Raw genomic sequence first — 56,903 nt, 5'->3', positions numbered from 1 at the left:
CCGCCGCGCCGGAACTGTTCGCGGGCGCGGCGATGGTCGGCCTGCTCGGCGTACTCGGCGGCTGGCTGGCCACGTTCGACGAACTCGCGGGTTACCGGTCCGCGGCCGTGATCGGCGGCGGCGTCCTCGCGCTGTCGACCACTTTCGCCCCACTGGCGCTGCGGCTCGGACGGGTACCGATGCCGGTGCTGCCGCGCTCGACCGCCGACCTCGTCCGCGACGATCCACAGCCGCCGCTGGAACTCGTGCACGCCGCCGTCGCCAGGGCGGACGCGTTGCTCACCGGCATGCTGGGCGGTGCGGCCGTCGTCGTCATGTACTGCCAGTTCCTGCTGATCCGCAGCGACAGCGAGGCCGCCGTCATCCTCGTCGCCCTGCTCGCGGCCGGATTCCTGGTGCGGGCGCGGTTGTATCCGATCCTGCGGCAGCGGCTGCTGGTACTGGTGACCGGGATCTTCGGCGCCGGATGCATGCTGGCCGGCCCGCTCATGGCGGATCACTCGCTGCTGCTCGTCCTCGCCGGACCGCTGTCACTGGCGGTGGCCGCGGGCGTGGTCGCGTCCGGCGTCGTCCTGAGTACCAAGGCCGCGAACCCCTATCTGGGCCGGATCGCCGAGTATTTCGAGATCCTGGTGATGATCGCGATCGTCCCGGTGGCTTGTTCGGTGCTCGGCCTGTACGGCTACGTTCGCGGACTGGGGGGCTGAAACCATGGCGTCCAAAAGGGATCAGCTGCAGGCGTACCAATTCCTGGTGCAGCGCGCGATCTCCGCGCTCGTCACCCGGGAGACCGATCCGGAGCAGCCGCCGTTCCGCCGTCCGTCCGGCGCCGCTTTCGCCGGTGTCGCGCTGGCGATCGTGGCGCTGGCGTGCGTCGGGGTGTACGGCATGATCGTGCCGGGCGGGAACAACGCCTGGCGCAAGGAAGCCGCGGTCATCGTCGAGAAGGAGACAGGCACCAGGTACGTCTACCTGGACGACCGGCTGCACCCCGTCGCGAACTACGCGTCCGCGCTGCTGTTGCTCGGCGATCACCGCACCACGGAACGGGTTTCGCGCGACTCGCTCGCCGGAGTCCCGCGCGGCCCCCGGATCGGCATCCCCGACGCGCCGGACGCTTTGCCAGGCCCCGAAAAGCTGCTCACCGGTTCGTGGTCGCTGTGCTCCGCGCCCGCGAGTGACATGGCGGGAAGCCGGATCGAGGAATCGGTCCTGCTGGCGGGCGCCTCGCCTTCGGGCGGTGCCGATCTGCAGGATCAGGCGCTCCTCGTCGAATCGACGTCCACCGGTGACCGGTTCCTGGTGTGGCGCGGGCACCGGCACAAGATCAACGACTACGGCGCCGTCGGCACGGGCCTCGCGCTCACCGCCGAACCGTGGGCGAGGGTCGGCCGGGCGTGGCTCGACGTCCTGCCCGAAGGCACACCGATCGGCCCGCTTCCGGTGGCCGCGGCCGGTGAGGTGTCCACCGCCGTACCCGGCCGGACCGACATCCGGAACGGGATGCTGCTGATGGTGCAGACCTCGGGCGGCGGCAGGCAGCACTACCTGGCCGAACGCGACGCCCTGCGGCCGATCACCGAACTGCAGTACGACGTCCAGCGCGCGAGCGCCCAGATGATGGCCGCCTACCCTGGTACAGAGCCGAAAACCGTGCCGCTGCCGCCTTCCCTCGCGACCATGTCGAAGCAACTGGACCCGATCCAGGCCGAAGCGGGCGCCGCTCCGGGAGTCCGGCCTTTCATCGCTCGCCTGCGAGACCAGGACGCCACCGTCTGCGCCACCTTCGGCGACGGCTCCGCGGCACCGTCGTTGACGATCGACCCAGCGCTACCGCCCGCGGATCCGATGTCGACGACCGCCCGCCGGACCGCCACCGGTACCCCGCTCGCGGACCGCGTCCACGTACCGCCCGGCAACGCGATCGTCGTCGAAGCGATGCCTTCGCCCTCTGCGCCCGTCGGGACGCTCACCGTCGTGACCGACATGGGACGCCGCTATCCGCTGGCCTCGCCGGACGTCCTGAAGATGCTCGGCTACCCGTCCGCGCGCCCCGTCCGCCTTCCCGCCGGCCTCGTCGCCCGCCTGCCCGAAGGCCCGAGCCTCGACCCGGCCTCCGCCCGCCGCCAAACCCTGGGCGGCTGACGCCCGGAGGCCCACCCGTCCGCGCCCAACCCGGAACGCCGTGAAGGCCTCCTTCCCTACTCTCAAGGTAGGGAAGGAGGCCTTCACGTACTTCTAGCGGGAAGTCGTCCGCCACAGATCCTCGTCGAGCATCTGCACCGAACCCGACTCCGTTTCCCCGGACCGGCGATCCCGCGGCAGCGTGAACCCGGCGTCCGGATTGCCGTTGGCCGCCCGGCCGCGCAGCTTCGCCGGAACCCCGTCGCTGCCACCGGAAGACGCCCTGCGGGTCGAGCCGTTCCGTCCCGTCGGCTGGTCACTCGACCCGGGCCGCAGCGTGCCCGCCGTGTTCTGGCCACCGGCGTGCGGCGGCGACATCGGGGACATCGGACTCGATGCGGCCTTCGCGCCGGACGACGTCGTGGCCCCCGGCTGGACCTCCGAAGCCAGGCTGGGCGCCCGTTTCGCCCCGACAGGCTTGGCCGCGACCGGAAGCCCGGCCATCCCGCCCGCCGCGCCGAGACCACCGAGCAGACCCGACGGCACCGGTGGCGCGCCGGAACCACCGGGCAGCCCGCCGAGCGACGGAACCGATCCGGCCGCCGTCGGCAGCGGAGCGAGACCGGCGAGCGAGACACCGGAAGACCCCTCATAGCCGGGAATGTCCGGCAACGAGACATCCGGGGCCGTGCCGCCGCTTCCGCCGACGCCGAGCGATTCGCCCAGTCCTTGGAATTCGCTCAGCGTGTCCATTCCCGCCTGGGCGGCCTTGATGAAGTCGGCCGGGGTGTTGCCTTCGGCGGCGGGACCGACCGTCGGCACCATGTGATCGGGGGACTTGATCCCCGATGCTTCGACAACCTGCAGCATCGACACGTCGAACTGCCCGCCCAGCAGGGTCATCCTGCTGCCGGCGGCCTGCTGGATGGCCAGCATTTCGAACGCGCCCAACGGATTGAGGCGCGCCAGGTTGTAGGCCACCTCGAGGCCCTGCATCTCCAGGTAGGCCTCCGTGATACCGGACGCCAGCGTCGTCAGTGTCTCGGCGGGTTTGGCCATGTCGATGCGGTCGCCCCAGAACTTCAGCTCGGCGACCGAACGCTGCATCTTCTCCTGGAGCTGACGGCCGTTGTCGTCCGTCCACTCGGGAGTCAGCTCGCTGACCCGGCTGTTCAGCTTGACCTGTGCGTCTTCGATCCAGCTCCGGGCTTCGGTCCACATCTGCGCCGCCTCGTGGAGGACCGGCACCTTGGCGTGCTCGGCGCGGATCATCCCCATCAGCATTTCCATGGGGAACGGGTTGTAGACGGCTGTCATGGTTTCGCTCCTCAGACGGAGGCCGACGGGGCGTCACCCGCGGCGTCGGTGGACGGCTTTTCCTCACCGGTCTGCGACGTTCCCGTCGCCGCGGAACTCTTCACGAAGTCCACGCCCTGCTTGATGACCTTGGTCGCCTTGTTCGCCAGTTCCAGCGCACTCGCCGCGTCGGCGGCGCTGTAGGTGATCGCCGCCGTCCTGGTCTTCCCCGAGAACGTGAGGATGTCCTCGGTCACCTTCCCCATGAACGCGGCCATACTGGCGGTCGCCGCCTTGTCCAGTACGGACATCGCGACACCTTCGAACAGGCCGGTGAGGCTGGGCATGCCGCCCAACCTCGTCCCGACCGACGAAGGGATGTCCGGTGCGGTGAGTTGCTGAGACACCGCTGTCATCGCGGTGATGTTGCCGTTGATCTCGGTTCCGGGCATGGCCCCCTCCTCAATGACCGGCGCGGTAATTCGCCGTCTTTCCCTGGGAATCCGTCGGTTTCTCGTTCACGTGCCACAGCTCTTCGTCGAGCAGGTGCACGGTGTCGTTCTCGGCGTCCCAACGCCGCTGCGCCGTCGCCGGCCGCGTGCCGCCACCCTTGGATCGCCCGAGGAGGGCGACACCGGGCGTGGCGCCGGACTTCGGACCACGCTGTCTGCCGGAGCCGGCGTGGTCCGCGTCGCCCGGTTTGATTCCGCCGGCCGAGTTCTTTCCGCCGCCGTTGGGCGGCATCATCGGTGGCGGCATCCCCCCGGCGCCGGCGGCCGAGGTCCCCGAACTCGAACCGGCGCTCGTTCCCGCCGCGGCGGCGATCCCCGGTGACGAACCGATGCCGTTCATCGCGCTTCCCGGCAGGCCGTTCGCGGTGGGGCCGGTGGGCAGGCCGCCGGGCCCGCCTACCCCACTGCCCACGTCCGGCAGGCCACCACCCGCCAACGACGGCATGCCCGAGCCGCTCGAAGCGCCCAGTGGTTCGTCGAGGCCGGGATAGGAGGAACTTTCGTAGGGCGGGAGCGCCCAGTCCCCGGGGTCGATGGAGCCGGGGTCGGGCAGGTTCACGTTCGAGCCGGCACCCAGCAACTGCTGCGCCGATTCGGCTGCCTGGCTCAACGCACTCAGCGCGTCTGTGGCCTGCTCCAGCGCACTGGGGGTGCTCACCGGATTCTGCGGGGTGGCGGGTTGCTCCGGATCGCCGGGATTCGGGTCGGGCAGGGTCGGTGACTCGTTCTGGTTCGGCCCGCCGGTGCCGGTGGGCGAAGGCCCCGTGCCGTACGAGGGGAGACCTGAGCCGATCTCACCACTAGGGCCGTCCCAGGCGCGGCCGCGGGCGGCGAGCATGGCCCGCCCCGTCACCTGATACTGCGCCGCGATCTCGTTCAGCTTGTTGCCGAGATTCGCCCGGGCGGCCGGTTCGTTCTTGGCATCACGCTCGACGTTCGAGATCTCCCCCGCGGCGACCCAGGCGCCGAGGACGAGGTGTGCGTCGGCGTTGGCCAGCTGCTCGATCACTCCCGATTCCGTGATGCCCCCTTTCAGGGGCTGATCGAAGGCGATGCGTGCGAACGCGGGAATGCTGCTCCCGCTTCCGGAGAATCCTTCGAGTCCTCCCCACGAGCCCAAGGAGAACGTGCAGTTGTTCCGCAGCCTGTCCACGAACTCGCGGCCGGGGCCGTCGAGCCAGCCCGAAGCCACCTCGTTCGACGCCTCCCGGAGCATGAGGTGGGTCCGGTCGATCCATCTTTCGGCCTCTTCCCACATCTTCTTCGCGGCTTGTAGCCGGGGGCGGGTATGTTCCAACTCGGCACGGAGAATCGCGACTTGGTCCGGAAAAGAGCGAGTGCGGTAATCGGTCATCGAAGGCCTCGGTCAGGGTCGAATTCGCTGGGATCAACGTGGTGTGACGTTCGGCCACAGGCCCGGCCATGGACTGGTGGCCACCGTCGGCGGAGCCAGGGGACTCGGGCCCAGCGCACTCGGCGACATTCCTTCGACGGGGACATACGATTCGCCCTGTCGCGACCTCTTCGTCAGCTCCCAGACAGCGGCTTCGCTCGCGTTCTGGTACGCGTTCAGGCTGCTTCGCGCGATGGAAATGTAGCCCCAGACGCCCTTCTCGGCCGCGGTAAGGAAGTTCTGGAGCGACGTCGTGCTGTCCCGGTCCGCGGTCGCGAGTTGCCGGCATTCGTCCATGCCGCCGCAACCGTCGCTCAGATCTCGCTCGATTTTCTGCGGATGGGACGCCTGGCTCGCGACCGTATCGGCGAAGCGCTGGATGGCGGGCAGGTAGGCGTTGATCCCTTGTCCCATTTCCCCTCCCAATTCATGCGATGAAGACCCATTCGTTCACCGAAAGCCAAACATCACCGCGACCCTCGGTGTGATACCCGGCAGGTTCCGGCCAGATGTCAGGAATGCCGGGGCGGAAGCCAGGCGAGTTGTACGAGGCCCTTGTGCCCGCGACGGTCGACGAGCCAGCCTCGGCCGGGAGGCAGCACCTGGGCGCGCATGCCGCCGAGCAGTGGCCCTTCGTCGCGATCGCCCGACATCATCAGGCCGGGAGTCCCGACCTCGCGCAGGCGGGTGAGGAACTGTTCGAAGAGGCCGCGGCCCGCACCGCCGGATCGCCGGGCCAGCACCACGTGCAGGCCGATGTCCGAACCCTGCGCGACCAGCGGCAGCAGCGGCATCAGGGGATGCCCCTCATGCGTGGCCACCATGTCGTAGTCGTCCACGAGAACGAAGATCTCCGGGCCGTGCCACCAGTTCCGGGCACGCAACTGCTCCGGCGTGACGTCCGGGCCGGGCAGTCGCTTGGCCAGGGAAGCGGCCACCTCGCTCAGCATTCCGCTGCTGTGCGAGTCGTTGGTGCCGTAACCGAGCAGGTACTCCTCACCGACTTCACCGAGCAGTCCGCGCCGGTGGTCGACGAGGATGATCCGCGCTTCAGACGGCGCGTAGGTGTTTTCGATCCGGCGTGCCAGCGCGCGGAGGAACGACGTCTTGCCGGATTCGGTATCGGCCAGCAGGAAGAAGTGCGGATCCGCGGCGAAGTCGAGCCGCATCGGTGAAAGGTCGTGCTCGTGGATGCCGACCGCGAATCCCGCATCGGGACCGGTGGTCGCGTCCTTCACCGGAAGTTCCTCGAAGGGGAACATGCCCGGCAACAGTCGCACGGACGGCGCCGGAGCACCCGGCCACGCCGCCTTGACCGCCTCGACCAGCCCGTTCAGCCCGGTGGACAGGTCGTCGGCCTTCGCGACGCCGTCGATACGGGGCAGGGCCACCAGCATCTGGTGCCCGCTCATCGCGATACCGCGGCCAGGTGCGTCGGCGGGCACGCTCATCGCCGCGCGCCGGTTGATGACGGAGTCGATGGGATCGCCGATCTTCAACTCCAGCCTGCTGGCGAACAGGTCCCGGACGTTCATCCGCAGATCGAACGAGCGCGCGCAGCCCGCCACCACGTGCACGCCGTAGGACAGGCCGCGTGCGGCGATGTCGCCGACCATCTCCTCCAGATCGGGGAAGTCGTTGCGTAGCGTCTGCCAGCCGTCGACCACCAGGAACACGTCGCCGTGCGCCTGGTCCGCGAACCGTCCTTCCGCACGGAGCCTGCGATAGGTCACGATGCCGTCGATCTGCTGCTCGGCGAACATCCGTTCCCGCTGGGCCAGCAGGGTCGCCACCTCGGCGACCGTGCGCCGGACGGCACCGGTGTCCAGCCGTCCGCAGACACCGGCGACGTGGGGTAGCCCGGCGATCGAGGCGAGGGTGCCACCGCCGAAGTCGAGACAGTAGAACTGTGTCTCGCGGGGGGTGTGCGTGAGTGCCAGACTCGTGATCAACGTGCGCAACGTCGTGCTCTTGCCGGTCTGCGGTGCACCGAGGACCAGAACGTGCCCGGCCGCGCCGGAGAGGTCGAGTACCAGCGGGTCACGGCGTTGCTCGAAAGGCCTGTCCACGGTGCCGATCACCGGCCGCAGCGACCCGGCCAGGGAAGCCGAGTCCGCGGTGAGCCCTCGTTGCGGGTGATCGACGAGGCCGGGCAGCAGTCCGTCCAAGGTAGGTGATTCGTCCAACGGCGGCAGCCATACCTGGTGAGCCGGAACGCCCTGTCCTTCCAGCCTGTCGACCAAGATGTCCAGCAGCGTCTCGCCGACGGTGTCGTCGTCGGGATCCTGCTCGTCGGACACTTCTTCGCCCGTATCGACTTCGGCGGTGAGATAGGACGTCGTGTACTCCTGCAGCACCAGTTGTTCGCCGGGAGTCGCCATCGCACCGCCACCGGTGGCGCGCTGGTACACGCCGGAGACGTAGGCGGACCGGAACCGGTCCATCTGGTCGGTGCCGACCTTGAGGAACCCGTGTCCTGGCGCCCTCGGCAGCCGGAACGCGTCCGCGACGCCCAGTACGGCCCGGCTCTCCATCTCGGAGAACGTTCGAAGGCCGATCCGGTACGACAGATGGGTTTCGAGCCCCCGCAACCGTCCTTCTTCGAGTCGCTGCGAGGCCAGCAGCAGGTGTACGCCGAGCGAACGGCCGACTCGTCCGATCTGGACGAACATGTCGATGAAGTCGGGCTTGGCGGACAGCAGTTCGGAGAATTCGTCGCAGATCACCAGCAGGGTCGGCACCTCGGGTAGCGGGGCACCCGCCGCGCGTGCCTTCTCGTAGTCACGCAAGGAGGAGAAGTTCCCCGCCGCACGTAACAACTCCTGGCGGCGGATCAGCTCGCCGTTGATGGCATCGGTCATCCGGTCGACCAGGTGGAGTTCGTCGGCGAGGTTGGTGATCACCGCGCTGGTGTGGGGCAACGCGTCGAGCCGGGTGAACGTCGCGCCGCCTTTGAAGTCGACCAGCGCGAAGTTCAGCGAGTTCGGCGGATGCGTCACGGCGAGCGCGAGAACGAGGGTTCGCAGCAGTTCGGATTTGCCGGAGCCGGTGGCGCCGATCAACAGACCGTGCGGGCCCATCCCGTCCTGGGCCGATTCCTTCAGATCGATCTCGATGGGGACGCCGTCGGACTGGATGCCCAGCTTCACCCGCAACCGGTCCCGGTTCGGCCTGGGTTCCCAGGTGTCGGCCGGATCGAACTCGTAGGGATCGCCCAGATCCAGCAACTCGGCCAGGCCGAGTTCGGCGCTCATCGGGGCGTCGCCCCGGAGCCCCGCGGTCAGTCGCAGCGGTGCCAGTTGCCGGGCCAGGCCCTCCGCCGCGACGACGCCGAGCGAGTCGGCACGGCCGAGCGGTGTGTCACCGTCGGTGGTCTCGCTGACCAGGTCGCCGGCGGCGTCGACGTCCAGCACCACGGTCGTCCGGTCCAAGGCCCTCGGTGGCATGGTCGTCAGGTCCACAATGGTCACTCCCTCGACACCGCCACCGGTCATCAGGTGATCGGAACCGGCGATCGAGCCACCGTCGAGTACGACCACGAGATGTGGACCGGGAACGCGGACGTCGGCCTCGGGGTCGAACCTCGGCCGCTTCGAGAGTTCCTCTTCCAGCATCGATTCCAGTGCTTGGACGGTCGAGGCCACCAGCCGCAGCGGGCCGAGGGCGTCGGTGCGGTCCGGATGCAGGGCGTGCGGCAGCCATTTGACCCATTCCCAGTCCGGACGCCGCACTTCGCTCGTGCAGATCGCGATCCGCATGTCGTCCGGTGACTGGAGGGTGACCAGTTGAGCGAGGAAGGCCCGCAGCATCCCGAGGGAGGCGTCGCGATCGCCGCGCAGGTGAATCCGGCTGAAACCGTTGACCGCGATGGCGATCGGCAGCCTGTCGACAGTGGAGTAGGTGGTGATGAACCGGCGTAGTGCGAGCGCCGACAGCGGTTCGAGTTCCTCCAGCGGTTTGGTGTCGGGTGCGACGATGGTCGCGGCCGGGACCTGCGGGCCGGTCCCGATCCGGGCGATGGCGAAGTCCTGGTCGTCCTTGCGCCGTTCCCAGAGCCGGTAGCTGACCGCCAAAGACCACAGCGTGGCGGGATCCGGGTGCAGGTACTCCATCGTGCGGCGTTGCCCGCGCACCGAACGGCGCAGCCTCAACCGGTGCTGGGCGAGATGGCGCAGGTACTTGCGGCGGGCATGACCCATTTCCCGTTTGCTCGGGCCGCCGCCCTGCAGAAAGCCCATGAGGACCATACCGAGCATGCCGACACCCATCATCCCGAAGATGACGAACCGCATGGACCCGGCCATGCTGCCGGAGTACATCATCAACATCGCGGCCATCATGGCCACCATCGGCAGGACCGCGAGCACTTGAGTCCACTGCCGCGCGGGCGGGGGCGGGATCTCCGGCGGCGCCTGCAGGAGTAGTTCGCCCGCGGGCATCTCCGGTGCCGGTTTACGGGCCGGCCTCTTCACCACGACTGTCGCCATACCTGTCGATGGTTCGCGAACGAGGACTTCCGGCGGAGGCGTTGGCAGGAACGTGCCGTAGGGCCGGACCCCGGCCGAATCGAGGGTTAGCTGGATCAGGTCAGGCACGTGACGAGAGAAACGGAGGGGTGAATGAGCGGAATCGTCGATTTCGACTTCGCGATCGTGCAGAACCTGATCGGCAATACCGACAGCAGCCAGCAGGATCAGCTCAGTGCGCACCGGTCCCACCAGGGACGGGACTACGACCACATCAGTGGCGGTCTCGCGGGTGTGGTCCAGAACGCGGCCATGTCGGTGAACCAGGAACGTTCCCAGATCTACGACCAGGTCCATGCCTTCGCGCAGACACTCGTGGAGAAGGGGAATTCGACGGTCAGCGCCACCAACGGGTTCCAGGCCGACGCACAGCAGGCGATGGCCAAACAAAGCTTCTTCGACGGCGGGGCCATCAACAGCGGAATCAATCCGGCCACCCAGGTCTGAAAGGACAGGCGATGACAGGCGGAGACCACTTCAAGATCGTTTACGACGCCCTGACCACGGCGGGCCGGGACATTCAGACCACGGCCGCCGAGATCGGGCAGAGTGCCGACGACCAGCTCAACCGGATGCGCAACGTCATCGGCGCGGGCTGGGGCGGCAACAACGCCGAGGAGATGGGGCAGCAGTTCGCGCTGATGCAGAAGCGGACCGGCTACCACGTCGACGGCATGAACGAGAACGGCCGCGGCTACGAGAACGTCAGGCACATCGGGCAGACCTGCGAAGGCCAGGTCAGCAACATCATCAATTCGTAGCGGTACCCCGTACGAGCGGAAGCCCCGGCGCGATCCTCGCGCCGGGGCTTCGGTGTTCTTGAGGGGTGAGGCAACGGGTCGTGATTGGTAAGTCGCTTGAGAACGGCACTCGCCACTCACGACCACAACCGGCCCGTTCGCCGGGATGACCGTGTGCCCGGAGACGTGACTCGCGTGCTTGGTGACGCCACTCGGGTGTGCGGCGTCCAAGCACACGAGATCCGTCTCCGGGCACACGAGATCCGGGCCCGTGAGTGCGGTGTCGCGTCACGCGGGCCGGCGCCTCGCCCGGGTCACGCCGCGGTTGCCTCACCCCTCAAAGAGAACGACACCTATCACTCACGAGCCTCATTTCCCGGAGATCAAGAAGATCTGTTCGGGCGGTTCGATCACGGCCGGTTCGGCGGCCACCTCGGCTGCTCTGCCGGGACGCCAGCCACGCCGACGTCCCCGAGGGAGGAGTCCTGCCAGCAGCGATGCGAGCACGATGGCGCCGATCAGCGCGACAGTAAGCCATTTCGCCGCCGTCGCCGTGTCCGCGCGAGCCGTGTCCCGCGCGAGCCGTTCCTGATCCGGTGGCGTGGGGACGAACGCGGGCAAGGAGCCCGGCTTCGCGGTGTCCATTCCGTCGGTCACCGCTCGATAGGGGTCGACCACGCCGGCGCCGTACGCGGGGCTTTCCGCGCCACCACGCGCCGGGCTCGCCGTCGCCATCAGTCGGCGCGCCACCTCCGCGGCGGACAAACCCGGCCAAGCCGACCGGACGAGTGCGGCTGTCCCGGAGACGAACGGTGTGGCGTAACTGGTGCCGTCGGAGTACAGGTGCCCACCGGCTCTCGCCGAAGCCAGTACTTTGGCGCCTGGCGCGACGACGTCCACATAGCGTCCTATCTGGGATCCGGACATCCGTGCCCCGTCGATGTCGATGGCGCCGACGCCGAGCACTCCGTCGTAAGCGGCGGGGTAGGACGGAAGTTCCGTGGCCGAATCGCGCTGGGTGTTCCCGGCCGCGGCGATCACCAGGGCGTCCCTGGACACCGCGTAGGCGACCGCGTCCCGGATGACGGCGAAGTCGTCGTGACCGGCAAGGGAAAGATTGATCACCTTCGCCCCTTGGTCTGTCGCATAGCGGATCGCGTTGGCCACCACTTGCGGATCGATGCGCAGCGATTCACCCTGGTTGCCGACGTCGCGGTCGGTGATCCGGACCGGCAGGATCCCCGCGTCCGGGGCCACGCCGTGGAAACCGACGCCAGGGGCCGGATCGGCGGCGATGATGCCCGCGACGCCGGTGCCGTGCGATACGCAGTCGAAGGCTCCCGGAAACGAACCCGCGAGGTAGAAGTCACGACCCGGTCGGACCTTGCCCCGCCCGCCCAGTTGCGGATGGTCGGCGTCGACACCGGAGTCGACCACGGCGACCAGTACGCCGGCGCCCCGGCTGTACGGCCAGACACGCTGTGGTGCGAGGAGTTGCTGGGCCCACGGTTGCGCCCGGACAGGGGGACGCGCGGGTTCGGGATCGTGACAGGCGCCGGGCGGTGGCGCCGCGTGTGCCGCGCCCCCGCCGGCAAGGGCGTTGACGGCCGCCGTGGCCACCACGGCGGCGACGGCGGATACCCGGACTCGTCTCATGCGGCCATCGTCCGGCCGGGCCCGGCCGGAGCCGGGCGCATGGCCGCAACCGGCCACTCCGTCATTTCGGGACCGCACCCACCCGAGACTGGTCGGCACGCGATCGAGGGAGAGACCGTGGAACCATCTTTCGACTCGGACATGTACGCCGATTACGAGCGGCTGGCCGAGGACGTGCGGACGATGCAGGAGCGGTTGGCCGCGATCCGGGCCACCGTCGATTCGGACGACGGCCTGATCAGCGCGACGGTCGGAGGCGCGGGAGAACTGATCGAGCTGTGGCTGGACCCTCGTGTCTACCGCACCCTGGATTCGGCCGCGCTGGCGGAGAGCATCACCGGGACCATCCACCGCGCCGCCGGGGTGTCGCAGAAGGAAGGCCTGACCATCGCCGCCGGCTTCCTGCCACCCGAGTCCACTGTGGAGGCCGCGGACCTGCGGTTCGGGCCGGCCTTGCACCGGCTCGACCGGCCCTCCGGCGGGAGGTGAGCCCGATGGCCACCGATCGCAACGGCGACGGCCGTATCGACATCTTCATCGAGGACACCAGGCGGGAGTTGACGGCACTGCGCTCCGCTGGAACCGCGTTCCAGGAGAAGTGGGGGGCACTTCGCGGTTCGATCGAAACCCTCACCGGGCAACTCGGCGGCGGAAAGATGGGGGAGATGTTCGCGGACTGCAAGGCGAACACGCCCGTCCTCATGAAGAGCGCCGACTCCGTCACGGTCAACTACGGGAACGTGGCGACCAACGGTGAGACCGGGGTAAAGATCTATGAGGGTGGTCAAACCGAGGCGACCCAGCAGTTCGGCAGCTGAGCGGACGGCCTGAGATGTCCTATCCGACCGGCGGCGCTCTCCCGTATTCCGGTGTCGGCGAAGCGATCGCGGGCGCCAGTGGATCTCTGTGGGACTGGACCAAGCGTGCGTGGAGCGCGATGGGCGGGGTGATCGACGACATCTACCCGCCCGATGATCCGGACACGGCGAAGGAACTGGGCGACGCCTGGATCAAGGCGGCGGACGCACTCGACGTCGCGATCAGTGCGTCCTCCGGGGCGGGTGGCCGAATCCGGGACACCTGGCCGGACGCCAACGGCTTCGACTTCTACACGCTCGTCCGTGAGGTCAACAAGGGGCAGTACGGCAGCGGCGGTGAGGGTTACGAAGAACTCGCCGCCAGCATGCGCAGGATAGGCGAGTTCTGCCACAAATACGGCGAACAGGTCGCCCGGGCGCAGAACCAGATCAAGTCGGAACTGATCCACGCCGCGGTGGATTTCGCGCTCATGTTCGCGATCCCCGGGGGCCCGTGGCTCTTCGCGTCGAAGATGGCGCTCAGGCTGGCGAGACTGGTCAAGATCGCGAGTGAGGCGTCCCGGCTCGGGAACTGGACGGCGAAGGCCGGGAAACTCGTCTTGATCCCGATCAAGGAGGGTTTGGACGAGGTCGTCACGAACGGCATCGAGCAGGGGCTCAACATCGCCCAGGGTTACCAGGACGGGTTCAACGTCAAGGAAAGCTTCACCAACGCGGTCGCCGGAGCGGTCGGCGCTCCGGTGAGCGCGGTGGTCGGGGCACCGGGTGCGTTGCTCGGCAAGGGGATCCGCAAGACCGATGTCGGCAAGAACGCGCTGGACAATCCGGTCGGGAAGCACATCACGACGGCCGTGAGCGCCGCCAGTACGAACGCGATCTCCTCGCCGATCTCCAGTTACGCGGCGGAGAACATGGTGAACGGGAACTGGGGCGCGCTGGACGACGTGTCCGGCTATCAGAAGTCCATCAAGGACAATTGGCTCACTTCGGCCGCGATCGGGCCGATGCGCGCGAACGCCCACCTCGCCGGTGCGCAGGCGCACAACGCCGTTTTCGGTGACCATTCGGTCAGTGCGCCGAAGGAAGTGGTGACCACCGACAATCCACCCGGTGGCCCGACTCCGCCGCAGGCGATGGCACCGGAAGCCGCCACCGTCAACGCGGGGCAAGGCTCCGCATCCGCGGGAGACGCGGGGGCCGTCGCGGGCACGAATCAGGTGAACGATTCCGGCCAGGCTGGTGGTTCCCCGCATTCAGGTGCCTCGGGTGCGGGGAGCCACTCCGGTTCTTCCGGGGCGACGACCGGATCCGGGCGGGGCGCCGACGCTTTCGGTGGAAGCGAGGGCCGCGCTTCCACCAACACCTCGGGGCACAGCGGAAACACCGGCACGACGCCGTCCAGCAACTCTCCTTCGGCCACCGCGTCGGATCCGGCGTCGTCCCGGAACGGTGCGAGTTCCCCCGCACACCACACATCGACATCGACCGCCTCGGCCCAGGCAGGTCCGGCCCAATCCGGCGCGGCTCAAACCGGTACGGGGCAGCCGACGTCCCCGCAGGGGACCTCGGCTCACGGCGCTTCCGCGCAGACGCCCGCATCTTCCGGACAGCCGGCGGCCACCGCCGCCACCGGTCAGACCGGTGCCGGGCAAAGCGGTCCCGGTCAGGCCGGTGCGGCGCAGACCAACCCGGCGCAGACCAACCCGGCGCAGCCGGGAGTGCCGGGCTCGCCGTCCCGGACTCCCCAGGCGAAACCCACGGAAGGCGAGCCGAACCGTTCCGATCCGGCGACGAGCCCCGATCAGGACGGCATCACCGAGCCGGTCGAGGCACCGACCGAACCGGTCCCCGACGTCCCGGTGATCCCCGCCGAAGTCCCCGACGATCAAGGTCCGCCGGACGACCCCCGAGGCCCGGCGGAAAGTGAACCCGCGCTCCCCGCCCCGCCCGCGGAAAGCCCTGCGGCACCGGTCGCCGTCCCGGTACCGGCGGCTCCGTCGACACCGCGGGCATCCGATGAAGACAAGGGCACCCCCCGGAACGAGAACGAGGAAACGCCGCCCGAACGACCTGACGATCCGACCGCAGAGGTGGACGCGGCATGGGACGCCTTGCCGTCGGAGGTCCGGGAAGCCATCCTCGACGCCGGTCCCGCGGTGGCGGGCAAGAAGCTGGAAAGCCTGCTCAAGAACGTCCTCGCGCAGCTGCTCCCCCCAGACGTGGCCACGCGCCCGCTCAGTGAGCAGCTCAAGGTCCTGTACGTCGCACAAGTCCGGGCCCTGCTGGCGAACCGGCTGGCCGGAGCGCCGGAGGTGACACCACTAGCCCTGTTCACCTCCCGCGTTGTCGCGGCTGTGAACGCCGTAGCGGCGAAGAAGCCTCGTCCGCGGGGCCGGGCGGTGGCCGAGGCCGAACTCAGGCGACTGGGCAGACTCGGCGCGGAGTTCGCGGAGGCCGCCGAAGCCGAGAACAAGAACGCCCAGTTACCGCTGACGATGGAAACCCACCTCCGCAAGATCCTCGATCATCTGGCCGTCAACGGCGTGCCTGGGCTCGACAAGATCGGCGAAGGCGTCCGCGTCCATATCAAGCGTGCTCTCGGCATGCTGGCCGAAGGGAACCCGGCCACCCGGGAGCAACTGAACGGCGACCAGGGAAATCTCACCGGGATCGAAGGCGAACTCCGGGTCGCGCTCGCGCTTTCCGAGCTCAGCCAGGAGCAACTGGCCGAATTGGGGTTGCCGGGACTGCGGATCACCGGCCTCGGCGTCAAGACGAGTGACACCGATATCGACGTCCACGGTGTACTGGAGGACAGCGGCGTCGAAGTCCGGTTCGAGGTCAAGAACGTCGCGTCCACGAGCAGGACCTCCGTCGTCAAACAGGTCGAGAAGCACCGCCTGGACGCCGGTCCCGGCGCGATGATCATCGCCGTCTTCAGCAACGAGCTGACCAGTGAGGTCGAAGCCGCGATCGCGGCCGGCGCGAATGCCGTCCTCCAGTGGAACGGCTTCCGGTTCACCGTCGTCGCGCGACGGGATCCGGGAGGACCGACGGCACCCGCGTCGCCGAACCCGTCAGGGCCGCGGGGAATCCCGCCCGCCGGTCACGAGAACCCGTTGCCCGACGAAAACCAGGCCACGCAAGAGGATCCCGAGGCCATTCGCCGGGCCATGGAGGCGGAGAACGCCGGTGCGCTCTCGCATCGGCGGCGGCTGCTGATGGGTGTACTCGTCGCAGTCCGGCTGCTGAGCCTGCCGAACACGGTCGACAGCGCGATGGAGGTCAAACCCCCGAAGAGCGGCCCCGTCGAGTTGATCCGCAAGCGCCACGAGGAAGAGGCGGATCCCGAGGCCACCCCGCGTCCGGGCCCGCCGCCACCGGACGACCCGGACAACCCTCCGTGGCAAGGACAGGCGAGGTTCAACGCGGCGACCGGTGAAGTGAGTGTCGACATGTCGGCGCCGCCACCGAGCCTCCCGCCTGGACGGCCCCAAGGTCCGCCGACGCCGCCGTCGTCGCACGCGGAGCGCTTCTACCACCCGGAAAACCTGGCTCGGCACGATCACCCGATGCCGCCGAACACGGTGAGCCGCAAGCAGATGCTTCTGAGCCTGCGAAGCGAGAGCGCCCTCCGTTCGCTGATGGCCGAGGCCGGGCTGGCGTGGAACGATCTCCGCCTGCTGCTGCTCGAACACGGTCTCCTGCCCGCCGACTCACGACCGGCGCGGGTCCGCGACGTCGCACGGATCCTGGAGACCCAGTGGGTCCGCTCGCGGATCAAGCCCGCGTTGCAGGAGGCCGCGGACAACGCGGCCCGTGAGTTCGCGCGGCTGGCGGAGGGAATCGTTCCCGCCGACTCCGAGCGGGCACGGAAGATCGTGGAGCACGTCAGGAACGGCACGATGACCCCCGCGCTGAGGGGGACGTTCATCCAGCAGATCTTCACCTCGGACGTCATCGCCCGGCAGCGGGAGATCCTCGGTGATCACTTCGGGCGGTTCCAGTTCCGTGCTTCGCCCTCGTACTCCCTTGACGGTCAGGGCCGTGTGGCGAGTGGGTCGTCGCACTACTCAGGGTGGGTCGTCCCGAACCTCACGCTCGACCTCGTCGTGGACGGCCGGCCGGCGATCGCGCACGAGTACGACCTCAACACCGGGACCCGTACACCCGGAAGTGACCGGGTCCATCGCGGCAACACCTTCACCCGTGGTCTCTTCGAGACGGAAACGCTTCGTCCCGCGGATCCCGCCGCGCCACCGGCACCCCGGCCGAATCCGGTGCCGGGGCCATCTCGGGAGATTCCCGCGAGCCCTAACGAACCGGACGCGATCGAAAGGGCGATGGAGGCGTCCAACACACCAGTGCTCTCCTCCGGTCGGCGCGTCCTCATGGGGATTCTGCTCGCCGTCCGGCTCCTCGGCGTTCCGAACACAGTGGACAGTCTGCTCGAGCTCAAACCGCCCAAGAGCACCCCTTCCGACGTCATCCGGCCGCGCAACACCGACGAGCAGGGGACCAAACGGCGTCGGCCGAGAGGACTGCCACCCCGCGATCCCCACGGCCGGTTCACCACGGCCCGGATCGATCCCGACACGGGCGAGATCACTTTCGGCGATGCGCCCGGCCCCGCCTCGATGGGCGCGTCGCGGCATGACGAAGTCGGTGGTTCACGGTGGATCGACGCCCGGCGGAAGGTGGCGCCCGGGCCCTGGGACGGTGCCGTGGTCACCGGTGAAGGCGTTCTGTACGCGCCCGCGGGGATGTCGATCGGGGACGACATGACCACCCGCAACGCGCATCTGCGGGTGATGATCGCGACCCGCCCGGACGGGACCAAGGCATACGTGGTCACTTTGCACGGAAGCGGGAACGGCCATCCGATCCCCGGCCTCAGCCTGATGGTCGACACCCGCCTGACCCAGGAGCAGATGCGGGCCATCGAAGAGATCTTCATGCTCAGCCCGGAACAGGTGGCCGAGGCGACGCTGGCGAGCCCGTTCTACACCCCGGGGCGGCCGGTCCAGCTGAACTCGTGTCATTCCGGATCTTCCGGCTGGGCGCAGCGGTACGCCGACGCGCTGGGCGCCGAAGTGATCGCGCCGCTGGCGAGGCTGGACGTGATGCCGGACGGTTCGCTGCGGGTGCACGGATTCCCGAGCGGCAAGGGCTGGGCGCTGTTCACCCCGGGCGGGACGGCGCCCGTCGAGGTCCCGGCGCCGGGGAATCTGCCTTCGCCGTCCGGCCCCGAGAGTGCGGGCACACCCAGCTCCCTGGACGCGGTGATCAACCCCGGCCGGGACGAGATGGCGGAGTTCCTCGGCCGCGAGGACGTCCAGGACGCGGTGCGCCGGGGGAACGAGATCAGCGGGCGGGATCCGGACTCGCGGATCAAGATCGACGGCGTCCCGACGCAGATCGGCGACGCGATCACCAAGCTGTTGCCGCGGCACCCGGAGTTCGTCAAGAAGCTCCTGGCGACGCCGTTCCTGCTGAATTCCCTGCTGGCCAGGCCGCAGACGCTGGGGAACGTGCTCCAGTATCCGGAAGCGATCGAGATCGTCTTGGAGTCGTTGGCGGAGCTGGATGCCAGGGGAGCGGAAGCGATCCTCGAGGAGCACGAGGCGGCGGCGCGGCCCGGTCCGATCGAGTTGACGGAGTCGCAGCGTCAGGTCGTCGAGGACGTACAAGCGAGCATTCCCGAGGAAGATCGCGGCGTCCAGCCGGGGCAGTTCGGTTATGCCCCGCCCGTCGGTTCGACCCCTGGCGAACTCCTCGCCTATCAGAACGAGTTCCTGGCCAGCCTGGAGAAGGCCTGGCGCTCGGATCAGAACGAGCTGAACGAACTGGCCGACTGGCTGGCGGCTCGGGCGGGTGGGATCGCCAAGTACCGTGACAAGGTCAAGAGCCGGGTCCGCGCGCTGGACAAGCTGGCCAAGGACGACGGGACGGGCTCCGTGCTGACGGATGTGGTCGGCGCGCTCGTGCGGTTCGACACGGTGGCCGACGTCTACCGGGCACTGGAGACCCTTCGTGAACATCTGGCCTCCAGTGATTCGCCGATCGACATCGTCTATCTGGAAGACCGGTTCGACGGCCCGCAGAAGAGCGGATACCGCGACATCCAGATGTCCGTACGCCTGTCGAGCGGGAACATCGCCGAGTTCCGGCTGCACCTGAAGTCGATCGACGAGGTGGCGCGGTACGAGCACAGCCTCTACGAGGTGCGGCGGGACTTCGCGGCGGTGGGCAAGGAACAGGGGCGCGCCGTCTCCCCGGAGGAAGCGGCGATGATCGCCCTGATACTCAGGCGTGAGCAGGAACTGTTCGGGGAAGCGACGAACCGTGGCATGACCGCGGATGACGAGGACGGCCGCGAAGACGACGAAGGGAAAGACAGTGACTGAAAACCCGCTGGCGGCCGAGCTGCCGATGTTCTTCCGTTACTACGGTTTGACCTACCGGGTCGACGGGACACCTGACGGCGGGCTGACCGGTCACCTGCTGAACCTGAGGACCGGGCGGATCGAAGAGGACGCCTCACACATCCAAGAAGTGTTGTTCGCCATGGGAGAGGACATCACCGTGCTGGACGAGGCCCGCTACGTCGAGCTCACCGAGATCAAGCGTTCACGTGCTCTTCGCGGCGAAGGGCCGATCTTCGCGCTTTACGACGCCGTCCAGGCCGTTTACGACAAGGCGAAGGAGGAGTCGCGGCGTCTCGAACCGGAGGAGCACGCCCTGATCCGGACGATGCGGGCGCGCACCTTCGGCCTTTGGGAGCAGGAGTTCGCGCGGCGGGACGCGGGTGAGGCTCCTACGTTCGAGTTCGATTCGCTCCTGGGAGGCACCGCTGCAGAGCCGTCGTAGCCGTCAGGAAGTGCTGACCGGAAGCCTCAGTTCGAAGATCGCCCCGCCCTCGTCGGCGTTGTACACCGCGAGCGTGCCGCCGTGCGACTGGGCGACCCAGCGCACGATGGACAGACCGAGTCCGGAAGAGCCGCCGGTGCTGGCGAAACGGTCGAAGGCGTCGCCCGCCATGGTGGTGTCGATGCCGGGGCCGTGGTCCGCGACGGTCACGGTGCCGCCGGCGACGGTCAGGTGCACGAACGCCTTCGCGCCCGGTTGGCGGCCGTAGCGCACGGCGTTGTCCAGGAGGTTCCCGATCGCGCGTTGCAGGAGCGCGGGATCGGCGTCGACCTTCGTGGGAGCGGCGGTGACGGTGACTTCCGCGCTGTCGGTCGCGGTGTCCTCGACGACGCCCACCACCAGCTGGTCGAGCCAGATCGGCTGGATGCTGAGCTGTTCCACGCCGGCGGCGAGCCGGGCGCGGACGAGCAGGTCGTCGATGATCCCGCCCATTCTCGCGGCGAGGCGGACGGTGCGAGGCAGGAGTTCCGCCGACTGGGCGGGATTCGTCATCGCGGTTTCGGCGAGCGCGCGCAGGGCGGCGACGGGGGTGCGGAGGTCGTGCGCGGTTTCGGCGAGCAGGACTTCCTGTTGCTGCAAGGCGGCCGCCGCGGGGCGGATCGAGCGGCCGGACAGCAGGTGGCCGGCGAAGCCCAGTACGGCGATCAGCAGCACGGTGCCGCCGATGACCAGCAGGGTGAACTGGGTGTGCTCGTCGTCTTCGGCGGCGGTGGGCTGCACCGCGACGACGGCCGCGAACGGTTTGCCGTCGCTGTCGCGCAACGGTTCGGCGCGGACCATGACCACCGAGCCGTCAGTGCCCTTTTGATAGCCCGAGACCAGTTTGCCGGACTGGACGGCTTCGGTGGCGAGGCCGTTCAGCAGCTGCGCGCTCATCGGGACGCACTCGGCTCGTGAAAGGTGACCCTGGAACGCGGGCGCGCCGCCGGGCAGGATCGCGAACTGCGGGCAGCGGTCGTTCATCACGTCGGTGTTGACGAGGCCGAAGTCGACGGTGCCGTCGAAGGCGACCAGCCTGCTGACCGAGGACGTGACCTCCTTCAGCGCGGCGTCGGTCCGCTGTTCGGCTTGCTCGCCGTCCTCACTGATGAGCAACCACGCGAAGAGCACCAGTCCGAGTGTGTTCATCACGGTGAACAACGCGGTCAGCGTCCAGCGCAGCCTGCGCAGCCGGTCCGCCGAGGAATGCGTGTTCATCGGGTGCCCAGCCGGTATCCGAGACCGCGGACGGCGTGGATCAACTCGGGTTCCTTCAGCTTGCGGCGCAACCGCTTCACCACCACATCGACCACATTGGACATCGGATCGGCCTGGGCGTCCCAGCAGTGCTCGATCAGATCGGCCCGCTGCACCGGCAGCCCCGCCCTGGTGAGCAGGTATTCGAGCACCGCGTACTCCTTGTTGGTCAAGGTGAGCAGTACGCCCGCCCGGCGCACTTCGCGCCGCGCGCAGTCCATCACCAGGTCGTCGTGGTGCAGGACCGAAGGCCGGTCGAACGCGGACCGGCGGCACAGATTGGCCACGCGTTCGGTCAGCTCGGCCATCACGAACGGCTTCACGAGATAGTCGTCGCCGCCGTGCTCGAAGCCGGCCACCCGGTCGGCGAGCGCGTCGCGGGCGGTGAGGAAGAGCACCGGCGCCCGCCAGCCCAGCTGCCGTCTCATGTGGACGTACTCGATGGCGTCGCCGTCCGGCAGCATCCGGTCGAACACCACGCAGTCGTGGTGCGTTCCGCGCAGCAGCCGGTCCGCGGCCGCGATGTCACCCGCGTCGTCGACGGCGAAGCCGGCCGCACGCAGCTGTGTGACCAGCGCGAGCCGCAGATTCTCGTCGTCCTCGACGACCATCACCCGTGTCATCAAAACCTCATGTTCGAACAGCGAAAGTAGGCGCATGCAGTTTCACCTACCCGCCGAGCCGGCCGTGGTGCCCCTGAACGCTAACGCGTCGGGCACCCCGGACCACCCGGCCGGCGGGATCTGGCATGAACAGGACGTGGTCGGCGGTACCGCGCGGGGGAATGGGAGGGACAGCGCCATGAGCGTTCAGACCGGCGGGCTCAGCCTGGTCGTGGGATCGGAACCGGCTCGTGACCGGGCCGGACTGGCCGAGCTCCTCGCGGCCGCGACCAGTGAGGTCCTCGTCATGAGCACGGGGACGGACTCCGCTTTCCGGCGGATCGCGCTCGCGAACGTACGTCCCGGCGTGCGCTACAAGGTGCTCTTCCCCGACTCGGAGCGGATGTCGGGCGCGCTCAACCGGATGTCGCGGGCGGGCGCCGAGGTGCGGACCGACGCCGAGGTCCCGATGGACGCGCTGGTGATCGACCGCACCTCGGTCGTGCTGCCCGCGGACGGGCGCCAGACCGGTTCCGCGGTGTTCCGGCTGCCCGGCGTGGTCACCGCGACGGTCGGCCTGTTCGAACGGATCTGGCAGGCGGCCGCCCCGCTCGTCCCGCTGGATCTCGCGGAACCCGAGGACGCCTCGATGCTGACCTGCCGTGAGCGCGAGTTGCTGACGCTGCTCTTCTCCGGCACGACCGACGAATCCGCCGCGGCCCGGCTGGGCATCTCGGTGCGCACGGTGCGGCGCATGGTCGCCGACATCATGAACCGGCTCGGCGCGCGCAGCCGTTTCCAGGCGGGCGCCAAGGCCGTCGACCGTGGTTGGCTGATGGCGAAGGCGGGCTGATGACGACCTCGACTCCCGGCCGCGTCCTGCTGGTCGCCTCACGGCCCGGCGCGTATCCGACCATCGGCGACGCGCTCACGGACGCGTCCGACGGCGCCGTCATCACCATCGCGGGCGGTGAATACCCGGAAACCGTCGAGCTGAACGGCCTCCGGGTGACCCTGGCCGCGGCCGAAGGCGCCACCGTCGTCGTCGACGGCCGCGGCGCCGACCGGCCGGTCTTCCGCACCACCGGCGGATCGCTTGCCCTGAAAGGGATCGAAATCCTGGCCGACGCCTCGTCCGCGATCCGGGCCGACGACACCGAACTCACCGTGCTCCGGTGCACGATCTCCGGCGGTCGCGGTCCGGCGGTCGCCATCCGCGGCTCGGCGGCCTTCACTGTCACAGGTTGTGCGATTTCGGGCGCGGAGCAGGGGATTCTCGTCGATGGCGCGCCCGGCAGGCTGGAGGACACCACCGTCGAAGACGTGCTCGGCGACGGGATCACGGTCGGGCAGGGCGCCGACCCGGTCGTCCGCGATTGCACGGTTTCGGGCTGTGGACTGCGGGGCTTCTACGTCTATCAGTACGCCCGGCCCGTCATCGACGGCTGCGCGATCTCGCACACCGGCTACGAGGGCATCGCCGTGGCGCACCACGGCGCGCCGTCGCTCATGCGGTGCACGGTCTCCGACACGCGGGGTTCGGGAATCGCGTTCGCTTCCGGATGTGGCGGCGCGATCTCCGGATGCCGGGTCGAGAACACGGCGGAGCCGGGGATTTCGATCGCCGAGGGCGCGACGCCGACTCTCAGCGAGACGGCCGCTCCGTCGGATCGCGGCGCTCCCGTCGACGACGCGCTGGAGGAGATGCTCGGCGAACTCGACGCGATGATCGGCCTTCCCGAGGTGAAGGAAGAGGTCCGCGCGCTGGTCGACGAGTTGCAGGTCAACGAATGGCGGCGCCGCGCCGGGCTGCCGATCGGCGCGGCCGGACACCACCTGATCTTCGCGGGTGCCCCCGGCACCGGGAAGACGACGGTCGCGCGGATCTACGGCAAACTGCTGAAGGCCTTGGGAGTCCTGCCGCAGGGCCAGTTCCGCGAGGTCTCGCGCCGTGATCTCGTCGGGCAGTACATCGGGCACACCGCGGAGAAGACCGCGACCGTGTTCGAGGAGGCCAAGGGCGGCGTCCTGTTCATCGACGAGGCGTACACGCTTTCGCGGCTCGCCGGTTCCGGCGGCGACTTCGGCCAGGAGGCGATCGACACCCTCGTCCCCTTGATGGAGGAACATCGCGACGAGGTGGCGGTGATCGTGGCCGGATACACCGGTGAGATGGTCCATTTCCTCGCCGCGAACCCCGGTCTCGCGTCGCGCTTCGGCAAGACGATCGAGTTCGAGAACTACAGTTCCGCCGAACTCCTCGCCATCTTCGGGCGGATGGCGTCGGCGGGGGACTACGACCTGGACCCCGACGCCGGCCCGATCCTCGAAGACCACTTCCGGCTGATCTCGGCCGACGTCAACTTCGGCAACGCGCGGGACGCGCGCCTGTTGTTCGAGAAGGCGCGCACGGCACAGTCGCAGCGCTTGCGGCTGCTGGGACGGATGCCCACCGTCGAGGAACTACGCGGGTTGCACGTGGCCGACGTGGTGGCGGCCACGGCACGCTAACGTGCCGGTGTGCGGGTGCTGGTGACCGAAGACGACGAGAACTTACGGGTGGCGCTCGAATTCGCCCTCCGCGGCGACGGGTTCGCGGTGGACACCGCCGCCGACCTGCCCGCCGCGGACGAGGCGCTGACGGTGAACGCCTACGACTGCGCGGTGTTCGACCGGATGCTGCCTTCGGGTGACGCGCTCACCTATGTGCGCAACCGGCGTAGCGCGGGCTGGCCGATGCCGGTGCTGTTCCTCACCGCGCGCGACAGCGTCACCGACCGGATCGACGGGTTGCGCGTCGGCGGTGGCGACTACCTCGTGAAACCGTTCGCCATGCCGGAACTGATCGCGCGGGTGCGCAGCCTGTGCCGTCGCGACATGGCCGGGCAGGCGACGGTGCTGCGCTGCGCCGACGTCGAACTCGACACCGGCAGGCACCAGATCTCGCGGGCCGGCGTTCTCCTCACCGTGACGCGCAAGGAGTATCTCGTCATGGAGCGGCTGATGGCCGCGACCGGGCGGCCGGTCTCGCGGCGGGAACTGATCCGGTACGCGTGGGACGAGATGGCGGACCCGGCGTCGAACGTGCTCGACGTCGTGGTCGCGCGGCTGCGGCGGAAGCTCAAGGATCCGCCGCTGATCCAAACGGTGCGGGGCTCTGGGTACCGGATGGCGCCTCTCTGACCTCCGTGCCGCGCACCTCCGGCGTGCTATGAACGGCTCGTTACTTGCAAAATTTGCAAGTAACGAGCCGTTCATAGCATTCGGCGGGGTCGCGGCCGCACCACAAGAGCCTCTCGCGCCACAGGAGTCACAGCGGCCACGGCGGTCACGTCGTGAGTGACACCCGGGCCTCGACGCGCAGGCGCTGAAGCCCGCCGAACCGGTCGCTCACCCTGGGAACACGGTCCACGCTCGATCCCACGGGCTGAACCCGCCCCGGATGTGCCATGCTCGACAGCGCACGAAGCGGCGAAACCGAGAGGTGACGAGGGTGTCCATCTGGGCAGGCGTGATCAATTTCGTCCGGGCGCGGTACGAGGTGCTCGAAGAGCGGGACGGCTGGCTCCGGTTCCGGGTCGACACCGAGGACGGCCGCGGCCAGCAGGTGTCCTTGCACCACTTGCCCGACCACGACGGCGCGGAGTGGGTGGAGATCTCGTCCCCGGTCGGCTGGGCGGACAAGATCGATCTGCGGCGCCTCCTCGAACTCGCGGGTGGCGGCTCGGTCGGCGGCGCGGCCGTGGTGGACGGCGTCGCCCTGCTCAAGCACACGGTCCCGCTGGTCGACCTCAACCTGCAGAACGAGTTCGGACATCCGCTGAAGGCGCTCGTCGCCCGCGCGGACAGCCTCGAACACGAACTGACCCAAGCCGACGAGTTCTGATCCTCATCGGACGGTCGTAACCATGTGAAGGCCCCCTGCACCCGGTGCAGGGGGCCTTCACATGGTTCGAGAGAGATCAGAGGCGTTCCTGCAGCGCGTCCGCGGCGGCGAGCAGATCCGCGGCCCAGCGGGCCCCCGGCTTACGCCCTATCCGTTCGATGGGCCCGGAAACCGAGACCGCCGCGACGACGGTGCCCGTCGAATCCCGGACCGGCGCCGAGACACTCGCCACACCCGGCTCCCGTTCCGCCACGCTCTGGGCCCAGCCACGACGGCGGACTTCGAGCAGCGTGCGCTCTCCGTACACCGCTTCGGAAAGGATCGTCCGCTGCGTATGCGGATCCGACCACGCGGCGAGGACCTTCGCACCGGAGCCCGCCGTCATCGGCAACCGTGAACCGATCGGCACGGTGTCACGCAGGCCGCTGGGCGGCTCCGCGGTCGAAACGCAGACGCGCTGGACGCCGTCCCGGCGGTAGAGCTGCACGCTTTCCCCGGTGATGTCGCGCAATTTCGGCAGCACCGAACTCGCCGCGTCGAGCAGCGGATCGGTCGAGCCGCCCGCCAGCTCGGCGAGCGCGGTACCCGGCCGCCACCGCCCGTCGGGGCCGCGGCGCAACAGCCGATGCACCTCGAGGCCGACCGCGAGCCGATGCGCCGTCGCGCGCGGCAAACCGGTCCGCGTGCACAGTTCCGCCAGGCCACAAGGATCTTCGGCCACGGCCTGAAGCACGGCCACGGCCTTGTCGAGTACTCCGATACCGCTATGCTGTCCCACAAGCCGATACTATCTTCCCGAAGTTTGAGATGTCCAGATGGTGGGAAGTACCTATTTCACCGCATGTGAGGAGCCGGAAATGCCCCGGACACTGGCCGAGAAAGTGTGGGAGTCGCACCTGGTGCGGCGCGGCGAGGGGGCCGAGCCCGACCTGCTCTACATCGACCTCCACCTGCTGCACGAGGTCACCAGCCCGCAGGCGTTCGACGGACTCCGCCTGGCGGACCGGAAACTGCGCCGTCCCGACCTCACCATCGCGACCGAGGACCACAACGTCCCGACGATCGACATCGACCTGCCGATCGCGGATCCCGTGTCCCGTACCCAGGTCGACACCCTTCGCAACAACTGCAAGGAGTTCGGCGTCCGGCTGCATCCGATGGGCGACGCGGAGCAGGGCATCGTGCACGTCATCGGCCCGCAGCTGGGCCTGACGCAGCCCGGGATGACCGTGGTGTGCGGCGACAGTCACACCTCGACGCACGGCGCTTTCGGCGCGATGGCGTTCGGTATCGGCACGTCCGAGGTCGAACACGTGATGGCGACCCAGACCCTGCCGCTCCGTCCATTCAAGACGATGGCGATCACGATCGAGGGCACTGTCGGGGAGTCCGTGACGGCCAAGGACATCATCCTCGCGGTGATCGCGAAGATCGGCACCGGCGGCGGACAGGGTTACGTCCTCGAGTACCGCGGCGAGGCCATCGAGAACCTGTCGATGGAAGCCCGGATGACGGTGTGCAACATGTCCATCGAAGCCGGCGCGCGAGCCGGGCTCATCGCGCCGGACGAGACGACGTTCGCCTATCTGAAGGGCCGTCCGCACGCTCCGCGGGGCGCCGATTGGGACGCCGCCGTCGAGAACTGGCGCGAGCTCCGCACCGACGACGACGCCGTCTTCGATGCCGAGGTGCACCTCAACGCCGACGAGCTCACGCCTTTCGTGACCTGGGGCACGAACCCGGGCCAGGGGCTGCCGCTGGGCGCCGAGGTCCCCGACCCCGAGCACATCGGTGACGAGAACGAGCGCGTCGCCGCGGAGAAGGCCCTGTCCTATATGGACCTGAAGCCGGGTACCCCGCTGCGCGAGATCGCGGTGGACACCGTCTTCCTCGGCTCCTGCACGAACGGCCGTATCGAGGACCTGAGGGCCGCCGCGGACGTCCTGCGCGGGCACAAGGTCGCCGACTCGGTCCGGATGCTCGTCGTCCCCGGTTCGATGCGCGTCCGCCAGGCGGCCGAAGCCGAAGGCCTGGACCAGGTCTTCACCGAAGCGGGCGCGGAATGGCGCCAGGCGGGCTGCTCGATGTGCCTCGGCATGAACCCGGACCAGCTCAAGCCGGGCGAGCGCAGCGCGTCGACCTCGAACCGCAACTTCGAAGGCAGGCAGGGCAAGGGCGGCCGGACGCATCTGGTCTCCCCGCTCGTGGCGGCCGCCACGGCCGTCCGGGGAACGCTGTCCAGCCCCGAAGACCTGCAGCCCGCCGCCGTCCGCTGAGCCGCCTGAAACCCCGCTAAGGAGTTCCCAACCATGGATCCGTTCACCCACCACACCGGCGTCGGGGTCCCGCTGCGCAGGTCCAACGTGGACACTGACCAGATCATCCCGGCGGTCTACCTCAAGCGCGTGAGCCGCACCGGCTTCGAGGACGGGCTCTTCGCCGCCTGGCGGTCCGACGAGTCGTTCATCCTCAACCAAGAACCCTTCAAAACCGGTTCGGTCCTGGTCGCGGGCCCGGACTTCGGCACCGGTTCCTCCCGTGAGCACGCCGTCTGGGCCCTGATGGACTACGGCTTCCGGGTCGTGATCTCTTCCCGGTTCGCGGACATCTTCCGTGGGAACTCGGGCAAGCAGGGCCTCGTGGCCGCCGAGTGCGAGCAGGCGGACGTCGAACTGCTGTGGAAGATCCTCGAAAACGAGCCTGGGACGGAGGTCACGGTGGACCTCGAGTCGAAGACGGTACGAGCCAAGGACTTCGTCGCACCCTTCCAGATCGACGACTACACCCGCTGGCGGCTCCTCGAAGGGCTCGACGACATCGCCCTGACACTCCGCCACGCGGAGGAGATCGACACTTTCGAGTCCCAGCGCCCCTCCTGGAAGCCGGTGACCCTCCCGGCGGCCTCTTCCTAGGCCTGGCCGAAGGGGGCGGATTCCCTTGCTGAGCAGGGAATCCGCACCCCCGCGGAGGGTCCTCCGCAAAGCCCCGAAACCACACCGAACGGCACCTCAAGAGGCCCCGGAGGGGTCCCTCAAGAGGCGGAACAGCCCCCGAGACAAGGGAAATTTCCGCGCGTCGTTTGGAATTTGTGCTGCATTGGTAATACCGTGTGCGCTAAGTCGGCCGACGGGGCCGTGTACAACAAGTTCTTCTTGGAGGACTGGAATGGCCAACAAGGCCCAGCTGATCGAGGCGCTGTCGGAGCGCCTGGGCGACAAGAAGGTCGCGTCGGAGGCCGTCGATGGCCTTGTCGACATCATCATCCGGACGGTCAACAAGGGCGAGAAGGTGAACATCACCGGCTTCGGTGTGTTCGAGAAGCGCGCCCGCGCCGCCCGTACCGCGCGGAACCCGCGCACCGGTGAGACCGTCCGCGTCAAGAAGACCAACGTGCCCGCTTTCCGCGCCGGCACGACCTTCAAGGACGTCATCAGCGGTTCGAAGAAGCTGCCGAAGGCCACCGCTGTGAAGCGCGCGACCGCCGGCACCACCACCACTCGGGCCGCCGCCACCCGCGCGACGACGACCCGGACGGCCGCCAGCCGCCCGGCCGCGACGCGTTCCACCACCACGCGGACCCGCGCCGCCGCCGCCACGACGCGCGCCGCCGCGAAGCCGGCCGCCAAGGCGACCGCGACCAAGGCCGCCGCGAAGACGACCGCCACCAAGGCGGCTCCGAAGACCGCGGCCAAGGCCACGACTCGCGCCACCACGGCCAAGAAGGCGACCGCCACCAAGGCCGCCGCGAAGCCGGCCGCCAAGGCGACCGCTGCCAAGGCCCCCGCGAAGAAGGCTCCGGCCAAGCGGACTTCGGCGGCTGCGAAGAAGAAGTAAGCTCTCTCTCGCCAGAGTGAGCCAACGGCAGGGCCCCGCGCACGGCGCGGGGCCCTGCCGCAGTTTCCGGGTCGTTCCCCCGGTCCACCGGACACGGCAGGACGGAATGTCCGGAACCCGCTCTTGCCCGGCCGGTCTGTGCCACGCTTCTCGCCTGAGGAAAACGAGGCGGGGAACCCAGGATCGACACCGAAGGACAGGACTGGAGGGCGGCCACCATCGATATCCGGCTTCTGGGTCCGTTCCACGTACTCGTGGACGGATCGCCGCGTTCGCTCAGCAGTGCCCGGCAGCGCGCGCTGCTCGCCACCCTGGCGCTGTCGTGCGGCCGCCTGGTTTCCATCGACGCGCTCGCACGCGGTGTCTGGGGCGAGGAACCCCCGGAACGGATCCGCGGCAGCCTGCAGACGAATGTGATGCGCCTGCGACGACTGTTCGGTGAAAGTGTCGTGGTGACCGAACCGGACGGTTACCGTCTCGTTCTGGATCCCGGCCGGGTCGACGCGCTGCGGTTTTTGAGCCTTCTCGAAGAGGCCGTGGAAAAGGAACCCGCTTCGGAACGGGCGCTGCTGGCCGAGGCCATCGCGCTTTGGGGCGGGACGCCGCTGGAAGGCGTCGGATCCCCCACGCTGGCCGACGAATGGGGCCCGCTGCTCACCGAACGGTATCTGTTCGCCGTGGAAAGACGGATCGATCTGGATACCGGCCGGGTCGCCGAGGCGGAACTGGTCGCCGAATTGACCGATCTGGTCGCCCAGCATCCGCTTCGGGAATCGTTATGGGAAAGACTCGTGCGGATTCTCGCGCGTTCCGGCAGACGGGCGGAAGCGCTGGCCAGATACGCCCGGCTGAGGTCGCTTCTCGTCGATGAACTCGGTGTCGAACCGGGCGCGGAACTGCGACGACTGCACGCGGAACTGCTCGCCGCCGACGCTCCGATCACCCCGCAGCCCCTGCCCGTCACGGCTTCCCCGATCCCGCGCCAGCTTCCCTTCGACGTCGCGGGTTTCACCGGCCGGGAGACGGAACTGACCGAACTGGACGGGTTCCTCGGCCAGGGTGGGCCGACACGGATCGTGGTCATCGAAGGGACCGCGGGGGTCGGAAAGACCTCTCTCGCCGTCCATTGGTCGCATCGGCTGCGGGAAAGATTCCCCGACGGACAACTCTTCGTAGACCTACGGGGACATTCGGCCGGAACGCCGGTCACTCCGATGGACGCATTGTCCGGCTTCCTGCAGGCGGTGGGTGTGCTCGCCGACGCGCTGCCCTCCACAGTGGAGCAACGGTCGGCGGCGCTGCGCAGCAGGCTGGCCGGGACCCGGATGCTGTTGCTGCTGGACAACGCCCGCGACGCCGACCAGATCCGGCCGCTGCTGCCCGGTTCCGGCAACCTGGTCGTGGTGACCAGCCGGAACCAGTTGCGGGGCCTGGTGGCCCGGGAGGGCGCCCGCCGGATGTCGTTGCGCTCCTTGGACGAACACGCGGCGCGGGCGCTGCTCGCCGAGAGCGTCGGCCGGGAGCGGCTGGACGCCGAACCCGGCGCCGTGGCGGAACTCACCCAGCTGTGCGGTGGGCTGCCGCTGGCACTGGCGCTGGCGGGGGAGCGGGCGTCCCGGTTTTCGGGAACCTCGCTGGCCTATATCGTCGACGAACTGCGTGACCAGCGCGTCCGCCTCGATACCCTGCGGGATCCTCAGGACGCGGGCACCGATCTGCGAGCGGCGTTTTCGTGGTCCTACAAAGCGTTGCGCCCGGAGGCCGCGAGGCTGTTCCGGCTGCTCGGACTGTTCCCCGGGGTGCCGATCCGGGTTTCGACCGCGGCCGTCGCGGCGGGAACCGGTGTCCTCGAAGCACGGGAACTGATCGACCATCTGGCGTCGGCGCATTTGCTGAACCAGCCCCGTACCGACCGGTACCGGTTCCACGACCTGTTGCGGGTCTACGCGGCGGAACTCGCCGAAGACGACGTCCCCGGCGAACGCGAAGCCGCGCTGCGCCGGCTGATCGACTGGTACACCGCCGCCGTCGCCGCGGCGAACCAGCTCATCCGGCCGGACCTGCTCACCGCGGATGTCAGGCTGGAACCGGTGGACGGTCCGTCGCTCGGTTTCGCCGACCACGAGGAAGCGACCGCTTGGTACATCGAGGAACGCCCGGCGCTCGCCGCGCTGGTCCGCGTCGCCGCCGAACACGGCTGGGCTTCCCGCGCCTGGAAACTCGCGTGGCTGCTGCGCGCGTTCTACACCGAACGCCACGACCAGGAGGACTGGCTCGCCACCGCGGAACTCGCCGTCGAGGCCACGCGGGCCGCGTCCGACTCGCTGGGCCTGCAGTACGCGGCGAACAATCTCGGATCCGCCTACCTGCGGGCACTTCGTATCGACGAGGGCCTGGAGGCGTTGGAGGAGGCCAGGAAGGCGTCCGCGGAGACCGGCGGCTCGGAGGTCACCGTCGCGATCTTGTCGAATCTCTCGGGGGCCTACCACCTCCGCTCCGAATTCGAGAAGAGCGAACAACTCGCCTCCGAGGCCGCGCGACTCGCTGCCGAAGCCGGACAGCGGACCTTCGTCCCGCACGCGCTCCTCAACATCAGTGCGAGCCGAATCGGCATGGGCGCCTACGACGGCGCCGTCGAAGCCGCGCTCGAGGCGAGACAGGCGTTCGCCGATCTCGGCGACCGGTACCACGCGGCGCTCGCCCTCTCGAACTCCGGTGAAGCGCTCGAGGGCGCGAAGCGGTACGAGGAAGCGGAGGCGAGCAGCTCCGCCGCGCTGGCCGAACTCCGCGCTCTCGGCGCCGAGTACGGGACCATCGACACGCTCAGCACACTGACGAAGATCATGCTGAGCATGGGCAGGACCGAAGACGCGCAGGCATATGGAGCCGAGGCGCTGGCCGTATGCCAGCGCCTCGGTGATCCCCGTGCCGAAGAGATCCGGGCGATGCTGTCCGTTCCACCCCCAGGCTGAACGGCTGAACATCGTGGGATGCGGTTACCCCACAAGGGACACGGTCGGAGTAAACCAAGCCGCGCTGTCAGCTCGCTGTCACGCCTTCGGCGGTATGCCCGAGGTACTTGTGGGTGATGGCAACGTAATCGGTCACCTACTTGCGGTGGCCGCGGGAGGCGTCGGTACAGCTGGTCGTGAGTGGCGATTCGGGTTAGAACCCGAATCGCCACTCACGACCCGGACGTCCCAGCAGGGCCGCCGCGAAGGCGTGTTGCGAAAGCCACGTTCGCAACGTTCAACGTTGCGAACGTGGCTTTCGCAACATCGCCCGCGAGGCCGGCGCCGAATCGCGGCACGCGGCACGACACGTTTGCCTTGCCTCGCGAGGGTCCGACGTCAGGGATGCGCGGGCGCCGGCGTGGGCAAAGGCGACGCGAAGTAGTCCGCGGCCACCAGGACCGGACCGTCCGACCCGGTCGGTGCGCGGAACGACAGCACCCAGAACGAGCCCTTCTTCGACGGCACGACACCGCCGCGTGCGGCGGGGAGGTCGACGCCGTCACGGTCGGCCAGCGCGCTGACCACGTCCGGGATCACGCCGCCCTGGCTGGAGATCACCGGTGTCCCGCCGTCGCCGGCGATCGCGAGCAGCCGTGCGACGCCGAGTACCGGGTCCGGCCAGTAGCCCTCTTCCGACAGCAGGGCCTCGTGCCGGATCTCGGCCCCGAGGTCTTCGGCGAGCCCGTTCACCGTCTGGACGCAACGGAGTCGCGGCGCGGAAAGCACCCTGTCCGGTGCGTAGTGCCGCAGCACCACTCGCAACGCCTCGGCCTGCCGCTGTCCGGCGTCCGACAGCGGACGCAGGTCGTCGTCGCCGTTCCACTCGTCGCGTTTACCCGCTTTGGCGTGCCGAACCAGGATCACCGTGGTGAGTTCGGCGGGTAGTGCGGAGAACTCGCGCAGCACGCGGACGTCCTCCGGCCGCGAGAGCAGCTTCTCCGCCGCTTCGGGGTCGAGCCAGCGCAGTTCGTCTACCTCTTCATTGACGGCGAAGGTGCCCGAAGCCACCCGAGCGGAGAAGTAGTCGACGGTCTTCGGCTGTCCCGCCACGGTGTACTCGGTCCGGAACAGGTACCGGCCGAGTACCGCCTCGAATCCGGTCTCCTCCCGGATCTCGCGGACCGCGGCCTGCGCGATGGTCTCGCCCGGATCCAGCTTTCCCTTCGGCAGCGACCAGTCGTCGTACCTCGGCCGGTGCACCAGCGCGACCTCGGTCCGGTCCCCGTCGCGCCGCCAGAGGACGGCGCCCGCCGCCCGGATGATCGCGCTCATCCGGCCGCCCCGTGCCGCTTCGCCAGCTCGACCTGGTGGTCGCGGACGTCGTCGCCGGACGCGGGGAACGGCGTCCACTCACCGGTGGAGTTCAGCACCCAGCACCGGGTCGACGGATGCAACGCGGACTCGAAGATGTAGTCCAGCTGCGCCGTCAGCTTCGGATCCTTGACCCGCACCAGCGCCTCGATCCGGCGGTCCAGGTTGCGGTGCATCATGTCCGCGCTGCCGATCCACTGCGTGCCGCCGGCGCGGAAGTTGAAGATGCGCGAATGTTCGAGGAACCGGCCGAGGATCGAGCGCACGTGGATGTTCTCGCTCAGCCCTTCGACGCCGGGCTTCAGCGCGCAGATGCCGCGGACGACGACGTCGACCGGCACTCCGGCCTGCGAAGCGTGGTACAGCGCGTCGATCACCTGCTCGTCGACGAGCGAGTTGCACTTGATCCGGATCCCGGCGGTCTGGCCGGCGCGGGCGAGTTCGATCTCCTCGCCGATCGCGCGCACGATGCCGCGGCGGATACCGTGCGGCGACGTGAGGATGTTGCGGTAGGTGTCCTGCCGGGAGTACCCGGTGAGCACGTTGAACAGGTCCGTCAGGTCCGCGCCGATCGTCGGGTCGGCGGTCAGGATGCCGAGGTCCTCGTAGAGCCGCGCGGTCTTGGGGTTGTAGTTGCCGGTCCCGATGTGGCAGTAGCGGCGGATGGTCGAACCCTCCTGGCGCACCACCATCGACACCTTGCAGTGCGTCTTCAGTCCGACGAGCCCGTAGACCACGTGCACGCCGGCGCGTTCCAGCGTCCGCGCCCAGGTGATGTTGGCCTGTTCGTCGAACCGCGCCTTGATCTCGACCAGCGCGACGACCTGTTTGCCCGCCTCGGCCGCGTCGATCAGCGCGTCGACGATCGGGGAGTCACCCGACGTGCGGTACAGCGTCTGCTTGATCGCCAGCACCTTGTCGTCCGCCGCGGCCTGTTCGATGAACCGCTGGACGCTGGTGGAGAACGAGTCGTACGGGTGATGCACGAGGACGTCGCCCTCGCGCAGCGTCGCGAACACCGACTTCGGCGTCTCGCGCTCACCGAACGCGGGATGCGTGGCGGGTACGAAGGGACGGTCCTTGAGTTCCTTCCGGTCCACACCGGACAGCTGGTGCAGGCAGGTCAGGTCCAGCAGACCGGGGACCTCGACGACGTCACGCGGGTCGACCTCCAGCTCGCGCAGCAGCAGTTCGAGCATGTGCTCGCTCATGTCCTGCGCGACCTCGAGCCGCACCGGCGGCCCGAACCGGCGCTGGGCCAGTTCGCGCTCCAGCGCCTGCAGGAGGTCTTCGTCACGGTCCTCTTCGACCTCGAAGTCCGCGTTGCGGGTCACCCGGAAGACGTGGTGCTCGGTGACCTCCATACCGGTGAACAGCTCGCTGAGGTGAGCGGCGATCAGCTCCTCCAGCGGGAGGAACGTCCCGGTGCGGCTCTCGCGCGGCTGCTGCTCGATCCGCATCAGACGCGGAACGTTGCTCGGCACCTTGACGCGCGCGAACCGTTCGGTGCCACCCTCCGGATCGCGGACGGTGACGGCCAGGTTGAGCGAAAGGCCCGAAATGTAGGGGAACGGGTGCGCGGGATCGACGGCCAGCGGTGTGAGCACCGGGAAGATCTGCTCGCTGAAGTAGTTGGACAGCCGGAGCTGGTCGGCGCCCGCCAGGTCGTTCCAGCCGACGATGTGGATGTCCTCGTCGGCCAGCTGCGGCCGCAGGTGCAGCTCGAAGGCGTTGGTATGCCGTTCGACCAGGTCCTGGTTGCGTTTGGCGATGTAGGCCAGCTGCTCGCGCGGGGTGAGCCCGTCCGCGCTGCGGACCGGCAGGCCCGTCTCGTCGCGGCGCTTCAGCCCGGCGACCCGCACCATGTAGAACTCGTCCAAATTGGACGCGAAGATGGCCAGGAACTTGGCGCGTTCGAGCAGCGGCTGCGACTCGTCCTCGGCCAGCGCGAGCACGCGCGCGTTGAAGTCCTGCCACGACAGCTCACGGTTGAAGTACCGGTCGTCGGGCAGCGTCTCGACGGCGGTGGGCGCCGACGTCACCGCGGGCGGCGCGGCCGGCAGCGCGCGGAACTCCTGGGCGGGACGGCTCGCCGAGCCACCGCGGGTCGCGCGGATCGCCGCACGCGGGGTGCTGGTCTTCCCCGCGGGGCTGCTCTTTCTCGCCCGGACGGGTTTCGTCTCCTCGCCGGGGAGGGACTGCTTCGCGGCGGAGGTCTTCCGCTTCCTTGCTGGGTTCGGGGTGCCGCCGTCGTTTGTGCTCACGGACTTCATTGTTCACCACTCAGGGCGATTATGTGCGCCCCGCGGTGGTCGTCCGGGTGAACTCCCGTCACATCACCACGCAGGGTGTTCCCAGCACCGCCGACGTGCGCTTTCCGACACCGAGGGTGCGGACGTGAGCGAGATCATCCGCGGTGTCCACATCACTTCGGAGTGATTCCGCGCCGATCGTGAGCGGGATCGCACCGGAGACGGTGTGCGCCCGCGCCGAACCCGCGCCGAACCGGGGTTCGAGCGGCCGTCCGGCCCCCGCGAGCAACAGCGTCGTGCCCGTGCCCTGCCGGTCCGCGACGAACGCCCGGCGTCCGGCGGCCTCGGCGAGCGCCGCGGTGAGGTCTTCGGTGCGCAGCGCGGGCAGGTCGGCCTGCAGCGCGCCGACGAGACCGTCCGGTGTGTCCCGGCGCAGCAGTTCCGCGCCGAAACGCAGGGCCGCGTTCAAACCGCCCCGCGACGGTTCGGCCACGATCTCGACGCCCAGCTCGGTGAGATCCGCCACCGACGCCGGGTCGGCGGCGACCACCAGCACCCGCCGGACCCCGTCCGCCGAGGTCACCGCGGACAGCGTGTCGTGCGCCAGCGCCAGCACCAGTTCGGGGTGCCGTTCGGGCACCACCGCGCCGCGCAACCGCGACTTGCCCTCCACCGGGCGCTTCATCGGCACGATCAGGTCGATCCCCGTAACGCTGTCCACGTCTATCTTCTTACCCGACCCTCCCTGGACCGCGCTCGCGTGCGCGCGGCAGGATCAGTGGTCAGGGACGGACGCGTCGACTTCGAGGAGGACGAATTGGCCCGGCGTGAGAAGGGCGGCTTCTGGGTTGGCGTCGCCGCCGCACTGTTCTACCCGGCGACCGCCATCGGCAAGCGGGTCTACCGCAACACCGAGCGGATCCCCCGCGAAGGCGGCGCGCTGCTGCTGCTCAACCACGTGTCCCATATGGACCCGGTGGTGGACGCGGTGTTCGTGCACCGGATGAAGCGGGTGCCGCGGTTCCTCGGCAAGGAGAGCCTGACCAGGACCCCGCTGTTCGGCAAGATCTTCGTCGGCGCGGGACAGATCCCGGTCTCGCGGGGTTCCGCCGCGGCCGGCGACAGTCTCAAGGCCGCCCACCAGGCGTTGCGCGACGGCAAGGTCGTCGTGATCTACCCGGAGGGCACGATCACCAAGGACCCGGACGGCTGGCCGAAGAAGCCGTTCACCGGTGCCGCGCGGCTCGCGCTGGAGACCGACGTGCCGGTGATCCCGATCGCGCGCTGGGGCACGAACCACATCTTCAACGGCTACACGAAGAAGTTCACGCCGTTCCCGCGCAAGAAGATCACGCATCTGATCGGCGAACCGCTGGACCTTTCGGCCTACAAGGACGGTTCCACGCGCAGCGCGTCCAAGCTGCGCGAGGTCACCGAGCTGATGATGACCGAGATCACCACCCTCCTGGCGGAGATCCGCCAGGAGGAACCGCCCGCGAAGAAGCCGGGGGACGACGCCTGATGGCCGGAACCGCCACCGAGGTCCAGCGCCTGACCGTGCTCGGCGCGGGATCGTGGGGCACGGCGTTCGCCAAGGTGCTCGGCGACGCCGGCCGCGACGTGACCATGTGGGCCCGTCGGCCCGAGGTCGCGGCCGAAATCCGGGAACGACACAGTAATTCGTCCTATTTGCCGGATGTCGAACTGCCCGCGCGGATCACCGCGACCGCGGATCCGGCCGAAGCCCTCGACGGCGCGCAGGCCATCGTCCTCGCGGTGCCGAGCCAGACGTTGCGGACCAATCTTTCGGAGTGGTCCGGTCTGCTGCCGTCCGACGCGATCCTGGTGAGCCTCGCGAAGGGCGTCGAACTGGGCACGCTCAAGCGGATGAGCGAGGTCATCGCCGAGATCGCGCGCGTCGACGACGGTCAGATCGTGGTGGTTTCCGGGCCGAACCTGGCGAAGGAGATCGCGCAGGGACAGCCGTCGGCGGCTGTCGTCGCCTGTACGGACCACGACAACGCCAAGGCGATCCAGCAGGCGAGTTTCAACCAGTACTTCCGGCCGTACACCAACACCGACGTCGTCGGCTGCGAACTGGGCGGCGCGTGCAAGAACGTCATCGCGCTGAGCTGCGGGATGGCGGCCGGGCTGGGACTCGGCACCAACACGATGGCCACGCTGATCACGCGCGGGCTCGCGGAAATGGCCCGGCTCGGCGCGAAACTCGGCGCCGACCCGCTGACCTTCGCCGGGCTCGCCGGCGTCGGTGACCTGGTGGCGACGTGCTCGTCGCCGCTTTCGCGCAACCGGACCTTCGGCGAGCGGCTGGGCCGGGGCGAGACCCTGGAGCAGGCGCTGACCGCGGCGGGCGGGCAGGTCGCGGAGGGCGTCAAGTCGTGCACGTCGATCCGGGAGCTCTCGATGAGCCTCGGTGTCGACATGCCGATCACCGACGCGATGCACCGCGTGTGCCACGAAGGAGTCGACCCGCGCAAGGCGGGCGCGGAGCTGCTCGGGCGGTCGCAGAAGCACGAGTGGTCCTGACAGCGCAAGGAAGACCGCAAGATCGCGACAGACCGGGGCGGATTCGTGCTGCCAGCATGGTCTTCAGGTGCAGAACTCACGGTCCACGGTATGAGATCGGTTGACCGCCGGGCTCCGCACTGGTTCGCTGAGGGCATGTTCGCACGTGGGATGACTGTGTCGCGGGGCCTCTCGGGTCTTGGCGCTGTCGCGTGTGCGTCGTGTCGCTGTTGTCGGTGAACCCAGACCCGGCCCAGCTCGACACCTTCTTCCTTATGCGAGGACTCCGTCATGTTCGCCGTCCCGGACAACACGCTCGTCATTCCCGAAAACCCCGCCCTGCGCCACCCGGTGCGCGTCGCGCTCGAGTTCGCCGCGGACCGTGACCGCTGGCGTCACCTGCTGCGGTACGACCCCGAGGAACGCTTCTCCGCACTCGTCGCCAGCGACGAGATCGAGGAGATCTGGCTGATGAGCTGGCTGCCCGGCCAGCACACCGACCTGCACGACCACGAGTTCGCGGCGGGCGCGTTCACCGTGGTCAGCGGCCGGTTGAGCGAGACCGTCGCCCGGCGCGCGTCCGATGGCCGGGCGGTGACGGAGCTGCATTCGCTGACGACGGGCCAGTCACGTGTCTTCGGTCCCGGATACATCCACGAAGTGCGCAACGAGGGGCCGGATCCCGCCGTCAGCGTGCACGTCTACCGCCACCAGCCGCGCGCCATGCGTCCCTACCATCTGGACCCGATCTCCGGCCCCTCCCGCATTTAGTCCTCTGAACGCGTTCCTTGCGTGTGCAACTACAGCATTCAGAGGACTGAACGCGACGTCAGGTGAGGTCGCCTCGCAGTCGGAACTCGGCCTCAACGCGGTCTCGCGAGGCACCGGTGGCGAGCAGGGTGTGCAGCAGGAGCCGGGATTTACGCGGGTCGAGCCAGCCGGCCATGGTCACGCCCATCGCGATCAGATCCGTCTCCGAACCGCGGAAGCCATAGGTACCGCGGAACGTCGGCCCGGCGCCGGTGCGGCCGGCGACCACGATCGGCACCTCCGGCAGCACGCGCTCGATCACGTCGGCGGTCCCGGCCGAAACGTGCCCGGCGCCGTTCGCGGCGAGCACCACTCCCTTGACCCCGGCCTTGACCAGCGTCTCCAGGAGTTCGCCGGTGTCTTCGACCCCACTCTCGACGATCGGCACCAGCCCGGAGAAGTCCGCGTCCCGCAGCGACAACGCCGCCGACCGCTCGGCGACCGGATGGAAGTAGTGCACCGCGCCCTCGGCGAGCAGTCCCAGCGGCCCGGCGGGATTCGAGGAGAACGCCTCGACGTGGCTCGAATGCGCCTTACGGACCCAGCGGCCCGCGTGGACGTCGTCGTTGAACGCGACCAGAGAACCGCGGCCCCGGCTGCGGGGTTCGGCGGCGACGGTCAGCGCGGCGAGCAGGTTCGCCGCGCCGTCGGCGCTGGGGAGACTGGGGTTGCGCATGGCGCCGGTGATCACGATCGGCGCGTCGGAAGCCCAGGTCAGCTCGAAGAAGTACGCGGACTCTTCGAGTGTGTCCGTGCCCTGGACCACGACGACGCCTTGAGCGCCTTCGTCCACGGCGCGGGCGGCCCAGTCACGGGTCTTCACGAGCGTCGCGAAGTCCATCGACGCGCTGGACATCCCCGCGAGCGTCTCCGCGCGGACGTCCATCGCCAGATCCTCGCCCAGATCGCCGAGCAGATCCGCCGCGCTCAACCGGGGGACCGCACGGTCCTCCCCGTCGCCGGGAACCATGGAGATGGTGCCGCCCAAGGCGGCGACGGCGACAAGGGGCCGTCGGGGATCGCTCGACATGTCGCCATTCTTCAAAGTCCGCCGGGTCCGGGGCAAGTGATCGTGACCGACCTGGGAACGCGTTTAGTCCTCTGGATGCGGTCCTTGCGCGTGCAACTACCGCATCCAGAGGACTAAACGCGGTGATCTCGTGGATCTTGGGTCGGTAGGTGTCCGGCCGGTGGGTGCTGCGAAATCCCGCGGGGCGAGCGTCACGCCCGCGCCCGGGTCTCAGGAGCGTTTGACGGCCTCGATGGTGAAACTCGCCGCCAGCCGCTGTGGATCCTTCGTCAGACGCCACTCCTCGGTCGCCTCGTCCAGGGTCATGAATCCGGGCAGCGCGTTCCACGGCACGCTGTCGTGCTCCACCAGCTTCGTCAGCGTCAACCCCGCGTCGAGCAGCGACATGACGATCTCGCCGATACCGTGGTTCCACTCGTGCGTCCGGTTCTGCTGGAACGACACGTCGGTGTCCACATAGGTCCCCGGCTCGTCGAAGACCATCGGCTCGGACTGCTCGAAATACGGGTAGTGCGGGGTGATCAGCGGCTGCGTCTCGTCGAGGGTCCCCAGCATCGGGTGCATGTCGCGGATGAACAGCCGCCCGCCCGGCTTCAGCAGCGCACCGACGACCTTGCCCCAGCGCGCGATGTCGGGAAGCCAGCAGATGGCACCGATCCCGGTGTAGACGAGGTCGAACTCCCCGGCTCCCAGTACGTCGGTGGCACCGTACACATCGGACTCGTGGTAGTCGATCTCCGCGCCGGTCTCGGCCGCCAGCCGTCGCGCGATCTCCAGCGCAGGCGCGGAAAAGTCCAGTCCGGTCATCCGCGCGCCGAGGCGTGACAACGAAAGCGTGTCCGTGCCGATGTGGCATTGCAGGTGTACTCCGCGCGCACCGGAGACGTCGCCGAGCAGCGGCCGGTCGAAGGTGACCACGCCGCTGAGATGAGCCGGGTCCGCGACGAACTTCTTGTAGCCGTAGTCCACGGACTCGGCGTGCGCCGGAGCGCGTTCGTCCCAGTTCGCTCGGTTGACGTCGAGGTACTCGGTCACGCCGTCGCGGCCTTTTCGGCGGCGCTGCGCAGGATGCAGAACTCGTTGCCCTCGGGGTCGGTGAGGACGGCCCAGCCGGTGCCGTCGGGGTTGCGACGGTCGTGCAGCAGGGTGGCGCCCAGCTTCAGCACGCGCTCCACCTCTTCGTCGCGCGGGATGTCCGGCTGCAGGCAGAGGTGCATGCGGTTCTTCACCGTCTTGGGTTCGGGGACCTGCCCGAAGAACAGGGTGACGCCGTTGCCCAGCTCGATGATCGCCTCGGGATCCCCGGGCACGTCGTCGTCGGCCATCGGCTTGCCGACGACGCCACTCCAGAACTTGCCCAGTTCGTAGGCGTCGGCGCAGTCGAAGAAGAAGTTCTGCACAACAGAGGTCATGGACCCGCAGTCTGCCCGAGCCCGCGGAGCCCGGCCACCCGTTTATCGAGGGCGAGAGGTCTCACGGAAGGCGTTGCGAAAGCCACTTTCGCAACCTTCAACGTTGCGAAAGTGGCTTTCGCAACATCGTCGCCGCGGCGGACCGCGCGGCCGACGGGGTCAAGCCAACCGGAGTCCCGGAGAGCGATGCACCTGCCGTTTCGCGTCGATGATCAGGACCTGGCAGCCGGGCTGCGACGCGACCCAGGCGATCCCCTCGGTGCCCATCGCGAAAGCCGCCGTGGCCAGGGAATCCGCGGTGACGAGGTCGTCGGCGGCGACGGTGACGCTCAGCAGCCCGACGGGCGGTCGCCCGGTCCGCCCGTCCAGGATATGCGCGCCGCGTTCGTATTCGGCCGAGGTCGCGACGGCGCCGCCGGAGGTCTCCACCACCGCGCAGATCGCGTCCGGCTGTTCGGGATGCCGGATGCCGACGCGCCAGGGGCGACCGGGTTCGGGTTCGCCGGAGGTGACGACGTCACCGCCGGCGTTGATACAGAAGACGCCCAGGCCCTCGGCCCGCAGCAGCGCCGCCGCCCGCTGCACCGCCCACCCCTTGACCACCGCGTTGGGATCGAGTGACCGGCCGGGGAGGCGGGCGGTGAACGCGCCTCCGGACAGCCGTTCGTAGTGGTCGCACAGCGAAAGCACTTCGAGCAGGTCGTCGCTCAGTTCGGACGGCGCGAGGTCGCCGCGGTCGTAGCGGCGGACCTCGCTGTCCTCCTTGAACGGGCTGAACCGGGCGTCGACCTCGCGCAGCCACCCGAAGACACCGTCGATGGCGTGGTCGACGGTCTCGTCGGTGTCGCCGGCGGCGCGGACGTCGACCGAGATCGGCAGTCCCATCACCTGCTCGACGCGGTTCATCTGGCGTCCAGCGCCGCCTGCAGCGATTTGACGTAGGACTCGCTCGTCGAGGTCGCGCCGGAGACGGTGTCGATGTCGGCGCTCTGCGCGGTCAGGGTCTCCTGCCGCAGCACCGGGATCGCTTCGACGCCGCGACCGCTGGTCGGCCGCTGCAGCAGCCGGACGTCGGAGATCGTGTCCTCGGCCGAGATCACCAGCTGCACCTGGACGGTGCCGTAGCGGTTGCTCTCCACCGAACCGTCGACCGTGCGTTCGGACCCCTCGGACGCGCCACCGTCCGAAGTGGACGCGGCGGACGTGCTCGGCCGCGCGGGCGCGGCGGCGGCCACGGTCTCCGTACCCAGCGGACCCGGTTCGTACAGCCAGACACCGAGGAAGCCGAAGGCCGACAGGGCGACCGTGGCGGCGACGATGGTCTTCTTCATGATCTGATGCTCCTCAAAGGACTCAAGCGGCGAGGCTGAAGCGTTCGGCGTGGACCTGCTGGTTCGGCACGTGCAGTTCGCGCAGGCTGCGCAGCGTCGCCGAGGTCATCCCGGGCGGGCCGCAGACGAAGACGTCGCGTTCCCTGACGTCCGGCACCATCCGCCGCAGGCTGTGCGCCCCGAGTACCGGTCCGTGCGGACCGGCCAGATCGGACGGTCCACTGAGGACCCGGACCACCGCGCCGCGTGCCCGGGCCAGCCCGACGAGTTCCGGCAGCAGGACGGCGTCGTGTTCGGTGCGCACGCGGTAGAGCACCACGACATGTCCGGAGATCTCCTCCAGCAGCGCGCGGATCGGCGTGATCCCGACCCCGCCGGCGACCAGCAGCGCGTTCGGTTTCCGCTGGTGCATCGTGGTGAACGCGCCGTACGGGCCCTCGGCGAACACCCGTGTCCCGACCTTCAGCGAACGCAATGACGCGCTGCCCTCGCCGGCGGCCTTCGCGGTCAGCCGCAGTGTGCGGCCGTCCGGCGCGGCCGAGAGCGAGAACGGGTTGGCCTGCCACCAGCGATCCCTGGTCATGAACCGCCAGAGGAAGAACTGCCCGGCCTTGGCGGGCATCTTGTCGAGATCCTTGCCGCTGATGTAGATCGAGACGACGTCGTGGGATTCGGGGACCACGGCGACGACCTTGAGCCGGTGACGCAGGTTCCGCATCAGCGGCAGTACGACGCGGCCGGCGACCACCGAACCGAGCGCGACACCCCACATCGCCCACCAGTAGGCCTGCGCTCCCGGCGACGAAGCGAACGATCCGCCGAGCGCGATCTGGTGACTGAACGCCAACACGACGGCGGCGTAGGTGTAGAGATGGATGAAATGCCAGGTCTCGTACGCCAGCCGCCTGCGGGCGAAGCGTGCGGAAACGCCGCCGACCAGCAGGATGAGCGCGAACGCGACGACCGCGCGCAGGATCCCCTCCAGTTTGGTCACCATCGTCACGAACTCGTCGACCACGCCGCTGTCCTCGACCTGGGCGTAGCCGAAGAGGATGAAGACGAAGTGGGCGAGCAGCGTCCACAGCAGGCTGAACCCGGTCCAGCGGTGCCAGACGGTGAGCCTGTCCATCCCGAGGCGGCGGTCCAGCCAGGGGAGCCGGGCGACCAGCAGCAACTGGAACGCCATCGCCAGCGCCCCGTACAGACCGGCGAGCCTGCCGATGCTGATGAGGACGTTGTCCGACGGCCCGGCGGAGAAGAAGAGCATGGTCACGGCGGCCACGTTGGCCCCGAGGAAGAGGAAGAGCCCGGCGCGTGCGGCGATCCTGGGACGGATCGCCGGGCGCGGTTTCACGGCGGTCTGCGTCATGGTTGTCACACGTGGTCCCTTCCGGTCCGGTTCAAGTGCCGAGCCTGCTGTGCCAACCTGTGACCTTTCTGGGCGGAAGCTGTCGGCTTCCTGTCGTATGCGCTCCCGCCTCGCCCTCGCGCGCGCGTTCACGGAGGATGGGCTTGTGAACACCGAAAACCCCGTCCGCCTGCTGGTGGTGGACGACGAGCCGCATATCGCCGACCTGGTGGCGACGGTCGCCCGGTACGAGGGCTGGACGGCGGTCACCGCCGGTACCGGTGAGGCCGCGCTCGCGAAGGCCGCCGAATTCGTGCCCGACATCGTCGTGCTCGACCTGATGCTGCCCGGGATCGACGGGTTCACCGTGCTCGACAAGCTCCGCGAAGCCGGGACGGCCGTACCCGTCGTCTTCCTCACCGCGAAGGACGCCACCGCCGATCGCGTCGCCGGGCTCACTCGCGGCGGCGACGACTACCTGGTCAAGCCGTTCTCCGTCGAAGAGCTGATGGCGCGCCTTCGCGCTGTACTGCGCCGTAGCAATGGACAGGCGCGCGAGGCCGCGAAGCCCGCGCTGCTGCAGGTCGGCGACCTGACCATGAACGAGGACACCCGCGAGGTCGCGCGCGGCGGCAGGCCCGCCGAGCTGACGCCGACCGAGTACGAACTCCTGCGTTACCTCATGCGGCGTTCGCCGTCGGTGATGACGAAGGCGCAGATCCTCGACCACGTCTGGGAATACGACTTCGGCGGCCGGTCCAATGTGGTCGAACTGGTCATCTCGCATCTGCGCCGCAAACTCGACGACGGCGACGAGCCGCTCATCCACACCGTGCGCGGCGTGGGTTACGTCGTCCGGCAGGCGGCGAGATGAAAACGCTGCGCCGGTGGTACGACGCCTGGCGCCGATCGAGGCTCGGAACCCGGCTGGCGCTCGGCCTGGGCGCGCTGGCTTTGGTGGTGTTCGCCGTCGTCGGCACCGTGATGGTCGGCATCATGAAGGGCTATCTGAACGACCGGCTCGACGAGCAGCTCGCCAAGACCCAGATCAGCCAGGTGCCTTCCCTGCGTACCTCGCACGGCGGGAAACCGCAGCAGGCCTACGGCTGGTTCTCCGCGGTCTTTTCCGTGCGGAACGGCGACGCGCTGCCGCAGGCCGGGGGTTCTCTGCCGCCGGACACGAAGGCACTCGCGAAGGTCGCGGAGGACGCGACGCAGACCGAGGTGCTGCGCACGGTCTACATCGAGGACAAGGGCACCTATCGCGTCCGGGCCTGTCCGATCGAGCGGGATCAGAACATCGTGCTGGTCAGCGCCGCCCCGCAGGCGGACCTGGACCGGACGGTCAGCCAGCTGGTGATGGTGGAGGTCGTCGCGTTCCTGCTGGCGCTGGCGGTGCTGGTGATCGCGGGACGGCTGGTGCTGCGCCGGGGACTGCGGCCGCTGAGCGACATGGCCGGGACGGCGCACGACATCGCGTCGCACGACCTCACCGCGAACGCCGATCTTCCCGTGCGAGCGCAGGGGAACGGCGGCGGCGCCGAGGTCGAGGAACTGCGGACGGCGTTCAACGTGATGCTGGCGCACCTGGATTCCTCGCTCGTCGCGCGTACCGAGGCCAACGAGCGGCTGCGGCGCTTCATCGCCGACGCCTCCCACGAACTACGCACACCGCTGACGTCGATCCGGGGTTACGCCGAACTTTTCCGCTACGCCGCGGCGAACGAACCGGCCGAACGCGAGGCACATCTGGCGAAGATCCGGACCGAGACCGAGCGGATGAGCGTGCTCGTCGACGACCTCCTGCTCCTCGCGCGGCTCGACGCGCCGGAGACCGAAGCGCCGCTACGGCTCGTCGACGTCGACCTCGCCGAGCTGATCTCGGACGCGGGAGAGGCCTTCGCCGCCGGCCGCCCGGACCATCCGCTGACCCTCGGCGCGCTGCCGGAAGGCGTTGTCCTGCAAGCGGATCCGGTGCGTTTGCGGCAAGTGCTGGACAACCTCCTCGCCAACGCCGCGGTGCATACGCCGCCCGGTACGGCGGTCACGCTGTCGGGCGCGGCCACGGCCGGGGAGGTCGTCCTTCGGGTGAGCGACGCCGGGCCGGGCATCCCGCCGGAAGTACGTGAGCGGATCTTCGACCGGTTCTACCGGGTCGACACCGCCCGCACCCGCGGCAACGGCGGGACCGGGCTCGGGCTTTCGGTGGTGCTCTCGCTGGTCTCCGCGCACGGCGGTTCGATCGAGGTCGAGAGTGTGCCGGGGGCGACGACCTTCACCGTGCGGTTGCCGCGGCGATGACAGTCCCTTTCGGCTCCTCCCGCGTGCTATGAACGGCCCGTTACTTGCAAAATTTGCAAGTAACGGGCCGTTCATAGCACGCCCGGGTCGACGTGACGGCCGTCAGCCGACCCGCGACTTCACGTGGTCCGGCACGACCCACTCCCGCACCAGGTCCACCGAAGGTTCCGGTTCCCCGAAAACGGTCCGCACCGGGAGCACCCCGGCCCACGAGAGATCGGCCGCGACCTCGTCCTCGGGGTCGTCGGGGCCCTCGCCGCGCATCTTCACCGACGCCTCGGTGAGGTCCAGTTCCAGCACCGAAACCGACGCGAACTCCTTCGCGTTCACGTCGCGCGCGTGCTCCCAGGAGCCGGGCGCGAGGTGGTCGGTCAGGACGCGGAGACCGTGCATCTTCCGCTCGCGGTCGGTGACCATCGTGGCCTTGCCCAGGATCACCGCGGAGCGGTAGTTCATCGAGTGGTTGTTGACCGAGCGCGCGTAGACGATGCCGTCGAGCAGGGTCACCGTCACGCAGATCTCGACGCCGTCGGAGTCGCGCATACTCTTCGCGCCGGTGGATCCGTGCAGGTAGAGCGTGTTCCCGTCGCGGCCGTAGCCGGTCGGGATGACCAACGGGGCGCCGTCGCGCACGACGCCGAGGTGGCAGATCAGGGCTTCGTCGAGCACCGCGTACAGCGCCGAGCGGTCGGTGAGCGCGCGGTTCTTCTTGCGGCCGAGAGTGGTCCGGTCGGTGGGAGAGAGCGGGGTGGACATGCGAGCAGTCTCACCCACGAGAGTGGCCTGTAATAACGTCCAATTCTCCTATACTTGAGAAGGCCACTTTCTCCTGAAGAGTCGAGCACAGCATGTCCGACACCGCTCTGCCGGTCAGTCTCGACCGCGATTCGCTCGTCCCGCTCGCGGTCCAGCTGGCCGACGCTTTGCGCGCGGCCGCGGGGGACGGGCATCTGCGCGGCGGTGACAGGCTGCCCTCGACCAGGGCGCTCGCGAACCGGCTCGGCGTCAGCCGCACGGTGACGTCGGCCGCGTACGAGCAGCTTCACGCGGAGGGCTGGATCGCGGGCCGTCACGGCTCCGGCACCTACGTCACCACGACACCGCCCGCCGACAGGCCGTCGAAAGGGCCCACGCCCGGCGTCGCCGCCACACCTCCGACGCTGGTCGACCTCACCCCGGGTGTGCCGTGGGCCGACGGCGTCGAGAAGGCGGCCTGGCGCCGCGCGTGGCGGGCCGCGGCCGATCCGCGCCCGACGTATCGCGAGGACAGGGCCGGTCTGCCCGCTTATCGGGACGCCGTTTCCGAGCATCTGCTGCGGCACCGCGGCCTCGCCGCCGGAACCGTCCTGGCCACCGGCGGTACGACGGCGGCGGTGATCGAGCTCGCGGGCGCGGTCCTCGCGCGCGGCGACCGGGTCGCCATCGAGGAGCCGGGCTACCAGCGCGCGGTGCAGGCGTTCCGCCGGGCCGGGCTGGAGGTCGTCGCCGTTCCGGTCGACGAGGAGGGCCTGCGCCCGGACGCCGTCCCGGCCGACGTGCGCGCCGTCTACTGCTCGCCCGCGCATCAGTACCCGCTCGGCAGCCGCATGAGCGCGTCCCGCCGCGTCGAACTGGTCGAACTCGCCCGCGCCGAGGGCATGCTGGTGATCGAGGACGACTACGACGGCGAGCTGCGGTTCGACGTCGCGCCGCTGCCGCTGCTGGCCGCGCTCGCACCCGACGTCGTGGCGCATCTCGGCACCACGAGCAAGATCCTCACCCCGGCGCTGGGCGCGGGCTGGATGGTCGCGCCGCCGCAGGTCGCGGCGGCGGTGCTGGAGTACCGCGAAGCCACCGGGACCCGCCCGTCGCCCGCCGGACAGCGGGTGCTGGTCGAGCTGGCGCGGCACGGAGATCTGGGGCGGCATCTGCGCAAGCTCCGGAGGGAACTGTCGGAGCGCCGGTCGCTGGTCTCGGCCGCGCTGACGGCCGCGGGGATCCCGGTGCTCGGCGACGACGCGGGCGCGCATCTGGTCGTCCCCTGTGGATCGGCGGACGAAGAGGCGGCGCGGATGGCGGCGGCGGAACGCCGCGGGATCCGGCTCGACGGTCTCGCCCGCCATTTCGCCGGCACACCGACGGTGTTCGGGAACCTCATCGGCTACGCGGGCTGTTCGCGCGAGGCGTTGCGATCCGCGCTCAAGCCGCTACTGGATGTGCTCAGCTAGGCGCCGTGGGGGCCGCCACCACGGCAGATACAGTGCTGGCATGAGTTCTCAGAAGATCCGGGTGGCAGTCGTCTTCGGCGGGCGCAGTACCGAGCACACGATTTCGTGTGTGTCCGCGGGCAGCATCCTGGCGAACCTGGATCCTGAGCGGTTCGAAGCGGTACCGGTCGGGATCACCCCGCAGGGTGGCTGGGTCCTCGGCACCGGCGACCCCGCGCAGCTGAGCATCCAGGGCCGTGAGCTTCCCTCGGTCGAGGGCGGCAAGGCACTGGTCCTGGCCGGCGATCCGACCAGCCGGGAACTCGTTTCGCTGGAACCCGGTCGGGAGACCGAGGTCCTCAGCGCGGTCGACGTCGTCTTCCCGGTGCTGCACGGCGCCTTCGGTGAGGACGGCACGATCCAGGGTCTCCTGGAGATGGCGGGCATCCCGTACGTCGGTCCCGGCGTCTTCGCCAGCGCGGCCGCGATGGACAAGGAATACGCGAAGAAACTCCTTGCCGCCGAAGGAATCCCGGTCGGCAAGTATGTCGCGCTGCGCCGTGACCAGTCCACTTTGGACGACGCCGAGCGCGAACGGCTCGGCCTGCCGGTGTTCGTGAAGCCGTCCCGTGCCGGATCGTCCATCGGGATCAGCAAGGTGACGTCGTGGGACGACCTCGACGCCGCCATCGCCCTAGCCCGCCAGACCGATCCCAAGGTCCTCATCGAGGCGCAGTCCGTCGGCCGCGAGGTCGAATGCGGCGTCCTCGAATTCCCGGACGGCCGGATCGAAGCGTCGCTGCCCGCCGAGGTCCGCGTGCTCTCCGAGGAAGAGGGCGCCTGGTACGACTTCGAGACCAAGTACATCGGTGACGACGCCGAACTCGACATCCCGGCCAAACTGGACGACGACGTCACCACGCGCGTCCGCGCCATGGCCGTCGAGGCGTTCCGCGCGCTGGACTGCCAGGGCCTCGCCCGCGTCGACTTCTTCGTCGGCGAAGACGGTGAGCCGAGCATCAACGAGGTCAACACGATGCCCGGCTTCACCACGAAGTCGGCCTACCCGAAGATGTGGGAGGTCACCGGTGTCGACTATCCGACCCTGCTGACCACCCTCATCGACACGGCGATCGCACGGGGCACCGGCCTGCGCTGACGCGTCCTTGACCTCCAGCGGACTCGAGGTCATAGCTTGCGTCCATGCGTGCGATCAGAGTGTCCCGGTTCGGTGATCCCAGTGTTCTCGAAGAGGTCGAATCGCCGACCCCCGAACCCCGGGCGGGAGAACTTCGCGTCCGGGTGACCGCGGTCGGCGTCGGCTGGCTCGACACGCTCATCCGGCGCGGCGAAGGTCCCGAGGTGTTCGGGATCGAGCCGCCGTACGTACCGGGCGGCGCCGTCGCGGGCACGGTCGAGGCCGTCGGCGCCGAGGTCGACGAGACCTGGCTCGGCAAGCGGGTCGTCACCAGCGCGACCGGTGGCTACGGCGGGGGTTACGCGGACACGGTCCTCTCGTTGCCGGACGGCGTCTTCCCGATTCCGGAAGGCCTCGATCCGCGGCACGCTGTCGCACTGCTCGACGACGGCAGCACCGCGCTGGCACTGCTGGAGAGGACGCCGGTCCAGGCAGGGGAGCGGGTTTTGGTGGCGCCCGGCGTCGGCGGTCTCGGCAGCCTGCTCACGCAGTTGCTCACCGCGGCGGGGGCCACCGTCGTCGCGGCGGTCCGGGGCGGGGAAAAGGCCGCGATCGCCCGGAAACTGGGCGCCGAACCGCTCGACTACTCGGTGGACGAAGACCTCTCCGGAGGTGGCACGTTCGACGTCGTGTTCGACGGCGTCGGCGGAAAGCTCGGCGCGTCGGCCGTGGCGCTGCTCGCCGACGGCGGCCGCTTCTCCGGCTACGGCATGTCCAGCGGCGCGGAGACCGTGATCGGCGCCGAAGACCGGAACCGGCTGACCATTGTGGACATGGCCCAGCTGCCGGAGTTCTGGTCCGAGACGCCGCGCCGGGTACGTGAGGTGCTGCGGCTGGCCGCCGACGGCGCGCTGACTCCGATCATCGGCCGGACCTATCCACTGGCCGAAGCGTCCGCCGCGCATGCGGACATCGAGGCGCGGCGGTTCACCGGGAAGCTCCTGCTGCTGCCCTAGAAACGCAGCGGCGCCGGGGGAAGGTTCGCGGCGACGACCTCCGAAATGGTCTGCAGCGGCCCTGTCCCGGCGGTGTTCGGAACCGTGAGCGCGGTGTAGACGGGACGGTCGACGACGAACCAGGTCGCGGCGCCTTCCCCCTCGACCTGCAGCCACTGGACGCCGTTGATCGTCCGTAGCTGCGAGGTCCGGGTGAGCTCCGGAGGCTTGCCGAGCCCGCAGCGCAGGACCACCGGGTCGCCGGTGCCCCAGCCGACCGTCGCCTGGGGGGCGGGGTCGGCGAGCTTCCGCCTGACCAGCGTGTTCCCGGCCGAGGTGAGCTCGTGCGGGAGCCCGCCGATGAGCTTCGCGCATTCGGGCGTGCCCGACTGCGGTGCCTCGACCGGGACGAGTGGAAGCGGGGCGTCGGCGGCCGGCGCCTCGGAGTCCGCGCCGCGGGTCAGGCCGAAGACGGCCACTCCCGCGAAGAGCAGGACCGCCAGGCAGGCGGCCGCGATCAGCAGTGGTTTCGGGGGAGCGCCGGTGTCCGTGTCAGCCACCCGACCACTACACCATCTCTTACAGATTCACGACCGGGCAGGTCAGCGTCCGAGTGATGCCCTCCACGTTCTGCACCTTGGCGACGACGAGCTGGCCCAGCTGATCGACGGTGTCGGCCGCCGCCTTGACGATGACGTCGTAGGGGCCGGTGACATCCTCCGAACTGGTGACACCGGAGATGGTGGAGATCTCCGCGGCGACCGCGGCGGCTTTGCCGACCTCGGTCTGAATGAGGATGTATGCGTGGACCACGGCGCGCCCCTTCGTAAAAGTCGGCTCAAAATAGGAACGTTGTAGCAACGTATCGCCAGCCCCGGGAAAAACCTAGGGCTTCCGACTATCGGTGATCGACATTTGTCCGGACAAGAGAAAACGGAGGTGACGGGTGTCACCGAAAGACGGCACGGTCGCCGGGACCGGTGAATTCCGGCTGATCGAGGCGGTGACCGCCGGCCGGAAACAGCCGGAGACGACACTGCTCGGACCGGGTGACGACGCGGCCGTGGTGGCCACCCCGGACGGCCGGACGGTGGTCTCCACCGACGTCCTCGTGCAGGGCGTCCACTTCCGCCTCGACTGGTCCAGCGCCGAACAGGTCGGCCGCAAGGCGGTCTCGGTGAACCTCACCGACATCGCCGCCATGGGTGCCCGCCCGACGTCCGTCCTCATGGGATTCGCCTGCCCGGCGGACACCGAGACGGCGGTCGTCACCGAACTCACCCAGGGCATGTGGGCCGAAGCCGACCGCGCCGGTGTCGGGATCGTCGGCGGCGACATGGTGCGCGCCGACCAGATCGTGATCAGTGTCACCGCGCTGGGCGACCTCGGCGGCAGGGAGCCGGTGAAGCGCTCCGGCGCCCGTCCCGGCGACGTCGTCGCGGTCTGTGGACGGCTCGGCTGGGCGGCCGCCGGTCTCGCCGTGCTCGGGCGGGGGTTCCGCTCACCGGTCAGCGTGGTCAACGCGCAGCGCTGCCCCGAACCGGACTACGACGCCGGGATCCGCGCCGCGGACGGCGGCGCGACGTCGATGATCGACGTGTCCGACGGGCTTCTGTCCGACCTCGGCCACATCGCGGCGGCTTCCGGAGTGGGGATCGACGTGCGCACCGCCGATCTCGACGTGTCGACCAGACTGACCGAGGTCGGCACCGCGCTCGGCGCCGACCCGCTGAAGTGGGTGCTCACCGGCGGCGAGGACCACGCCTTCGCGGCCACCTTCCCCTCGTTCGCCGACCTGCCGGAGGGCTGGTCGGAGATCGGCGTCGTCACCATGCCGGATTCCGGTGTGACGGTGGACGGGAAGAAGTACGGACACGTCAACGGCTGGGAACACTGGCGCTGACCGGCCGAGTCAGCGTGAGTCAGCGTGAGGCCCACCAGGTCGACTGGCCGGTGACGGTGAAGCCGAGGGATTCGTAGAGCGGCCTGCCCGCCTTGGAGGAAGTGAGGGTGACCGGCAGCCCGGCCAAGGGGGCGAGGGAGCCGAGCATCACGGCCCGTCCGACCCCACGAGAGCGGAAGGCCTCCGGAGTGCCGACCCAGTAATGGCTGCCGTAACCGTTCTCGACGGTCGTGACGCACGCCCCGGCGACCTCGCCGTCCAACCGCGCGATGAATACCTCGACCCCCGGCTGTCCGAGCAGGGCCGTGGGAAACATCTCACCCGCGCGGTAAGGCTCGAACCGGGTGAGCTCGAAGCCCGCGATCACCGCGCGTTCGGCCGCCCGCAGGTCCGTCTCCGAATGCACCCGGACCACCTCCATCGCGGGTTCGGCGACGGGGGCGGGCGGGCGCAGCATGACGGGCATCCGCCAGCTGCGCAGGTCCCCGAGATGGTTCAGATCGGTGACACTGAAGGGATCCTCCGCGTCCACCGGGCCGGAGGCGCGTGCGGCCAGTTCGGTGATCTCGGCCAGCTCTTCGACGGTGAGGTCGGGTTCCTGGATCAGGACACGCAGTCCCGCGCGCTCGTCACCGGCGACGGCGAGGAAGCCGCGACGGCGGATCACCTCGTGTCCGCGGGACCGGCCGGTAGCGGCCCAGAACGCGGCGGAGTTGCGGGCCTGGCGCAGTGGCGACTCGGCGAGACCGGCTTCGATCGACATGATCGGAACCTAAGTGTGGAAAGGCTCCGGCGACAGTGCCGATCACACCACATCCGGTTGGGCCAATCCCGGCCGAAACGACCTTTCCCCGCGACGCGGCTGCTCGCTAATCTCACGCCCATGGACCTTCGTGTGCTGCCCTACGACCACCCCGACGCGGCGAAGCTGCTGGCCGAAGCCCAGCTCGAGCTGGCGGCCCGGTACGGCAGTGAAGACGCGACGCCGATGGATCCGGCCCAGTTCGCTTCGCCGCGGGGGCTGTTCTTGGCCGCGTACCTCGATGACGTCCCGGTTGCGTGCGGCGCCTGGCGGTCGCACGACGGGCCCGACCCCTTGCTGCCCGGCGACGCGGAGATCAAGCGCATGTATGTGACGGCTTCGGCGCGCGGACGCGGGCTCGCGCGAGCGATCCTCGCCGGTCTGGAGCGGACGGCCGCCGAGGCCGGACGGCTGCGTATGGTGCTCGAGACCGGTGACAAACAGCCGGAGGCCATCACACTGTACGAGTCGGCGGGTTACCGGGAGATTCCGGGTTTCGGCTACTACAAGGACGAACCGGAAAGCATCTGCTACGGCAAGCCGCTGGTCTAGGAGGAACGAATGCCGATCTACGCACTGGGCGACCTCGAACCTTCGATCCACCCGGACGCCTACGTACATCCCGACGCGACCGTGATCGGCGACGTCCGGATCGCGGCCTTCGCCTCGGTGTGGCCGCAGACGGTGCTGCGCGGCGACCACGGGTACATCGAGATCGGTGAACGCTCCAACGTCCAGGACGGCTGCGTACTGCACTGCACCCGGCAGGATCCGACGGTGATCGGGAAGTCGTCCGCCGTCGGGCATTCCGTGCACATCGAAGGCGCGCGGATCGGCGAGGGCTGCCTGATCGCGTCGGGATCGGTGGTGCTCAACGGAACCGTCGTCGAGGACGGCGGGATGGTCGGCGCGGGCGCGGTCCTCTCCTATGGGTCCCATGTGGACAGTGGTCGGATCGCGCTCGGCGTCCCGGCGAAGACGCGGCCGAACACGTCGTTCGGACCGGACATGATCAAGCTCGTCGTCGACGGGTATGTCGAGCGTGCGGGACTCTTTCGAAAAGAACTCCGTCGGGTCGAGCCTCGCCGCCTCGGATGACGTGAGTAAGCTCGCACGCCGTGACCGCACGACCGCTGCAGGACATCGTCGAAGCAGGCTGGGCGCAGGCCCTCGAACCGGTGGCGCCGCAGGTCGCCGCGATGGGGGAATTCCTCCGCGCGGAGATCGCCGCGGGCCGGACCTATCTCCCGGCGGGGGAACACGTGCTGCGGGCCTTCCAGCAGCCGTTCCACGACGTGCGGGTGCTGATCGTCGGCCAGGACCCGTACCCGACGCCCGGGCACGCCGTCGGGCTCAGCTTCTCGGTGGCGCCGGACGTCCGGCCCATCCCGAAGAGCCTGATCAACATCTACAAGGAGTACTGCGAGGACCTCGGGCACCCGTTGCCGTCCAACGGTGACCTGACCCCGTGGGCCGACCAGGGCGTCCTGCTGCTCAACAGGGCGCTGACGGTGCAGCCCGGCAAATCGAACTCGCACCAGGGCAAGGGCTGGGAAGACGTCACCGAGCAGGCCATCAAGGCCCTCGCCGCGCGGGAGGAGCCGATGGTGGCGATCCTGTGGGGCCGCAACGCGCGGAATCTGAAGCCCATGCTGGGGAACGTGCCGTGCATCGAGTCGGCGCACCCGAGCCCGCTCTCGGCGCACGCCGGCTTCTTCGGCTCGCGTCCCTTCAGCCGGGCGAATCAGCTGCTCGCCGACCAGGGCGCCGGCCCCGTCGACTGGAAGCTCCCCTAGCCGTGGTGGCGTGACCGGGCCTCGCTGCCGTGAGCCCTTCGCGGCTCGGGTCCGGACCGGCTGACGGAGCCGGGTCCTCCTTGACTATCCACAAAGGACACATTCTGGTGACTAGGTGTCCGATTTGTGTCGATATGTGCGATTTTTGGCCGGGGTCGTGAGTGGTAAGGCGGGTTAGAACCCTCCTTACCACTCACGACCCCTCTCGGAACCGTGCAGATGTGCCGAAGCGGGCATCCGCATCTCGAAAAGTGTTCTTCATGGATTGTCGAGAGGCGTCGGTCTTGCTGGCGAGTCGGCTGCCGTCGCCGAACCCGCCACGCCGCCCTGGGGAAGTCCGGGGAAGGGGACACGAAGGACGCTTTCGCTTCAACGTTGCGAAAGTGCCCTTCGCAACGTCGGTGCGTGACCGCTGAGGCGATTGTGGCGCCTGTGACCACAGAAGTGATCTCCAAGTCCGTGAAGGCCTCCTTCCCTACCTTGAGAGTAGGGAAGGAGGCCTTCACGGACCGCCAGGACTTACGCCGCCCAGGGGGTCCGCAAGTAGTCGACTGATTGCGAACCGGTCCGGGCGCAAAAAAATGGCGGGTGCTCGAAGAGCACCCGCCATTTCCCCAAAAACCCGTCAGCCGCGAACGACCTTGCCCGCCTTGATGCACGAGGTGCAGGCGTTCAGGCGCTTGCGCTGGGACAGACCGATCTTGGCGTGAACAGTCTGGATGTTCGGGTTCCACCGGCGGTTGGTACGCCGGTGGGAGTGCGAGACCGACTTGCCAAAGCCCGGTCCCTTGCCACAGACGTCGCACACGGCAGCCACGTCGAACTCCTCTGGATCTGGGACGAAAGAATGGTGCCCAGCATGCTGGGCAACTCGACCATAGTAACCAGTGGCTCTGAGCCCTCCGGCACCGGGTCGATACCCTCGCTGGAACAGCTAGGAGGTTACGGGGTGCGGGTGCTGGACGTGGCGGCGGTGTCGGCTTGGTCGGCGGCCTGTGTGCACAGCTTGGCGGTGCTGCGGCCGGCGATCGACGGCATCAACGTCTACCCGGTCGCGGACTCCGACACGGGCTCGAATCTGCTGTTCACCATGACCGCGGCGCGGGACGCGCTGGCCGGGGCCGAGCCGGGGACCACGGCCGAGGCGCTGGCGGTCTTCGCGAAGGGCGCGGTGGCGGCGGCCAAGGGCAATTCG

52 protein-coding genes (1 of these 52 running past the window's edge) are annotated in these 56,903 nt (G+C 69.0%); 29 read left to right on the top strand and 23 right to left on the bottom strand.

Features of this window, described 5'->3' with window-relative positions; translation table 11 throughout:
• On the top strand, positions 1-707 hold the 3' portion of the coding sequence (gene eccD, locus H5J31_RS23505) for a type VII secretion integral membrane protein EccD (RefSeq protein ID WP_181774795.1). 676 nt of this gene lie to the left of the window's left edge; 707 of the gene's 1,383 nt are visible here — the last part of the coding sequence; its start codon lies off the left edge, out of view; the stop codon is at positions 705-707.
• 4 nt (positions 708-711) lie between these two features.
• Positions 712-2,145 (top strand): type VII secretion protein EccB, encoded by a 1,434-nt coding sequence (gene eccB, locus H5J31_RS23500; RefSeq protein ID WP_181774794.1) that lies wholly within the window; start codon positions 712-714, stop codon positions 2,143-2,145.
• Between the two features lie 93 nt (positions 2,146-2,238).
• On the opposite strand, the gene H5J31_RS23495 is transcribed toward eccB, so the two are convergent.
• From H5J31_RS23495 to eccCa, 5 genes are all read right to left on the bottom strand, one after another.
• Positions 2,239-3,441 carry a hypothetical protein gene (locus tag H5J31_RS23495; RefSeq protein WP_181774793.1) on the bottom strand — a complete coding sequence of 401 codons (1,203 nt, stop codon included), beginning with the start codon at positions 3,439-3,441 and terminating at the stop codon, positions 2,239-2,241.
• An 11-nt stretch (positions 3,442-3,452) separates the two neighbouring features.
• Positions 3,453-3,872 carry a hypothetical protein gene (locus tag H5J31_RS23490; protein ID WP_181774792.1) on the bottom strand — a complete coding sequence of 140 codons (420 nt, stop codon included), beginning with the start codon at positions 3,870-3,872 and terminating at the stop codon, positions 3,453-3,455.
• Between the two features lie 10 nt (positions 3,873-3,882).
• Entirely contained in the window at positions 3,883-5,229 is a 1,347-nt protein-coding gene (locus H5J31_RS23485; RefSeq protein WP_181774791.1) for a hypothetical protein, read from the bottom strand.
• Positions 5,230-5,319: 90 nt separating this feature from the next.
• A complete protein-coding gene (locus H5J31_RS23480) occupies positions 5,320-5,739 on the bottom strand; it encodes a hypothetical protein (RefSeq protein ID WP_181774790.1) in 420 nt (139 codons plus the stop codon).
• A 98-nt stretch (positions 5,740-5,837) separates the two neighbouring features.
• Entirely contained in the window at positions 5,838-9,812 is a 3,975-nt protein-coding gene (gene eccCa, locus H5J31_RS23475) for a type VII secretion protein EccCa (protein ID WP_181774789.1), read from the bottom strand.
• 132 nt (positions 9,813-9,944) lie between these two features.
• Here eccCa and H5J31_RS23470 point away from each other — a divergent pair, with 132 nt between their 5' ends.
• Together H5J31_RS23470 and H5J31_RS23465 are read left to right on the top strand one after the other, a co-directional pair.
• Entirely contained in the window at positions 9,945-10,298 is a 354-nt protein-coding gene (locus H5J31_RS23470; RefSeq protein ID WP_181774788.1) for a hypothetical protein, read from the top strand.
• Positions 10,299-10,309: 11 nt separating this feature from the next.
• A complete protein-coding gene (locus H5J31_RS23465; protein WP_181774787.1) occupies positions 10,310-10,612 on the top strand; it encodes a hypothetical protein in 303 nt (100 codons plus the stop codon).
• A 348-nt stretch (positions 10,613-10,960) separates the two neighbouring features.
• On the opposite strand, the gene mycP is transcribed toward H5J31_RS23465, so the two are convergent.
• Positions 10,961-12,247 carry a type VII secretion-associated serine protease mycosin gene (mycP, locus tag H5J31_RS23460; RefSeq protein WP_181774786.1) on the bottom strand — a complete coding sequence of 429 codons (1,287 nt, stop codon included), beginning with the start codon at positions 12,245-12,247 and terminating at the stop codon, positions 10,961-10,963.
• A gap of 117 nt (positions 12,248-12,364) precedes the next feature.
• On the opposite strand from mycP, the gene H5J31_RS23455 reads away from it, so the two are divergent.
• From H5J31_RS23455 to H5J31_RS23440, 4 genes are read left to right on the top strand one after another with little or no spacing between them, the layout of a single operon-like run.
• Positions 12,365-12,736 carry a YbaB/EbfC family nucleoid-associated protein gene (locus tag H5J31_RS23455; RefSeq protein WP_328701585.1) on the top strand — a complete coding sequence of 124 codons (372 nt, stop codon included), beginning with the start codon at positions 12,365-12,367 and terminating at the stop codon, positions 12,734-12,736.
• Between the two features lie 5 nt (positions 12,737-12,741).
• On the top strand, positions 12,742-13,065 hold the full coding sequence (locus tag H5J31_RS23450) for a hypothetical protein (protein WP_181774785.1): 324 nt from the start codon (positions 12,742-12,744) through the stop codon (positions 13,063-13,065).
• 14 nt (positions 13,066-13,079) lie between these two features.
• Positions 13,080-19,472: a WXG100-like domain-containing protein gene (locus tag H5J31_RS23445; RefSeq protein ID WP_181774784.1), complete on the top strand. Its 6,393-nt coding sequence runs from the start codon at positions 13,080-13,082 to the stop codon at positions 19,470-19,472.
• Positions 19,465-19,935, top strand: a complete 471-nt coding sequence (locus tag H5J31_RS23440) for a hypothetical protein (protein WP_328701584.1) — start codon at positions 19,465-19,467, stop codon at positions 19,933-19,935. Before H5J31_RS23445 ends, H5J31_RS23440 begins: the two co-directional genes overlap by 8 nt.
• A 3-nt stretch (positions 19,936-19,938) precedes the next feature.
• On the opposite strand, the gene H5J31_RS23435 is transcribed toward H5J31_RS23440, so the two are convergent.
• Complete coding sequence (locus tag H5J31_RS23435; protein ID WP_181774783.1) at positions 19,939-21,192, bottom strand: sensor histidine kinase; 1,254 nt, start codon at positions 21,190-21,192, stop codon at positions 19,939-19,941.
• Positions 21,189-21,854 carry a response regulator transcription factor gene (locus tag H5J31_RS23430; protein WP_181774782.1) on the bottom strand — a complete coding sequence of 222 codons (666 nt, stop codon included), beginning with the start codon at positions 21,852-21,854 and terminating at the stop codon, positions 21,189-21,191. Before H5J31_RS23430 ends, H5J31_RS23435 begins: the two co-directional genes overlap by 4 nt.
• 178 nt (positions 21,855-22,032) lie before the next feature.
• Between H5J31_RS23430 and H5J31_RS23425 the strand changes: the two genes are divergently transcribed.
• From H5J31_RS23425 to H5J31_RS23410, 4 genes are all read left to right on the top strand, one after another.
• Positions 22,033-22,686, top strand: coding sequence for a helix-turn-helix transcriptional regulator (locus H5J31_RS23425; protein ID WP_181774781.1), 654 nt, complete (start codon positions 22,033-22,035; stop codon positions 22,684-22,686).
• Positions 22,686-24,344 (top strand): right-handed parallel beta-helix repeat-containing protein, encoded by a 1,659-nt coding sequence (locus tag H5J31_RS23420; protein WP_181774780.1) that lies wholly within the window; start codon positions 22,686-22,688, stop codon positions 24,342-24,344. The genes H5J31_RS23425 and H5J31_RS23420 overlap by 1 nt, the downstream gene beginning before the upstream one ends.
• Before the next feature lie 9 nt (positions 24,345-24,353).
• Positions 24,354-25,016 (top strand): winged helix-turn-helix domain-containing protein, encoded by a 663-nt coding sequence (locus H5J31_RS23415; RefSeq protein WP_181774779.1) that lies wholly within the window; start codon positions 24,354-24,356, stop codon positions 25,014-25,016.
• A gap of 310 nt (positions 25,017-25,326) precedes the next feature.
• Positions 25,327-25,719, top strand: coding sequence for a hypothetical protein (locus H5J31_RS23410; protein ID WP_181774778.1), 393 nt, complete (start codon positions 25,327-25,329; stop codon positions 25,717-25,719).
• Between the two features lie 76 nt (positions 25,720-25,795).
• On the opposite strand, the gene H5J31_RS23405 is transcribed toward H5J31_RS23410, so the two are convergent.
• On the bottom strand, positions 25,796-26,497 hold the full coding sequence (locus tag H5J31_RS23405) for an IclR family transcriptional regulator (RefSeq protein ID WP_005158149.1): 702 nt from the start codon (positions 26,495-26,497) through the stop codon (positions 25,796-25,798).
• 79 nt (positions 26,498-26,576) lie between these two features.
• Here H5J31_RS23405 and leuC point away from each other — a divergent pair, with 79 nt between their 5' ends.
• From leuC to H5J31_RS23385, 4 genes are all read left to right on the top strand, one after another.
• The gene (gene leuC / locus H5J31_RS23400; protein WP_181774777.1) at positions 26,577-27,995 is read left to right on the top strand and encodes a 3-isopropylmalate dehydratase large subunit; all 1,419 of its coding nucleotides are present in this window, start codon (positions 26,577-26,579) and stop codon (positions 27,993-27,995) included.
• 33 nt (positions 27,996-28,028) lie between these two features.
• Positions 28,029-28,631, top strand: a complete 603-nt coding sequence (gene leuD / locus H5J31_RS23395; protein WP_181774776.1) for a 3-isopropylmalate dehydratase small subunit — start codon at positions 28,029-28,031, stop codon at positions 28,629-28,631.
• Between the two features lie 253 nt (positions 28,632-28,884).
• Positions 28,885-29,553, top strand: coding sequence for an HU family DNA-binding protein (locus H5J31_RS23390; protein WP_181774775.1), 669 nt, complete (start codon positions 28,885-28,887; stop codon positions 29,551-29,553).
• A gap of 254 nt (positions 29,554-29,807) precedes the next feature.
• Positions 29,808-32,525: an AfsR/SARP family transcriptional regulator gene (locus H5J31_RS23385; protein ID WP_328701583.1), complete on the top strand. Its 2,718-nt coding sequence runs from the start codon at positions 29,808-29,810 to the stop codon at positions 32,523-32,525.
• 378 nt (positions 32,526-32,903) lie between these two features.
• Here H5J31_RS23385 and H5J31_RS23380 read toward each other — a convergent pair whose 3' ends face one another.
• The 3 genes from H5J31_RS23380 to cofC are packed head-to-tail and all read right to left on the bottom strand — an operon-like array spanning position 32,904 to position 36,815.
• Complete coding sequence (locus H5J31_RS23380; RefSeq protein WP_181774774.1) at positions 32,904-33,839, bottom strand: NUDIX hydrolase; 936 nt, start codon at positions 33,837-33,839, stop codon at positions 32,904-32,906.
• Positions 33,836-36,151, bottom strand: a complete 2,316-nt coding sequence (locus tag H5J31_RS23375; RefSeq protein ID WP_181774773.1) for an RNA degradosome polyphosphate kinase — start codon at positions 36,149-36,151, stop codon at positions 33,836-33,838. The genes H5J31_RS23380 and H5J31_RS23375 overlap by 4 nt, the downstream gene beginning before the upstream one ends.
• Positions 36,152-36,209: 58 nt before the next feature.
• Positions 36,210-36,815: a 2-phospho-L-lactate guanylyltransferase gene (gene cofC / locus H5J31_RS23370; protein WP_181774801.1), complete on the bottom strand. Its 606-nt coding sequence runs from the start codon at positions 36,813-36,815 to the stop codon at positions 36,210-36,212.
• Between the two features lie 132 nt (positions 36,816-36,947).
• Between cofC and H5J31_RS23365 the strand changes: the two genes are divergently transcribed.
• The 3 genes from H5J31_RS23365 to H5J31_RS23355 all read left to right on the top strand — a co-directional run bounded on the left by H5J31_RS23365 (position 36,948) and on the right by H5J31_RS23355 (position 39,427).
• Complete coding sequence (locus tag H5J31_RS23365) at positions 36,948-37,652, top strand: lysophospholipid acyltransferase family protein (protein ID WP_181774800.1); 705 nt, start codon at positions 36,948-36,950, stop codon at positions 37,650-37,652.
• Positions 37,652-38,677 (top strand): NAD(P)H-dependent glycerol-3-phosphate dehydrogenase, encoded by a 1,026-nt coding sequence (locus H5J31_RS23360; RefSeq protein WP_181774772.1) that lies wholly within the window; start codon positions 37,652-37,654, stop codon positions 38,675-38,677. The genes H5J31_RS23365 and H5J31_RS23360 overlap by 1 nt, the downstream gene beginning before the upstream one ends.
• A 270-nt stretch (positions 38,678-38,947) precedes the next feature.
• Positions 38,948-39,427, top strand: coding sequence for a cysteine dioxygenase (locus H5J31_RS23355; RefSeq protein WP_181774771.1), 480 nt, complete (start codon positions 38,948-38,950; stop codon positions 39,425-39,427).
• A 58-nt stretch (positions 39,428-39,485) separates the two neighbouring features.
• On the opposite strand, the gene H5J31_RS23350 is transcribed toward H5J31_RS23355, so the two are convergent.
• The 6 genes from H5J31_RS23350 to H5J31_RS23325 all read right to left on the bottom strand — a co-directional run bounded on the left by H5J31_RS23350 (position 39,486) and on the right by H5J31_RS23325 (position 44,608).
• A complete protein-coding gene (locus H5J31_RS23350; protein ID WP_181774770.1) occupies positions 39,486-40,496 on the bottom strand; it encodes an asparaginase in 1,011 nt (336 codons plus the stop codon).
• Positions 40,497-40,706: 210 nt separating this feature from the next.
• Positions 40,707-41,531 carry a class I SAM-dependent methyltransferase gene (locus tag H5J31_RS23345; protein ID WP_181774769.1) on the bottom strand — a complete coding sequence of 275 codons (825 nt, stop codon included), beginning with the start codon at positions 41,529-41,531 and terminating at the stop codon, positions 40,707-40,709.
• Entirely contained in the window at positions 41,528-41,908 is a 381-nt protein-coding gene (locus H5J31_RS23340; RefSeq protein WP_181774768.1) for a VOC family protein, read from the bottom strand. Before H5J31_RS23340 ends, H5J31_RS23345 begins: the two co-directional genes overlap by 4 nt.
• Before the next feature lie 159 nt (positions 41,909-42,067).
• Positions 42,068-42,814 (bottom strand): FAD:protein FMN transferase, encoded by a 747-nt coding sequence (locus H5J31_RS23335; RefSeq protein WP_181774767.1) that lies wholly within the window; start codon positions 42,812-42,814, stop codon positions 42,068-42,070.
• Complete coding sequence (locus H5J31_RS23330) at positions 42,811-43,239, bottom strand: FMN-binding protein (protein WP_181774766.1); 429 nt, start codon at positions 43,237-43,239, stop codon at positions 42,811-42,813. The genes H5J31_RS23335 and H5J31_RS23330 overlap by 4 nt, the downstream gene beginning before the upstream one ends.
• A 22-nt stretch (positions 43,240-43,261) precedes the next feature.
• On the bottom strand, positions 43,262-44,608 hold the full coding sequence (locus H5J31_RS23325) for a ferredoxin reductase family protein (protein WP_181774765.1): 1,347 nt from the start codon (positions 44,606-44,608) through the stop codon (positions 43,262-43,264).
• A gap of 145 nt (positions 44,609-44,753) precedes the next feature.
• On the opposite strand from H5J31_RS23325, the gene H5J31_RS23320 reads away from it, so the two are divergent.
• Positions 44,754-45,461, top strand: a complete 708-nt coding sequence (locus H5J31_RS23320; RefSeq protein WP_181774764.1) for a response regulator transcription factor — start codon at positions 44,754-44,756, stop codon at positions 45,459-45,461.
• On the top strand, positions 45,458-46,888 hold the full coding sequence (locus tag H5J31_RS23315) for a sensor histidine kinase (RefSeq protein ID WP_181774763.1): 1,431 nt from the start codon (positions 45,458-45,460) through the stop codon (positions 46,886-46,888). Before H5J31_RS23320 ends, H5J31_RS23315 begins: the two co-directional genes overlap by 4 nt.
• A gap of 102 nt (positions 46,889-46,990) precedes the next feature.
• Here H5J31_RS23315 and H5J31_RS23310 read toward each other — a convergent pair whose 3' ends face one another.
• Positions 46,991-47,644, bottom strand: coding sequence for a pyridoxamine 5'-phosphate oxidase family protein (locus H5J31_RS23310; protein ID WP_181774762.1), 654 nt, complete (start codon positions 47,642-47,644; stop codon positions 46,991-46,993).
• Positions 47,645-47,736: 92 nt separating this feature from the next.
• Between H5J31_RS23310 and pdxR the strand changes: the two genes are divergently transcribed.
• From pdxR to H5J31_RS23295, 3 genes are read left to right on the top strand one after another with little or no spacing between them, the layout of a single operon-like run.
• On the top strand, positions 47,737-49,095 hold the full coding sequence (gene pdxR / locus H5J31_RS23305) for a MocR-like pyridoxine biosynthesis transcription factor PdxR (RefSeq protein WP_181774761.1): 1,359 nt from the start codon (positions 47,737-47,739) through the stop codon (positions 49,093-49,095).
• 40 nt (positions 49,096-49,135) lie between these two features.
• A complete protein-coding gene (locus H5J31_RS23300; RefSeq protein ID WP_181774760.1) occupies positions 49,136-50,233 on the top strand; it encodes a D-alanine--D-alanine ligase family protein in 1,098 nt (365 codons plus the stop codon).
• Positions 50,234-50,277: 44 nt separating this feature from the next.
• Complete coding sequence (locus H5J31_RS23295) at positions 50,278-51,228, top strand: zinc-binding dehydrogenase (protein WP_181774759.1); 951 nt, start codon at positions 50,278-50,280, stop codon at positions 51,226-51,228.
• Here the strand turns inward: H5J31_RS23295 and H5J31_RS23290 are convergent.
• Positions 51,225-51,767 carry a DUF3515 domain-containing protein gene (locus H5J31_RS23290; RefSeq protein WP_181774758.1) on the bottom strand — a complete coding sequence of 181 codons (543 nt, stop codon included), beginning with the start codon at positions 51,765-51,767 and terminating at the stop codon, positions 51,225-51,227. The two genes, H5J31_RS23295 and H5J31_RS23290, sit on opposite strands and share 4 nt — an antisense overlap.
• A 19-nt stretch (positions 51,768-51,786) precedes the next feature.
• On the bottom strand, positions 51,787-52,020 hold the full coding sequence (locus H5J31_RS23285; protein WP_061986752.1) for an Lrp/AsnC ligand binding domain-containing protein: 234 nt from the start codon (positions 52,018-52,020) through the stop codon (positions 51,787-51,789).
• Between the two features lie 133 nt (positions 52,021-52,153).
• Between H5J31_RS23285 and H5J31_RS23280 the strand changes: the two genes are divergently transcribed.
• On the top strand, positions 52,154-53,110 hold the full coding sequence (locus H5J31_RS23280; RefSeq protein ID WP_181774757.1) for a thiamine-phosphate kinase: 957 nt from the start codon (positions 52,154-52,156) through the stop codon (positions 53,108-53,110).
• A gap of 19 nt (positions 53,111-53,129) precedes the next feature.
• Here H5J31_RS23280 and H5J31_RS23275 read toward each other — a convergent pair whose 3' ends face one another.
• Positions 53,130-53,873, bottom strand: coding sequence for a GNAT family N-acetyltransferase (locus H5J31_RS23275; RefSeq protein ID WP_181774756.1), 744 nt, complete (start codon positions 53,871-53,873; stop codon positions 53,130-53,132).
• Positions 53,874-53,993: 120 nt separating this feature from the next.
• Between H5J31_RS23275 and H5J31_RS23270 the strand changes: the two genes are divergently transcribed.
• Genes H5J31_RS23270 through H5J31_RS23260 form a run of 3 tightly spaced genes read left to right on the top strand, consistent with a single transcriptional unit; the run spans position 53,994 to position 55,708 of the window.
• Positions 53,994-54,464: a GNAT family N-acetyltransferase gene (locus H5J31_RS23270; protein ID WP_181774755.1), complete on the top strand. Its 471-nt coding sequence runs from the start codon at positions 53,994-53,996 to the stop codon at positions 54,462-54,464.
• Between the two features lie 9 nt (positions 54,465-54,473).
• A complete protein-coding gene (locus H5J31_RS23265; protein WP_181774754.1) occupies positions 54,474-55,010 on the top strand; it encodes a gamma carbonic anhydrase family protein in 537 nt (178 codons plus the stop codon).
• Positions 55,011-55,030: 20 nt separating this feature from the next.
• A complete protein-coding gene (locus H5J31_RS23260; RefSeq protein ID WP_181774753.1) occupies positions 55,031-55,708 on the top strand; it encodes a uracil-DNA glycosylase in 678 nt (225 codons plus the stop codon).
• A 625-nt stretch (positions 55,709-56,333) separates the two neighbouring features.
• Here the strand turns inward: H5J31_RS23260 and rpmB are convergent.
• Positions 56,334-56,525 carry a 50S ribosomal protein L28 gene (gene rpmB, locus H5J31_RS23255; RefSeq protein ID WP_007031450.1) on the bottom strand — a complete coding sequence of 64 codons (192 nt, stop codon included), beginning with the start codon at positions 56,523-56,525 and terminating at the stop codon, positions 56,334-56,336.
• Positions 56,526-56,657: 132 nt separating this feature from the next.
• Here rpmB and H5J31_RS23250 point away from each other — a divergent pair.
• On the top strand, positions 56,658-56,903 hold a 246-nt coding region (locus H5J31_RS23250), incomplete at its 3' end, for a DAK2 domain-containing protein (RefSeq protein ID WP_181774752.1).

The sequence above is a fragment of the Amycolatopsis pittospori genome, from assembly GCF_013870525.1.
Lineage (GTDB): Bacteria > Actinomycetota > Actinomycetes > Mycobacteriales > Pseudonocardiaceae > Amycolatopsis > Amycolatopsis pittospori.
This window is presented reverse-complemented; position numbering and strand designations above follow the sequence as displayed.

Coding starts and splice junctions, on each gene's coding strand:
- eccB (WP_181774794.1), top strand. CDS start 712: ATGGCGTCCAAAAGGGATCAGCTGCAGGCGTACCAATTCCTGGTGCAG.
- H5J31_RS23495 (WP_181774793.1), bottom strand. CDS start 3,441: ATGACAGCCGTCTACAACCCGTTCCCCATGGAAATGCTGATGGGGATG.
- H5J31_RS23490 (WP_181774792.1), bottom strand. CDS start 3,872: ATGCCCGGAACCGAGATCAACGGCAACATCACCGCGATGACAGCGGTG.
- H5J31_RS23480 (WP_181774790.1), bottom strand. CDS start 5,739: ATGGGACAAGGGATCAACGCCTACCTGCCCGCCATCCAGCGCTTCGCC.
- eccCa (WP_181774789.1), bottom strand. CDS start 9,812: ATGGCGACAGTCGTGGTGAAGAGGCCGGCCCGTAAACCGGCACCGGAG.
- H5J31_RS23470 (WP_181774788.1), top strand. CDS start 9,945: ATGAGCGGAATCGTCGATTTCGACTTCGCGATCGTGCAGAACCTGATC.
- H5J31_RS23465 (WP_181774787.1), top strand. CDS start 10,310: ATGACAGGCGGAGACCACTTCAAGATCGTTTACGACGCCCTGACCACG.
- mycP (WP_181774786.1), bottom strand. CDS start 12,247: ATGAGACGAGTCCGGGTATCCGCCGTCGCCGCCGTGGTGGCCACGGCG.
- H5J31_RS23450 (WP_181774785.1), top strand. CDS start 12,742: ATGGCCACCGATCGCAACGGCGACGGCCGTATCGACATCTTCATCGAG.
- H5J31_RS23445 (WP_181774784.1), top strand. CDS start 13,080: ATGTCCTATCCGACCGGCGGCGCTCTCCCGTATTCCGGTGTCGGCGAA.
- H5J31_RS23435 (WP_181774783.1), bottom strand. CDS start 21,192: ATGAACACGCATTCCTCGGCGGACCGGCTGCGCAGGCTGCGCTGGACG.
- H5J31_RS23430 (WP_181774782.1), bottom strand. CDS start 21,854: ATGACACGGGTGATGGTCGTCGAGGACGACGAGAATCTGCGGCTCGCG.
- H5J31_RS23425 (WP_181774781.1), top strand. CDS start 22,033: ATGAGCGTTCAGACCGGCGGGCTCAGCCTGGTCGTGGGATCGGAACCG.
- H5J31_RS23420 (WP_181774780.1), top strand. CDS start 22,686: ATGACGACCTCGACTCCCGGCCGCGTCCTGCTGGTCGCCTCACGGCCC.
- leuC (WP_181774777.1), top strand. CDS start 26,577: ATGCCCCGGACACTGGCCGAGAAAGTGTGGGAGTCGCACCTGGTGCGG.
- leuD (WP_181774776.1), top strand. CDS start 28,029: ATGGATCCGTTCACCCACCACACCGGCGTCGGGGTCCCGCTGCGCAGG.
- H5J31_RS23390 (WP_181774775.1), top strand. CDS start 28,885: ATGGCCAACAAGGCCCAGCTGATCGAGGCGCTGTCGGAGCGCCTGGGC.
- H5J31_RS23380 (WP_181774774.1), bottom strand. CDS start 33,839: ATGAGCGCGATCATCCGGGCGGCGGGCGCCGTCCTCTGGCGGCGCGAC.
- H5J31_RS23375 (WP_181774773.1), bottom strand. CDS start 36,151: ATGAAGTCCGTGAGCACAAACGACGGCGGCACCCCGAACCCAGCAAGG.
- cofC (WP_181774801.1), bottom strand. CDS start 36,815: ATGAAGCGCCCGGTGGAGGGCAAGTCGCGGTTGCGCGGCGCGGTGGTG.
- H5J31_RS23360 (WP_181774772.1), top strand. CDS start 37,652: ATGGCCGGAACCGCCACCGAGGTCCAGCGCCTGACCGTGCTCGGCGCG.
- H5J31_RS23355 (WP_181774771.1), top strand. CDS start 38,948: ATGTTCGCCGTCCCGGACAACACGCTCGTCATTCCCGAAAACCCCGCC.
- H5J31_RS23350 (WP_181774770.1), bottom strand. CDS start 40,496: ATGTCGAGCGATCCCCGACGGCCCCTTGTCGCCGTCGCCGCCTTGGGC.
- H5J31_RS23340 (WP_181774768.1), bottom strand. CDS start 41,908: ATGACCTCTGTTGTGCAGAACTTCTTCTTCGACTGCGCCGACGCCTAC.
- H5J31_RS23335 (WP_181774767.1), bottom strand. CDS start 42,814: ATGAACCGCGTCGAGCAGGTGATGGGACTGCCGATCTCGGTCGACGTC.
- H5J31_RS23330 (WP_181774766.1), bottom strand. CDS start 43,239: ATGAAGAAGACCATCGTCGCCGCCACGGTCGCCCTGTCGGCCTTCGGC.
- H5J31_RS23325 (WP_181774765.1), bottom strand. CDS start 44,608: ATGACGCAGACCGCCGTGAAACCGCGCCCGGCGATCCGTCCCAGGATC.
- H5J31_RS23315 (WP_181774763.1), top strand. CDS start 45,458: ATGAAAACGCTGCGCCGGTGGTACGACGCCTGGCGCCGATCGAGGCTC.
- H5J31_RS23310 (WP_181774762.1), bottom strand. CDS start 47,644: ATGTCCACCCCGCTCTCTCCCACCGACCGGACCACTCTCGGCCGCAAG.
- pdxR (WP_181774761.1), top strand. CDS start 47,737: ATGTCCGACACCGCTCTGCCGGTCAGTCTCGACCGCGATTCGCTCGTC.
- H5J31_RS23300 (WP_181774760.1), top strand. CDS start 49,136: ATGAGTTCTCAGAAGATCCGGGTGGCAGTCGTCTTCGGCGGGCGCAGT.
- H5J31_RS23295 (WP_181774759.1), top strand. CDS start 50,278: ATGCGTGCGATCAGAGTGTCCCGGTTCGGTGATCCCAGTGTTCTCGAA.
- H5J31_RS23275 (WP_181774756.1), bottom strand. CDS start 53,873: ATGTCGATCGAAGCCGGTCTCGCCGAGTCGCCACTGCGCCAGGCCCGC.
- H5J31_RS23270 (WP_181774755.1), top strand. CDS start 53,994: ATGGACCTTCGTGTGCTGCCCTACGACCACCCCGACGCGGCGAAGCTG.
- H5J31_RS23265 (WP_181774754.1), top strand. CDS start 54,474: ATGCCGATCTACGCACTGGGCGACCTCGAACCTTCGATCCACCCGGAC.